This window comes from uncultured Veillonella sp. (assembly GCF_934230905.1).
Classification (GTDB): Bacteria; Bacillota; Negativicutes; order Veillonellales; family Veillonellaceae; genus Veillonella.
In genome coordinates this window covers 1-57,671 of the sequence record NZ_CAKQFJ010000010.1, presented here as the reverse complement: position 1 = coordinate 57,671, position 57,671 = coordinate 1, and the positions used below count along the sequence as shown (strand labels likewise).

Annotated in this window: 65 protein-coding genes and 1 pseudogene (1 of these 66 running past the window's edge); 49 read left to right on the top strand and 17 right to left on the bottom strand. The window is 37.4% G+C overall.

The window, feature by feature from the left end; genetic code table 11:
- A protein-coding gene (locus tag Q0E20_RS04190; protein WP_295996766.1) for a pyridoxamine 5'-phosphate oxidase family protein crosses the window boundary here: on the top strand, positions 1–486 show its 3' portion. The gene continues 27 nt to the left of window position 1, outside the view; only the last 486 of its 513 coding nucleotides appear in the window; the start codon falls outside the window, past its left edge; the stop codon is at positions 484–486.
- 234 nt (positions 487–720) lie between these two features.
- Positions 721–1,717 (top strand): annotated as a pseudogene (locus Q0E20_RS04185) (hypothetical protein).
- Between the two features lie 142 nt (positions 1,718–1,859).
- Here the strand turns inward: Q0E20_RS04185 and Q0E20_RS04175 are convergent.
- Positions 1,860–3,227: an NCS2 family permease gene (locus Q0E20_RS04175; protein WP_295996755.1), complete on the bottom strand. Its 1,368-nt coding sequence runs from the start codon at positions 3,225–3,227 to the stop codon at positions 1,860–1,862.
- Positions 3,228–3,371: 144 nt separating this feature from the next.
- Here Q0E20_RS04175 and Q0E20_RS04170 point away from each other — a divergent pair, with 144 nt between their 5' ends.
- From Q0E20_RS04170 to aroD, 3 genes are all read left to right on the top strand, one after another.
- On the top strand, positions 3,372–3,791 hold the full coding sequence (locus Q0E20_RS04170; RefSeq protein WP_295996752.1) for an Rrf2 family transcriptional regulator: 420 nt from the start codon (positions 3,372–3,374) through the stop codon (positions 3,789–3,791).
- A gap of 99 nt (positions 3,792–3,890) precedes the next feature.
- Positions 3,891–5,123, top strand: a complete 1,233-nt coding sequence (locus Q0E20_RS04165; protein WP_295996750.1) for an MFS transporter — start codon at positions 3,891–3,893, stop codon at positions 5,121–5,123.
- A 67-nt stretch (positions 5,124–5,190) separates the two neighbouring features.
- The gene (aroD, locus tag Q0E20_RS04160; RefSeq protein ID WP_296033161.1) at positions 5,191–5,985 is read left to right on the top strand and encodes a type I 3-dehydroquinate dehydratase; all 795 of its coding nucleotides are present in this window, start codon (positions 5,191–5,193) and stop codon (positions 5,983–5,985) included.
- 35 nt (positions 5,986–6,020) lie between these two features.
- Here the strand turns inward: aroD and Q0E20_RS04155 are convergent, their stop codons facing one another.
- The 6 genes from Q0E20_RS04155 to aroF all read right to left on the bottom strand — a co-directional run bounded on the left by Q0E20_RS04155 (position 6,021) and on the right by aroF (position 12,978).
- Positions 6,021–7,256 (bottom strand): shikimate kinase, encoded by a 1,236-nt coding sequence (locus Q0E20_RS04155; protein ID WP_295996745.1) that lies wholly within the window; start codon positions 7,254–7,256, stop codon positions 6,021–6,023.
- 83 nt (positions 7,257–7,339) lie between these two features.
- Positions 7,340–8,479, bottom strand: coding sequence for a bifunctional chorismate mutase/prephenate dehydratase (locus tag Q0E20_RS04150; protein WP_295996742.1), 1,140 nt, complete (start codon positions 8,477–8,479; stop codon positions 7,340–7,342).
- Positions 8,466–9,560 (bottom strand): chorismate synthase, encoded by a 1,095-nt coding sequence (aroC, locus tag Q0E20_RS04145; protein ID WP_295996739.1) that lies wholly within the window; start codon positions 9,558–9,560, stop codon positions 8,466–8,468. The genes Q0E20_RS04150 and aroC overlap by 14 nt, the downstream gene beginning before the upstream one ends.
- On the bottom strand, positions 9,550–10,818 hold the full coding sequence (aroA, locus tag Q0E20_RS04140; RefSeq protein WP_295996735.1) for a 3-phosphoshikimate 1-carboxyvinyltransferase: 1,269 nt from the start codon (positions 10,816–10,818) through the stop codon (positions 9,550–9,552). Before aroA ends, aroC begins: the two co-directional genes overlap by 11 nt.
- 19 nt (positions 10,819–10,837) lie before the next feature.
- Positions 10,838–11,890: a 3-dehydroquinate synthase gene (aroB, locus tag Q0E20_RS04135; protein ID WP_295996732.1), complete on the bottom strand. Its 1,053-nt coding sequence runs from the start codon at positions 11,888–11,890 to the stop codon at positions 10,838–10,840.
- Between the two features lie 74 nt (positions 11,891–11,964).
- Positions 11,965–12,978 (bottom strand): 3-deoxy-7-phosphoheptulonate synthase, encoded by a 1,014-nt coding sequence (gene aroF, locus Q0E20_RS04130; RefSeq protein ID WP_295996729.1) that lies wholly within the window; start codon positions 12,976–12,978, stop codon positions 11,965–11,967.
- Positions 12,979–13,585: 607 nt separating this feature from the next.
- Between aroF and Q0E20_RS04125 the strand changes: the two genes are divergently transcribed.
- On the top strand, positions 13,586–14,002 hold the full coding sequence (locus Q0E20_RS04125; protein WP_295996726.1) for a GNAT family N-acetyltransferase: 417 nt from the start codon (positions 13,586–13,588) through the stop codon (positions 14,000–14,002).
- Between the two features lie 76 nt (positions 14,003–14,078).
- Positions 14,079–14,537, top strand: a complete 459-nt coding sequence (locus Q0E20_RS04120; protein ID WP_295996724.1) for a DIP1984 family protein — start codon at positions 14,079–14,081, stop codon at positions 14,535–14,537.
- Between the two features lie 245 nt (positions 14,538–14,782).
- On the opposite strand, the gene Q0E20_RS04115 is transcribed toward Q0E20_RS04120, so the two are convergent.
- The 3 genes from Q0E20_RS04115 to Q0E20_RS04105 all read right to left on the bottom strand — a co-directional run bounded on the left by Q0E20_RS04115 (position 14,783) and on the right by Q0E20_RS04105 (position 19,214).
- The gene (locus tag Q0E20_RS04115; protein ID WP_295996721.1) at positions 14,783–15,424 is read right to left on the bottom strand and encodes a hypothetical protein; all 642 of its coding nucleotides are present in this window, start codon (positions 15,422–15,424) and stop codon (positions 14,783–14,785) included.
- A 310-nt stretch (positions 15,425–15,734) separates the two neighbouring features.
- Positions 15,735–16,763 (bottom strand): ribonucleotide-diphosphate reductase subunit beta, encoded by a 1,029-nt coding sequence (locus Q0E20_RS04110; RefSeq protein WP_038123980.1) that lies wholly within the window; start codon positions 16,761–16,763, stop codon positions 15,735–15,737.
- A 168-nt stretch (positions 16,764–16,931) separates the two neighbouring features.
- On the bottom strand, positions 16,932–19,214 hold the full coding sequence (locus Q0E20_RS04105; RefSeq protein ID WP_295996718.1) for a ribonucleoside-diphosphate reductase subunit alpha: 2,283 nt from the start codon (positions 19,212–19,214) through the stop codon (positions 16,932–16,934).
- A 303-nt stretch (positions 19,215–19,517) separates the two neighbouring features.
- Between Q0E20_RS04105 and Q0E20_RS04100 the strand changes: the two genes are divergently transcribed.
- The 8 genes from Q0E20_RS04100 (at position 19,518) to Q0E20_RS04065 (ending at position 31,800) form a co-directional block, all read left to right on the top strand.
- Entirely contained in the window at positions 19,518–20,030 is a 513-nt protein-coding gene (locus Q0E20_RS04100) for a flavodoxin family protein (protein WP_295996716.1), read from the top strand.
- A gap of 125 nt (positions 20,031–20,155) precedes the next feature.
- Complete coding sequence (locus Q0E20_RS04095; RefSeq protein ID WP_295996713.1) at positions 20,156–21,328, top strand: iron-containing alcohol dehydrogenase; 1,173 nt, start codon at positions 20,156–20,158, stop codon at positions 21,326–21,328.
- Positions 21,329–21,471: 143 nt separating this feature from the next.
- A complete protein-coding gene (locus Q0E20_RS04090; RefSeq protein ID WP_295996711.1) occupies positions 21,472–22,794 on the top strand; it encodes a dicarboxylate/amino acid:cation symporter in 1,323 nt (440 codons plus the stop codon).
- A gap of 156 nt (positions 22,795–22,950) precedes the next feature.
- A complete protein-coding gene (locus Q0E20_RS04085; protein ID WP_295996706.1) occupies positions 22,951–23,574 on the top strand; it encodes a CoA pyrophosphatase in 624 nt (207 codons plus the stop codon).
- A gap of 1 nt (position 23,575) precedes the next feature.
- Complete coding sequence (locus tag Q0E20_RS04080; RefSeq protein ID WP_295996703.1) at positions 23,576–24,613, top strand: nicotinate-nucleotide--dimethylbenzimidazole phosphoribosyltransferase; 1,038 nt, start codon at positions 23,576–23,578, stop codon at positions 24,611–24,613.
- Positions 24,614–24,622: 9 nt separating this feature from the next.
- The gene (locus Q0E20_RS04075) at positions 24,623–25,936 is read left to right on the top strand and encodes a DUF389 domain-containing protein (RefSeq protein WP_295996701.1); all 1,314 of its coding nucleotides are present in this window, start codon (positions 24,623–24,625) and stop codon (positions 25,934–25,936) included.
- A gap of 369 nt (positions 25,937–26,305) precedes the next feature.
- Positions 26,306–27,130, top strand: a complete 825-nt coding sequence (locus tag Q0E20_RS04070; RefSeq protein ID WP_295996698.1) for a MetQ/NlpA family ABC transporter substrate-binding protein — start codon at positions 26,306–26,308, stop codon at positions 27,128–27,130.
- Between the two features lie 413 nt (positions 27,131–27,543).
- Positions 27,544–31,800: a 2-hydroxyacyl-CoA dehydratase gene (locus tag Q0E20_RS04065; protein WP_295996697.1), complete on the top strand. Its 4,257-nt coding sequence runs from the start codon at positions 27,544–27,546 to the stop codon at positions 31,798–31,800.
- Positions 31,801–31,985: 185 nt separating this feature from the next.
- On the opposite strand, the gene Q0E20_RS04060 is transcribed toward Q0E20_RS04065, so the two are convergent.
- The 3 genes from Q0E20_RS04060 to Q0E20_RS04050 all read right to left on the bottom strand — a co-directional run bounded on the left by Q0E20_RS04060 (position 31,986) and on the right by Q0E20_RS04050 (position 36,276).
- Positions 31,986–33,146, bottom strand: a complete 1,161-nt coding sequence (locus tag Q0E20_RS04060; RefSeq protein ID WP_366509632.1) for a multidrug effflux MFS transporter — start codon at positions 33,144–33,146, stop codon at positions 31,986–31,988.
- A 51-nt stretch (positions 33,147–33,197) separates the two neighbouring features.
- A complete protein-coding gene (locus Q0E20_RS04055; RefSeq protein ID WP_295996691.1) occupies positions 33,198–34,835 on the bottom strand; it encodes an L-lactate permease in 1,638 nt (545 codons plus the stop codon).
- A 301-nt stretch (positions 34,836–35,136) separates the two neighbouring features.
- The gene (locus Q0E20_RS04050; RefSeq protein ID WP_295996682.1) at positions 35,137–36,276 is read right to left on the bottom strand and encodes an Ldh family oxidoreductase; all 1,140 of its coding nucleotides are present in this window, start codon (positions 36,274–36,276) and stop codon (positions 35,137–35,139) included.
- Between the two features lie 604 nt (positions 36,277–36,880).
- On the opposite strand from Q0E20_RS04050, the gene Q0E20_RS04045 reads away from it, so the two are divergent.
- From Q0E20_RS04045 to Q0E20_RS04020, 6 genes are all read left to right on the top strand, one after another.
- The gene (locus Q0E20_RS04045) at positions 36,881–38,917 is read left to right on the top strand and encodes a molybdopterin-dependent oxidoreductase (protein WP_295996678.1); all 2,037 of its coding nucleotides are present in this window, start codon (positions 36,881–36,883) and stop codon (positions 38,915–38,917) included.
- Positions 38,918–39,016: 99 nt separating this feature from the next.
- Positions 39,017–40,351 (top strand): branched-chain amino acid transport system II carrier protein, encoded by a 1,335-nt coding sequence (gene brnQ / locus Q0E20_RS04040; RefSeq protein WP_295996676.1) that lies wholly within the window; start codon positions 39,017–39,019, stop codon positions 40,349–40,351.
- A gap of 174 nt (positions 40,352–40,525) precedes the next feature.
- Positions 40,526–40,765: a DUF1653 domain-containing protein gene (locus Q0E20_RS04035; RefSeq protein ID WP_295996673.1), complete on the top strand. Its 240-nt coding sequence runs from the start codon at positions 40,526–40,528 to the stop codon at positions 40,763–40,765.
- Positions 40,766–40,834: 69 nt separating this feature from the next.
- Positions 40,835–41,611 carry an HAD-IIB family hydrolase gene (locus Q0E20_RS04030; RefSeq protein ID WP_295996668.1) on the top strand — a complete coding sequence of 259 codons (777 nt, stop codon included), beginning with the start codon at positions 40,835–40,837 and terminating at the stop codon, positions 41,609–41,611.
- A gap of 159 nt (positions 41,612–41,770) precedes the next feature.
- Complete coding sequence (locus Q0E20_RS04025) at positions 41,771–42,409, top strand: peptidylprolyl isomerase (RefSeq protein ID WP_295996664.1); 639 nt, start codon at positions 41,771–41,773, stop codon at positions 42,407–42,409.
- Position 42,410: 1 nt separating this feature from the next.
- Positions 42,411–42,707: a GIY-YIG nuclease family protein gene (locus Q0E20_RS04020; protein ID WP_295996662.1), complete on the top strand. Its 297-nt coding sequence runs from the start codon at positions 42,411–42,413 to the stop codon at positions 42,705–42,707.
- Positions 42,708–42,829: 122 nt separating this feature from the next.
- Here the strand turns inward: Q0E20_RS04020 and Q0E20_RS04015 are convergent, their stop codons facing one another.
- The 4 genes from Q0E20_RS04015 to Q0E20_RS04000 are packed head-to-tail and all read right to left on the bottom strand — an operon-like array spanning position 42,830 to position 44,884.
- Positions 42,830–43,885: a tyrosine-type recombinase/integrase gene (locus Q0E20_RS04015; protein ID WP_295996660.1), complete on the bottom strand. Its 1,056-nt coding sequence runs from the start codon at positions 43,883–43,885 to the stop codon at positions 42,830–42,832.
- 8 nt (positions 43,886–43,893) lie between these two features.
- Complete coding sequence (locus Q0E20_RS04010) at positions 43,894–44,154, bottom strand: ImmA/IrrE family metallo-endopeptidase (RefSeq protein ID WP_295996657.1); 261 nt, start codon at positions 44,152–44,154, stop codon at positions 43,894–43,896.
- Between the two features lie 56 nt (positions 44,155–44,210).
- Complete coding sequence (locus Q0E20_RS04005; protein WP_295996654.1) at positions 44,211–44,498, bottom strand: hypothetical protein; 288 nt, start codon at positions 44,496–44,498, stop codon at positions 44,211–44,213.
- A gap of 5 nt (positions 44,499–44,503) precedes the next feature.
- Positions 44,504–44,884 (bottom strand): helix-turn-helix domain-containing protein, encoded by a 381-nt coding sequence (locus Q0E20_RS04000; RefSeq protein ID WP_295996651.1) that lies wholly within the window; start codon positions 44,882–44,884, stop codon positions 44,504–44,506.
- Between the two features lie 148 nt (positions 44,885–45,032).
- On the opposite strand from Q0E20_RS04000, the gene Q0E20_RS03995 reads away from it, so the two are divergent.
- The 28 genes from Q0E20_RS03995 to Q0E20_RS03860 all read left to right on the top strand — a co-directional run.
- Positions 45,033–45,233 carry a helix-turn-helix transcriptional regulator gene (locus tag Q0E20_RS03995; protein ID WP_059361902.1) on the top strand — a complete coding sequence of 67 codons (201 nt, stop codon included), beginning with the start codon at positions 45,033–45,035 and terminating at the stop codon, positions 45,231–45,233.
- Positions 45,234–45,267: 34 nt separating this feature from the next.
- Positions 45,268–46,011, top strand: a complete 744-nt coding sequence (locus Q0E20_RS03990; protein WP_295996643.1) for a phage antirepressor KilAC domain-containing protein — start codon at positions 45,268–45,270, stop codon at positions 46,009–46,011.
- 1 nt (position 46,012) lies between these two features.
- The gene (locus Q0E20_RS03985; protein WP_295996640.1) at positions 46,013–46,309 is read left to right on the top strand and encodes a helix-turn-helix domain-containing protein; all 297 of its coding nucleotides are present in this window, start codon (positions 46,013–46,015) and stop codon (positions 46,307–46,309) included.
- Positions 46,306–46,548: a hypothetical protein gene (locus tag Q0E20_RS03980; RefSeq protein WP_295996637.1), complete on the top strand. Its 243-nt coding sequence runs from the start codon at positions 46,306–46,308 to the stop codon at positions 46,546–46,548. The genes Q0E20_RS03985 and Q0E20_RS03980 overlap by 4 nt, the downstream gene beginning before the upstream one ends.
- Positions 46,549–46,816: 268 nt before the next feature.
- Positions 46,817–47,305, top strand: coding sequence for a siphovirus Gp157 family protein (locus Q0E20_RS03975; protein WP_295996635.1), 489 nt, complete (start codon positions 46,817–46,819; stop codon positions 47,303–47,305).
- Between the two features lie 7 nt (positions 47,306–47,312).
- Positions 47,313–47,903 (top strand): ERF family protein, encoded by a 591-nt coding sequence (locus tag Q0E20_RS03970; RefSeq protein ID WP_295996631.1) that lies wholly within the window; start codon positions 47,313–47,315, stop codon positions 47,901–47,903.
- Positions 47,900–48,451 carry a hypothetical protein gene (locus Q0E20_RS03965; RefSeq protein WP_295996628.1) on the top strand — a complete coding sequence of 184 codons (552 nt, stop codon included), beginning with the start codon at positions 47,900–47,902 and terminating at the stop codon, positions 48,449–48,451. Before Q0E20_RS03970 ends, Q0E20_RS03965 begins: the two co-directional genes overlap by 4 nt.
- Entirely contained in the window at positions 48,432–48,722 is a 291-nt protein-coding gene (locus Q0E20_RS03960; protein WP_295996625.1) for an HNH endonuclease, read from the top strand. Before Q0E20_RS03965 ends, Q0E20_RS03960 begins: the two co-directional genes overlap by 20 nt.
- Entirely contained in the window at positions 48,700–48,924 is a 225-nt protein-coding gene (locus Q0E20_RS03955; protein ID WP_295996620.1) for a hypothetical protein, read from the top strand. The genes Q0E20_RS03960 and Q0E20_RS03955 overlap by 23 nt, the downstream gene beginning before the upstream one ends.
- Positions 48,925–48,927: 3 nt before the next feature.
- Positions 48,928–49,755 (top strand): hypothetical protein, encoded by an 828-nt coding sequence (locus Q0E20_RS03950; protein WP_295996616.1) that lies wholly within the window; start codon positions 48,928–48,930, stop codon positions 49,753–49,755.
- A complete protein-coding gene (locus tag Q0E20_RS03945) occupies positions 49,682–50,380 on the top strand; it encodes a hypothetical protein (protein WP_295996614.1) in 699 nt (232 codons plus the stop codon). The genes Q0E20_RS03950 and Q0E20_RS03945 overlap by 74 nt, the downstream gene beginning before the upstream one ends.
- Entirely contained in the window at positions 50,381–50,596 is a 216-nt protein-coding gene (locus Q0E20_RS03940) for a hypothetical protein (protein ID WP_295996610.1), read from the top strand. It begins immediately after the preceding gene.
- Between the two features lie 125 nt (positions 50,597–50,721).
- A complete protein-coding gene (locus tag Q0E20_RS03935; RefSeq protein ID WP_295996607.1) occupies positions 50,722–51,111 on the top strand; it encodes a single-stranded DNA-binding protein in 390 nt (129 codons plus the stop codon).
- Between the two features lie 10 nt (positions 51,112–51,121).
- Positions 51,122–51,355, top strand: a complete 234-nt coding sequence (locus Q0E20_RS03930; RefSeq protein ID WP_295996604.1) for a crAss001_48 related protein — start codon at positions 51,122–51,124, stop codon at positions 51,353–51,355.
- Positions 51,356–51,367: 12 nt separating this feature from the next.
- Positions 51,368–51,781: a hypothetical protein gene (locus Q0E20_RS03925; protein WP_295996601.1), complete on the top strand. Its 414-nt coding sequence runs from the start codon at positions 51,368–51,370 to the stop codon at positions 51,779–51,781.
- Positions 51,782–52,009: 228 nt separating this feature from the next.
- The gene (locus Q0E20_RS03920) at positions 52,010–52,504 is read left to right on the top strand and encodes a hypothetical protein (RefSeq protein ID WP_295996598.1); all 495 of its coding nucleotides are present in this window, start codon (positions 52,010–52,012) and stop codon (positions 52,502–52,504) included.
- Positions 52,485–53,258, top strand: coding sequence for a site-specific DNA-methyltransferase (locus Q0E20_RS03915; RefSeq protein WP_295996595.1), 774 nt, complete (start codon positions 52,485–52,487; stop codon positions 53,256–53,258). The genes Q0E20_RS03920 and Q0E20_RS03915 overlap by 20 nt, the downstream gene beginning before the upstream one ends.
- 14 nt (positions 53,259–53,272) lie before the next feature.
- Positions 53,273–53,545 (top strand): DUF6275 family protein, encoded by a 273-nt coding sequence (locus tag Q0E20_RS03910; RefSeq protein WP_295996593.1) that lies wholly within the window; start codon positions 53,273–53,275, stop codon positions 53,543–53,545.
- Positions 53,536–53,874, top strand: a complete 339-nt coding sequence (locus tag Q0E20_RS03905) for a hypothetical protein (RefSeq protein WP_295996590.1) — start codon at positions 53,536–53,538, stop codon at positions 53,872–53,874. Before Q0E20_RS03910 ends, Q0E20_RS03905 begins: the two co-directional genes overlap by 10 nt.
- Positions 53,864–54,169 (top strand): hypothetical protein, encoded by a 306-nt coding sequence (locus Q0E20_RS03900; protein ID WP_295996586.1) that lies wholly within the window; start codon positions 53,864–53,866, stop codon positions 54,167–54,169. The genes Q0E20_RS03905 and Q0E20_RS03900 overlap by 11 nt, the downstream gene beginning before the upstream one ends.
- Entirely contained in the window at positions 54,147–54,566 is a 420-nt protein-coding gene (gene dut, locus Q0E20_RS03895; protein ID WP_295996584.1) for a dUTP diphosphatase, read from the top strand. Before Q0E20_RS03900 ends, dut begins: the two co-directional genes overlap by 23 nt.
- Positions 54,567–54,607: 41 nt before the next feature.
- Positions 54,608–54,826: a hypothetical protein gene (locus Q0E20_RS03890; RefSeq protein ID WP_295996581.1), complete on the top strand. Its 219-nt coding sequence runs from the start codon at positions 54,608–54,610 to the stop codon at positions 54,824–54,826.
- 226 nt (positions 54,827–55,052) lie between these two features.
- Positions 55,053–55,271, top strand: coding sequence for a hypothetical protein (locus Q0E20_RS03885; RefSeq protein ID WP_295996578.1), 219 nt, complete (start codon positions 55,053–55,055; stop codon positions 55,269–55,271).
- A complete protein-coding gene (locus Q0E20_RS03880; RefSeq protein WP_295996574.1) occupies positions 55,268–55,660 on the top strand; it encodes a hypothetical protein in 393 nt (130 codons plus the stop codon). Before Q0E20_RS03885 ends, Q0E20_RS03880 begins: the two co-directional genes overlap by 4 nt.
- 4 nt (positions 55,661–55,664) lie before the next feature.
- Positions 55,665–55,835, top strand: a complete 171-nt coding sequence (locus Q0E20_RS03875; RefSeq protein ID WP_295996570.1) for a hypothetical protein — start codon at positions 55,665–55,667, stop codon at positions 55,833–55,835.
- 3 nt (positions 55,836–55,838) lie between these two features.
- Positions 55,839–56,315 (top strand): hypothetical protein, encoded by a 477-nt coding sequence (locus tag Q0E20_RS03870; protein ID WP_295996567.1) that lies wholly within the window; start codon positions 55,839–55,841, stop codon positions 56,313–56,315.
- A gap of 872 nt (positions 56,316–57,187) precedes the next feature.
- A complete protein-coding gene (locus Q0E20_RS03865; protein WP_295996565.1) occupies positions 57,188–57,388 on the top strand; it encodes a hypothetical protein in 201 nt (66 codons plus the stop codon).
- On the top strand, positions 57,343–57,671 hold a 329-nt coding region (locus Q0E20_RS03860; protein WP_295996563.1), incomplete at its 3' end, for a hypothetical protein. The genes Q0E20_RS03865 and Q0E20_RS03860, both read left to right, overlap by 46 nt.

Below are 57,671 nucleotides of genomic sequence, written 5' to 3'. Positions count from 1 at the left end.
AATATAGATGAAATTAAGGAGATTTTAAATAGTACTCGTATCATTCACCTAGGTTTGATGGATGGTGATTATCCTTACGTGGTGCCCTTACATTTTGGATATGAATTTATAGATGAGGTACTTTATATCTATATACATGGCCATCATGAGGGAAGGAAGTTTAATTTGATTCAAGCGAATCCACATGTATTTATTGAAATTGATGGTAGCGATGAAGTCCTCGTTTCAGGTGGAGATATACCATGTAAATATAGCTCGGTTTACTCTAGTGTGATGGGCCGTGGAGAGGCTACCTATTTAGAGGCTATTGATGAAAAGTCTCATGGCTTACAAGTATTGATGAAACATCAGACAGGTCGTGAGTTTACTTTTACAGAATCCATGGTAAACTCTGTGGGCGTAGTACAAATTAAAGTGGTAGACTATACGGCCAAAAGACGAAGACAACTTGAGCAAGATGCTATTATGCCTCCATTAACTAAATAATGACACAACAATCCTATTGAATTCTATTATGATATAGCATTCAGTAGGATTTTTTATATCGAATCTAAGCATTAGATACATTATTTGGTTGTGACGATGCTTTCACAAAAGGACAGATAAAAGTTTTATGAAGTAGCTAGAGCGACAGAAACGGTAGCTTGATTCTGATATAAATAAGAAAATATATCATTATATGTGTGAAGTATATTATAAATTTTTATAAGCGGAGAGAATATGAAGAAAATAATAAAATATGTTATTTTATGTGCCGCGATGGCTACTGCAGTAAGTTCGTTTGGAGTGCAGCCAGTTAGTGCCACATACCCGTTAATAGATAAAAATGGTAACACTGTTCCTGTTGAACGAGATGTAGATAATCAGAAAATTATCGATGATAATCAAAAACTTATGGATCGTTATCTTTGGTATGATCAAGTTGGTGATAATGATTTAGTTAAAACTAATATTGAGAGTGCCGTGCAGGAGGTTGATTATTCATTACAAGTGCCGTCTTATATGCCTAAAGACTATGCAGTACGTGATGTAAAAGCCAAGGACCATGACGTATTAGAAATCGTTTATACAGAAATGGGCCGTGATGGAGAATATGGTCCGAAGCTAACCTTCTCTAATACAGATATTGTATATCGTATGGGGTGGGCTATCGATACAGTGGTAACACCTATATTAGAAAAGACAAATTATAAAGCTAAGGATGCAGTTAGCTTTATTACCCCTAATGGAATTTCTGTATATACGTTAGGCTTTAGTAAAGATTCTATTCAAATTGCTTACTGGGAAAAAGATAATCAAGTGTATATGCTTTACTTTGCTTCTTCAAGAAAGCAAAGCTTTGTAAGCAAAATTGTAGACTCTGTAGGTCCGTTGAGCAACGTAGCTGCTGATGATGCTCGATTACGTGGTAATCGAAATGATAATCCGTATGAGTTACTCCATGGATACTGTATGGCCTGAAGAATATATTCTAATGGAGTACCATGACGTACAGTGGAGTGACTCTACTCTAATAGGCGAGGTTCACTATACAGGGGATGTAGATAAGGGATTAGTGCGCAGTGTTACGTGGTACAAAGATAATATGGCGTATTTCTTGTTTTTCCAAGTGCCTGTGAAAGCATCTGAAGCAGAGTTTTATAGAAATCATGTAGTGCCGTTAAAAGATATCGATCCAAGTCGTACAGACTTAATTGGTATAAAAACAATTCGTTAATACTAAATAGTAATAAGAATGTATAGTACGATTTTTGATATCATAGCGCATTAGCATTTACCGAAAATAGTACATAATAAAAAGGACCTATCTCCTAGATATTAAAGTAATATCTTTAGAGATAGGTTCTATTAGTTATTAATTAGAAGAAGATATAGCGGATGATAACGAGTACTGCTAATACGTACATAATCCAGTTAACTTCTTTTGCACGACCCGCAATGATTTTGAGTAGAGGATATGCAATAAGACCTGCAGAGATACCGTTAGCGATGCTATATGTGAATGGCATCAAAACAATAACTAGGAATGCAGGAAAGCCTTCTGTCCAATCGTCGAAGTCGATATTGCGGATAGCACCTAACATTAGGGCGCCTACGATAATAAGAACGGGAGATGTTGCTGCATTTGGTACCAAGGACACCAATGGAGCTAAGAATAAGCAAATCAAGAAGAGAATGCCTGTTGTTACAGCTGTTAAACCTGTACGGCCACCAGCACCTACACCGGCTGCACTTTCAACGAAGGCAGTAATCGTAGAGGTACCGAACAATGCACCAGCACTAACGCCAATGGCATCTACTGTCATCGCTTTACCAAGACCAGGGAATTTACCCGATTTAGGGTCTGCAATTTTCGCCTCTGTAGCTGTACCAATTAAAGTACCCATAGAATCGAATAACTCAACAAAGGTGAAGGAGAAGATAATCGTAATCAATCCCATGTGAAGTGCACTAGGAATATCTAATTGAAGAAACGCTGCTTTGGAGAAATCAGGTACTGCCACTACAGTAAAGTTATCAGGCATTGTAGATAAACCTGTCGCATAAGATACAATGGTTGTTACTAAAACGCCAATCAAGAGAGAGCCTTGTACTTTACGAGCCATCAATAGAGCTGTAAAGATAAGAGAGAATAATGCTAATAATGTTTCACCACTGTGTAAATTACCGAGCATTAAGAGCGTTTCAGATGCTGGAGGTACTAGATTACCATGTGTTTGCACCACTTGACCTAAGGTGTTTGGAGATAGACTAATAGAGATTGCCATCAAGCCGGATAGTTTTAAGCCAATGATAGAGATAAAAAGACCGATACCAACGGTAATGGCAACCTTCATGGAGGCAGGAATGCCTTCAACAATCATTTGTCGTATCGAGGTCAGTGTTAAGATAAGGAATACAAGACCAGAGATAAATACAGCACCTAATGCTGTCTGCCATGTGACACCCATACCGAGAACTACGGTAAAGGCGTAGAAGGCTAAGAGGCCAACCCCTGGTGCGAGCGCAATTGGATAATTAACAAATAAGCCCATTGCAATTGTTACGAGGCCACCACCTAAGGCTGTGGCAATGAGGACCGCATCTTTATCCATGCCTGCAAGACTAAGAATGTTTGGCGCCAAAAATAGGATGTACGCCATTGTGATAAACGTAGTAATACCTGCTAAAATTTCAGTTTTAGTAGTTGTACCACGTTCACTAAGTTTAAATAGTTTATCTAACATTAGATAAAATCCTCCCTGTATGAAATTATGAAGTATATCAAATAAAAATTTCGATATACTTATAGTGTATCATATTTCCCACCATTTTTTGTATGAATTTGTGTTATACTATTAATATATTATGAATGATTTAGAGGTTACATTATGAAAATATCTACAAAAGGACGTTATGCCTTACGAATCTTAGCAGATATTGCAGAGCATGGAACGGAAAAAAATGTACCAATCCGTGAAATTGCAGAACGCCAAGGATTTTCCGATAAATACTTAGAGGGCATTGTATCTCGTTTATCTTCTGCTGGCCTCGTTAAAAGTGGACGTGGCAAATATGGTGGATATCGTTTGGTGAAATCTCCATCTGAATACAATGTATATGAAATTTTATATGCCGCAGAGGATTCTATTGCTCTTGTGTCTTGTTTGGAAGATGATGTAGAGCCATGTCCGATGTTTAATGATTGCTTGACAGCACCGTTATGGCAATATTTACAAGCAGAATTTCGTCACGTTATGGAACGTGTTTCATTGCAAGATGTAATGGATCATAAGTTTCCAATGGAATAATTGAGAGAGTCGCGTTCAGTATGCGGCTCTTCTTTATATATAATTGTTGTAAAAGTATGTGGATATTGTAGTGCTTTTACATATGGAAGGGGGCAAAAGATGAGTATAACTGAATATGACGCTCGTGGTGGTATGCGCAATGTGTGGATAATTACTGCGGCTATGACTGTTCTTGCTATATGCTACACCATGATTATCCCCTTTCTGCCAATATATCTTTTGGAATTGGGCGTTCCTAAAGATGACGTAGCTCTTTGGTCTGGTCTTGTTTTTGGCATTACCTTTCTCATTGCAGGTATTATGGCCCCAATTTGGGGTAAAATCGCAGATAACAAGGGAAAAAAACGAATGGCCTTACGGGCGGGTTTTGCGATTGCAATTTGTTATGTTTTAATTGGTTTAGTATCTGATCAGTATGAATTATTATTAGGACGTGCGCTTGTTGGTTTTGCTAATGGATTTTATCCAGCAGCTATGACTATGGTTTCTCTCAGTGTGCCAGAAAAGCAGGTAGGGCGTGCACTTGGCATATTCCAAACAGGTCTTATTTTAGGAAATGTCATTGGTCCATTTCTAGGCGGTGCTGTTGAAAGTATTGTAGGAATGCGTCCTGTGTTTTATGTGTCGGGGGTGGCCGTATTCATTGCGACCTTGGCAGTATTGTTCTTTGTAAAAGAACCTAAATTGCATAATGCAGATGCTGATGGACAAGAGCAATCTGTAGGGCCTCCTAAATCTACATCCTTGCGTGAAGACTTTAAAGCAGTACAACAACAGCCTGTATTAGTACGACTCTTGTCGATTTTCTTCTTTATGCAATGTGTTATCATGATGCTACAGCCTATTTTGGCTCTTTATGTAGGCGATATGCAAGGTACCATGGAAGGGGCTGCTATTGTGTCAGGCACCATACTCAGTATTGGCGGTTTGGCCGGTTCTTTGACGACAAACCTCTGGGTACGACTTGGTGAGCGCCGTGGATATTTTAAAACCATTTCTTATTGTATGATCGGTAGTGGTATCGTTTTATTGCTTCAAAGCTTACCAGTAGGTATATGGTGGTTTGGTGTTTTACAGGTGATAATCGGTTCCTGTATTGTAGGTATTAATCCATCCTTGAGTGCAGCTGTAACTTTAAATACGAATCCAAATTTTAGGGGACGCATGTTTGGTATGACGACGACAGCGCAACAATTTGGTTCTATGGTAGGACCTGTATTTGCTAGTATTGTATCGACCTATGTGGGCATATCCTACGTATTTAGTATTACCGGATTATTATTGCTGTATATGAGCTTTCAAACTAGAAAATTATCTAAAAAGCATGAGTAATACGATAACTAGTTATTAAATGGTATTGAATAGTCATTTATTTCGTGTGAGATACAAAGGAGTTGTTATGGTCCGTATCGGTCAAACTGTACTCGGCGAAAAGGGTACAAAGATATGCGTGCCTATTGTGGGCACAACGATGAAAGAAATTTTAGATGCCACTGCGGTGGCGTGCAATACACCTTGTGATGTAGTGGAGATACGCATTGACTATTACGAGCGAGCTCATTCCATTGATGCGATTATTGAACTATTGATGCTCATGAAACCTCAGTTAAAAGGTCGTGCATTGCTGTTTACATGGCGAACGAAGGGTGAGGGGGGCGAGAAATCTATTTCTTCACCAGATTACTTTACAATGTTAGAACGTATTATCCCAACGGGTTTAGTAGATGCTATTGATATTGAGTTGTTCTTTGATCAAGATAGAATGCTTAAGACTATTGAGTTTGCAAAGGTGCATGGTGTAACAATAGTTATGAGTAATCATGACTTTAATGGTACACCCAGTCGAGAAGTGATTGTGAATCGACTTATACAGATGAAACAATTCTTGGCCGATGTGCCAAAGATTGCCGTCATGCCACATACAACAGGTGATGTATTAACACTGCTTGAAGCAACCGCCGAGGTGAAATCTTTGTATCCATCAGATCCTGTCATTACGATGGCTATGGGCCCTTTGGGCGCTGTTACACGCGTTTCTGGTGCTCTATTTGGCAACGCTATGACATTTGCTTCTGCTGGCAAGGCGTCTGCACCAGGTCAAATCGATGTGCATGAGTTAAAATGCATCCTTGATACCATCGATGTAGATGGTGTATTTGATGAACAACAACATAAACGGATAAAAGTGCATTAAAAAAGTCGGCAAAAGCCGACTTTTTTATATGTAGTTTAGAGTAAATTTGCTTCAAAGTCTTCTAGAATGGTTGCTACTGTTTCTGGTGCATTGCGATTATGCTCCACAATGCATTGTGCAAAGCTTTCATACATAGGTGTACGAATTTCTTCTAATTCACGCAATCGTTCTAAGCCACCACTGGAGAGGACACGTCCTGATGTAGAAAGATTTTCTATCGGTTGTGTTAATTGGTAAATGCGACCATTTTGGCGTAGGTGGGCATAATTTTGAAGTATTGTTACACATCCACCACCAGTAGAAATAACAAGGCCTGTTTGGGTGCCTAATTTAGCAATTACTTCCGTCTCTTTCTCTCGGAAGGCTGGTTCACCTTGTTCTGTAATGTAGGTAGAAATATCACCAATTTCTTTTTCTAGCTCTTGGTCAGCATCAATCCAAGGTCGTCCCATGGCTTCGCCAATCGCTTTTCCCACTGTTGTTTTGCCGACGCCAGGCATACCGATGAGGATAATGTTTTCTTTTTCACGACGCATATCACGTAAAATTTGTTCAATCTCTTTTGTGCCAAAGCTTTCATCTTGGAAATGATTGGCTGCCTCAACACCTTGAGCTACTAGGAATGGCAAGCCATCACAGTGTGGGATATCCATCATCTCTGCTTGTAAGAGTAAAATAGTACGACGCGGATTATAGATGAGATCTACTACACCTTCTAGTTTAGTAAACTGGGTGATGTCGATTAGGTTAGCCGGATTATGGGGATACATACCAATCGGTGTACAGTTGATAATAATTTGTGCAGTTTTGTAGTAGTTAGGCGCATCACCATAGAAAGGTGCGGTTTTACGAGATAGATGAACTATACTTTTAGCACCTAAATCTTCAAGCGCTACGTGAACAGTAGCCGAGGAAGCACCGTCGCCAAGAATGATACAATCTTTATTAGACACATCAATGCCAGCATGATTTAGGGTAAATACGAAACCGTCATAGTCTGTATTATAGCCATACCATTTTTCGTCCTTCCGTACCATTGTATTAACACAGCCAATGCGTTCTGCACGAGGATCAACTACATCACAAGCTTCAAGAGCATTAACTTTGTATGGAATAGTAATGTTGATACCTTTTAATTCTGGATCGGCAAAAAAAGCTTGTAATTGGCTTGGTTCGCGTTCAAATAATTCGTAATGGGGATTCCCTAGAGCGCCATGAATGCGCGGAGAATAGCTGTGGCCTAATGTGCGGCCAAGTAAACCAAATTTCATAGGACCTCCTAGGTCAATATACATAGAATGGCTAATAGGCTTGTACCTATTAGCCATTTTGGATATAACATCTTAGATTAGTATTAGTTTTCAGGGTAATTACCGAGCAAGCGGAACTTATCTTGTGATGTGTGTAACTCTGCTAGAACAGATAGCACTTTAGGATCTGCTAGAGAGGCTTCCAAATCGAGATAAAATAAAAATTCAAAGTTGTGACCTACGATAGGACGAGATTCAAGTTTTGTAAGATTTACGCCAATATTGGCAAACTTAGTAAGTAGTGTACCGAGGCCACCAGGAGCATGATTAGCCGTTGTGACCACAGAAATTTTGTTAGCGCCAGGATATACGTGAAAATCTTTGCTAATACAGATAAAACGAGTATAGTTATTATCGCTATTTTGAATATTTCTAACCAATGGAGATAAATTGTACAAATCTGCACATTGTGGCGCGGCAATAGCTGCTACGCCAGGATCATCGCTGGCTGATACAAGTTGTGCTGCACGCGCTGTATTGTCATAGGAGCGAAGTTTTATATTTTTTAATGTATCTAAGAAGTGACTACATTGGCCTAATGCTTGTGGATGAGAGATAATCGTATGAATATCTTCTAGCTTAGTTCCTTTTTTTACAAGCAAGTCATGAGAAATCCAAAGACGTGTGCCACGTACAATATAGCATTTTCGTTCTTCTAATAAATCATATACTTCTTTTACAGAACCATTAGAACTATTTTCGATAGGTAAGACACCAAACTGACATTCACCGGATTCAACAGCATCAAATACCGCACGAAAACCTGTTACATAGTGAATTTGGCTAAGTGGTAATAATTTATCACAAGCCATTTGCGCATTACTACCGAATACGCCCGCACAAGCTACATTGCCTCGTTGTGGTGGTAATGTAGGAGATTGCTCAATGGCTTTTTTCATTTTTACAGTGAATTCATTGTCATGAAATAATTGTTCTGATTGGTAGGTGCGGCTTAAGCTGAATAATGCTTCAAAGAAACGACGCGCATATAGGTCCATATCTGGACCTGCTTCTTTTGTGACTTTATCTAAAATATCCCGTTCTCGTTTCGCATCGTATATTGCTTTATTCATTTCTTTTTTTGCTGCGGCTACGTCTTTGGAGAGTTCCATGCGCTCTTTGAAAAGCGCCAGCATTTGATCGTTTATGTCATTAATTTTAACGCGTACTTCATCTAAGTTCATGGTCAATATCTCCTAAAAAATCAAGAATGACGAGAGCGGTGACTGCTTCAATTACAGGTACAGCACGAAGGGCTACGCATGGATCGTGGCGACCTTTGATAGTAAGTAATGTGTCCTCTTTTTGTGAAAGAGATACAGAGTGTTGCTCTTTATAAATCGATGGTGTTGGCTTGATGCCTACTTGCATAACAAGAGGTAAACCATTGGTAATACCGCCTTGGATACCACCGCTATTGTTAGTAGATGTTGTAATCGTATCTCCGTCCATGGTGAAAGCATCATTCACTTCGGAACCAAGCTTTGCACACATGTCAAAACCGCCGCCGAAGGATACGCCCTTGATGGCAGGGACACCAAAGATAACACGAGCTAAGCGGTTTTCAATGCCGTCGAAGTTTGGATTACCAAGGCCAATAGGTAAGCCTGTGGCAACGACTTCAATAATACCACCTGTAGAGTCGCCGTCCTTTTTGAGCTGCATTACAAGATTTTCTACTTTGGTGCGTTTTTCTGGATCAACCATAGCGATTGGTTCTGTAGCGATGTTAGCAAGTGCTTTCATATCTGGGTGAACCATATCGATAGGAGAATCTTGGATTGTACCCACTTGTTTTAAATGGCCGTGGATTTCGATGCCTTTTTCTCGTAACAGTTGAAGTGCGATGCCTCCTGCTACACAGAGCGGTGCTGTCAGACGTGCAGAGAAGTGCCCACCACCGCGCATATCTACAGTATCGCCATACCGCATACGAGCCGTAAAGTCCGCATGAGATGGACGAGGAATATCGCGTAAATTATTGTAATCACTCGAGTGTTGTGATGTATTACGAATCATAAATGCTAATGGCGACCCACTAAGCATGTCATCGACTAAACCTGCTAAAAAGATAGGTACATCTGGTTCTTTACGTTGTGTTTGTAATTGATTTTGTCCTGGTGCTCGACGTTTTAGAAAGGCTTGCAATTCATCGATATTGATAGTATGTCCACAAGGCAGGCCTTCTACGACACCGCCAATGGCATAGCCATGAGAGGCGCCAAAGGTAGAGACTTGTATAGTTTTACCAAAATTAGATGCCATTTGCATTACCTCCTAAGAAATTCCAGTCTTCGAAAAAATCTGGGTAGGATTTTGTGATTGCTTCGCTATCTTTTAATATCACCGGTGTATCACTAATAAGTGCCATCAATGTACCGGCCATAACAAGGCGATGGTCATTTACACAATCACCTTGCCCTCCTTTAAGTATACCACTACCAATGATATATAAATCGTCACCATCTTCGTGGACCGTACCGCCTAAATCTCTTACGAGGTTGGCTACTGCTACGAGGCGGTCGGATTCTTTTAAGCGTAGACGAGCTCCTTTTACAAAAGAGCTTTCACCTTGAATCGAGCAAGCAAGGGCCGCCATTACTGGCAACATATCGGGCATTTGTTCAAGGTCGGCATGAATAGGTGTATTAGCACGACCCGATACGGTAATATTCATACCATCCCATGTTACCGTACAGCCAGCGGATTCAATAACTTGCATGATGCGGCGATCAGCTTGTACAGAATTCTTGTTCATACCAGTAATGGTAATGGGGTGACCTGTCATTGCGGCCGCTACCATCCAAATAGCAGTATTGGACCAGTCTCCTTCAATTTGGTAATTAGTTTGGCCTTTGAACGTCGCATTAGCTGCTACTGTAAAGGACTCTTGTACTTGGTTACTTGATGGTGCATGATCAACTATAATGCCAAAGTCCGCCATAGTCGTAGTTGTTAATGTAACATAGTCACTAGATTGTAGTGGCGTAGTAGAGGTAATAGTAGCGCCTTTACATTGAGGGGCAGCTAGTAAGAGACCAGAAAAGAATTGACTACTTACATCGCCAACCATACTGAATTGTCCACCTTGAAGGCGACCTGTCATAGTGAATGGCGGTTTGTCTTGAGAGAATGTTACGCCATGAGCTTTCATTTCGCCTAACATAGGTTCTAGGGGCCGATCTGGTAAACGGCCTTTCGCATCTACATCTACCTCATTACAAATAGCGGCTGCTACAGGCAATAAAAGACGTAATGTAGTACCCGATTCATGAGGTACTACGTTGCCCTTTGTTGGCGCTGGGCCAGGAGTAACGGTAACAACTTTATTTTCATATACTACGTGAGCCCCTAAGCCTCGTAAGGAGTCCATCGTTGCATCGATATCCTTAGAGGTGCGGCTCAGTAATATAGTAGATGGCGAGCTAGCAAGGGCGGCACAAATCAATGCCCGATGTGCATGCGCCTTTGCCGGAATGGAGGCTATAGTCCCTGTTGGGATAGCGTTCGTTACGGAATGCATAGAAATCTCCTTTTACGTCTTAGTCTAAATAGGTGGCAAGTTCTTCGTGGGTAACTACCTTAAGTTCGCTGTGGCCATAGCTAGTGGGTACTACAATTTTTATGGTAGCACCTTCACTTTTTTTATCATGTTTAGCAGCAGCTAGAATTTCAGCGTTGGTTATAGTAGTTGTAGTTGGTAAATTATGAGCTTTGATAAGTGTTTTTAATTTTTCTAAAGATTCTTTATCTAATTCTCCATGTTTGACAGCACCTTGTGCCATGAGTACTAAACCGATAGCAACTGCATAGCCATGATGTACTTCAAAATGACTGGCTTTCTCGATGCCGTGGCCAAATGTATGACCTAAATTTAAAAGCGCGCGTACGCCAGATTCTCGTTCATCTTGTTCGACAATATCAGCTTTTGCCTGTACACAGCGTGCAATAACCGAGTTAACACTATCCCGGTTTGTAATTAATGGTTTTGTTTCTAGTTGTGTAAGTAAACCGGGTACATCTAAAAACCCGTATTTGATGATTTCACCACACCCATTAATCCATTCCATATCTGGTAATGTATGTAATGTATCAGTATCGCAGAGAACAAGAATAGGTTGTTTGAATGCACCCCACAAATTTTTACCTGCTTCTAGGTTGACGGCTGTTTTGCCACCTACAGAAGAGTCTACAGCAGCTAATAAGGATGTAGGAACCTGTACGTAGTCGATACCTCGCAAATAGGTTGCTGCTGCAAAGCCAGCCATATCGCCTACAACACCACCGCCAAGAGCGATTAGTAAATCTTTACGTGTTAGAGATTGATCAGCCATATATTCTACTAAATCAATGAGTTGATGAGCATTTTTAGAACTTTCACCAGCAGGGAATACATAATCACATACGTGATAACCGGCATTTACCATACTAGCTTTCACAGATGCTAAGTAATGTGGTGCTACATTACTATCACTAACGATAATAACACGACAAATTGGTTTTAGTGGTTTGATAAAATCGGCAATGCGTTGTAGGGTACCAGCCTCGATGACAACATCATAAGGGGTGGATGCGTTAATATGGATGCGAGTCATAATGGTTCCTTTCTTAAAAGAATAAGCTAGTATCTATTATAACGGATACTAGCTTATTTGTGTGATATTTATAACTATTTAGTGCATTCTACCAATGCTTGGCGTAATGCGAGAACTTCTTTCATAAGGCTAGTGAATTGATCTGGACGTAATGCTTGTGGGCCATCACATAATGCTTTGGATGGATCATTGTGAACCTCAATCATAAGACCGTCTGCACCGCCACCTACAGATGCTAGTGAAAGTGGACGAACCATACGGCTCATACCTGCTGCATGGCTAGGGTCCATAATGATTGGTAAATGAGATAATTCATGCATCATAGGGATTGCCGTTACGTCTAATGTATTACGAGTTTTAGGTTCGAATGTACGAATACCACGTTCGCATAATACGATTTGTTCATTGCCTTCAGACATGATGTATTCAGCAGCCATCAACCATTCTTCGTATGTAGCAGACAAACCGCGTTTTAACAATACTGGTTTGTTCAATTTACCAACTTCTTTTAATAGTGTGAAGTTTTGCATATTACGAGCACCGATTTGAAGCATATCTACATTGTCGAAGTATTGTAATTGGGAAATATCCATAACTTCAGATACGATAGGAAGACCGGTTTCTTTTTTTGCTAACTCTAATAGCTTTAAGCCTTCAGGCCCCATGCCTTGGAAGGAGTATGGAGAGGTACGAGGCTTGAACGCACCACCACGAAGAATCGTTGCACCAGCATCTTTACATGCTTGACAAGAGGCAAGTACTTGTTCTGGTGTTTCAACAGAGCAAGGTCCAGCCATTACAGCAAAGTGACCACCACCGATAAGTGTACCACCTACGTTGATAACGGAATCTTCTGGATGGAATTTACGATTTGCTTTTTTAAATGGTTCTTGAATTCTTGTTACTTTATCTACAAAATCAAGAGATTCAATTTGACGAGCATCAAGAGATGCAGTGTCGCCGATAAGACCTAAGATATTATAGTGGGCCCCTTCTACTGGATGGATAACAAGTCCTTTCGCTTCTAATTCGTTGCGTAATTTTGTTACCTCTGCTTCTGTAGCTGTTGTTTTTAATGTGATAATCATAATAAGTCCTCCTCAAATAACAATGTGAATAGTGGGGCCAACCATACGGGATAGCAAACAAAAAGGACTACCCGTAGTTTAATACGGGTAGTCCTTTTACTATTCTAAGCAACGATTGATGATTTCCAAATTAGCGTAGCTCAAATAGTTCCTTACCCGTACGTTGGATAAAGAACCAATAAAAGTATTGTTTTGCTACAGTGCTAATTTGGTTAGACATCTTATTGTTGCTCCTTTCTAAATTTGATGTGTATAGTATAAACCCAAATGATAAAATTATGCAATACCTAAAAATAAATTTCATGGAAGTTTGAAAAAATAATGTGTTTACTGAGCTGTTAGAAAAGCAGATATAATAAGGTGTTTCGTATAAAAATGATTTTGCTATTCGTGAGTAAATTGTAGTATAATAAACTTATAAAGAGAGCCAATCAACGTGTCGGTAGCGTTAGGCTCATCTAAAATTTTGGTAAAAATGATGCGCCTAACGTGTTAGAGGTCTAGCCACCTCAATACGTTAGGCGTTTTCATTATGACTCTCTTAGGAATAGTATAACAAATATGATATTACACTAATAGCGATATATGAGTAACTGCGGGAGGCAATATGATTATTCAAATCCTAAATACAATTAACGATGATATTAAACAAATTCGTACAGATGTGTTCATGAAAGAACAGGGCTTTGAAAATGAATTTGATGAAATTGATGAAATCGCAAAATTCGTGCTTTTATCTATAGATGGAAAAGCTGTTGGTACCTGTAGATTTTTTCCCAGCGATATAGAAGGGGATGCTCATATTGGACGTATGGCGGTACGCAAATTATATCGTGGTCAGAATTTGGGCTCGAAAATTATGTACGCTGCAGAAAATGGTATTCGCCGTGATGGATTTAAAACTTGTTCCTTATCAGCACAAGTTCAAGCTAAACCATTCTACGAGTCCCTTGGTTATGTGGCTGAAGGGGATGAGTACCTTGATGAAGGTTGTCCACATGTGATGATGCGGAAACAGTTATAATATTGCAGTTTAGTGTTATTAGAAATATAATCAAGATAAAGGTATGTATTGATTGATATTCGCGGGAGGTACAACCATGAAACTTGCAGAAGCATTACAAGAAAGAGCTGATTTAAATAAGAAAATTAGCGATTTGCAAGGTCGTTTGAATCAAAATAGTTTGGTACAAGAAGGGGAAACACCTAATGAAAACCCTACTGTGTTGATGCAAGAACTAGAAGCGGCAATTGCTAGACTTCAACAACTGATTAAAGATATTAATCTTACTAACTGTGCAACTATTGTTGAAGGGCGTTCTTTAACACAAATTATAGCGGAAAAAGAAGGTGCAATTATGCGTCTATCTGCATATCGTACTTTAGCAGATAGTGCAAGTGCTATCAATTACCGTGCTCGTGGTTCGGAAATTAAAATGATAGCAACTGTGAATGTAAGTGAATTACAAAAAACAGCAGATGTAATATCCAAGGAGATTCGTATCTTAGATAATTTATTACAGTCAACTAATTGGACGGTTGATTTAATAGAGTATTAATCATAAGTTGGTAATCAAGATAGGGTGGATACAAAGCCACGATTGCTTAATTCGTAAAAAGATGATATTCCATTACATGTAGGGGGCATTGAAGGTATGTATTGTGTAGGCCCTTATTGCGTATAAATGTATGGTTATTTTTTATAATGTATTACCATGTGTCAACTATTTTGATGAGGGTGGCGTTGGGGACTATAAAAAGGAGTGTTTTCACAGATTTGCTGTGAAAGCACTCCTTTCTTTTATTATCCTGCTGTATAGGGACTAAATCGTCCTGCAAATAAGTAAGAACCCATTTTGCCGAGCTTAGCGGCAAAGATAGACCCGATAATACCTAGAATAATCATAATCCATGCATTTTCTGTGTTTACACCATGGGCCAAGGCTATATAGGATTGAATGCAGGAAATGATGAAGTAAATGATTGTTAGGTAAATTTTTTGTTTAGGATATTTAGCGCTTGCTGTTTTGAAACGTAATTTACTACCAATATATCCTGAAATACCACCGAGAATAACGAGAACCGGTAATATCATAGTTACTAATGTAACAACATGGAATAATGTTGGTGCAATAGAAGGGATCAATAATGCAATAATAGGTACGAAGAAAGAACCTGTTGTTCCAACGATTGGGAAATGTACGCAAATCGGATGTAAATGAAGATTTAACATTTTTTCCCGTTTTGGGCTAAGGCGACGTGGTTTATATTCCATCCAAACCGTTGGCGGAAAACCACATGCTGGACAAGGCTGATCCTTGTATTTAGCATCTTCAATATATCCACATACACGGCAGATAATCCATCCTGTGCCTTGCTGTTTTGATATTGTTTTGGCTGCGGTAGAACTTGTCGCTGCCGTAGCTGCTTGTTGTGCTTGTGTCATTATATAAACTCCTTACTTAAGAATTAATATATAGCTATATAATTACTGTTTCTACATTTATTATAACATAGTTTTACATTAATATTTTTTATGAATAAAAAATATTGTATTTGAATGACATAGAAATAAAGCATTTATACCGTGTAAAAATTACATAACTATATATTAAAAAATATGATAAATAAAAAGAAAGAAGGTTTTGTTCTACTAAAACTTTTTACTGCAAAAAAGAAACTCCTATCCAAAAGTGACTTTGGCCTGTCCTGGAAGGACAGAAATAGCCGGTGGAACTTTTGGGTAGGAGTTTCTTTTATTCTAAATCATCAAAATCAAATGCCGCTGCTTTTGTATAGTTCGTAACTTTTGCTTCGAAGAAGTCAGTTTTTGTACTATTCAAATTGGAGAAGCTTTCAATCCATTCCATAGGGTTTTCCTTGATTTCAGGATATAGATGAGGCAAGCCGATTGCTTCTAAGCGGATATTTGCAAGGTATTTGATGTAGCGTTCAATAAGAACGTTGTTAAGGCCGAGGATTTTATCATCAGTGATATATTGGCCCCAAGCGATTTCGTTTTCTGCACCTTGGCGAATCATATCAGTGATTTTCGCTTCTAGTTCTGGTGTGAACAAATCAGGGCGTTCACGGCGTAACTCGCGGATGATGTTTTGGAACAATACAAGGTGAGTTACTTCATCACGGTTGATGTATTTGAAGATAGTGGATGTAGCTGTCATCTTGCCTTGGCGAGCCAATGTGTAGAAGAAGCTAAAGCCAGAGTAGAAGTAAATACCTTCTAAGATATAGTTTGCAATGATTGTATGAATAAGGTTTGCTTCGCTAGGGTCATCGCTGAACCGTTGGTATGCATCGGCGATGAAACGGTTACGTTCAAGCAATGTTTTATCTGTACGCCATTCGTCATAAATTTTGTCACGTGTAATAGGGTTAGTTACAGTGTCCAAAATGTAGGAATAACTTTGAGCGTGAATTTCTTCTTGGAATGCTTGAATATTCAATAAAGATGCCACTTCAGATGCTGTAATATAACGGCTCAAGTTAGGCAAGTTTTCAGATTGAATGGAATCAAGGAAGTTCAAGAACGCAATGATTTTGTCAAATGCACGGCGTTCGTAATCTGTTAAGTATGGGAATTGTTTAACGTCTTCGTTCAAGGAAATCTCTTCAGGAATCCAGAAGTTGTTGAGCATTGTACGGTACATTTGGTTGGCCCAGTCGTACTTGATACGGTTCCATTCGCGAAGGTTTGTGGTATTGCCGCCAATCATAGATTGCGTGCCACGTTCACCATGTTCGTTGAAAATCAGTTTTTTATCCATAGTGGACTCCTTTATATTATCTGTGAAGTAATAATATATTAACTATTTGATGACTATTTTGTACTAGTGGTGGTCGGTAAAACGGAGTGATTTTCAGCTGGTGACTTTGGGTAGGTCGTTAGAAACGACCGTTAAACTAGGTGGAGCCAGCTGAAAATTATTCTGTTACTATGATGAACAGCTAGTGCACTCATCCATTTCAAGGGATTGGTTACGGATGTAGTAGATTGTTTTAATCCCTTGTTTGTACGCCTCAACGTAGAGGTCGAGAATTTCTTTCGCTTTCATTTGAGGCGTGATGTACAAGTTGAAAGATTGTGCTTGGTCAATATGACGTTGGCGAACACCACAAGCCTTAATCGACCATTGTTGGTCAATGGTATGCGCCTCTTTGTAAAGCCAGAATGTTTTATCGCTCAAATCTGGTGCTGTTTTTGGGGTGAAAGAACCTTTTTTCTCTTCGATAAAGAATTTTTTGAAGATAGGGTCAATACCAGCTGTTGTGTTTGCAATATTAGAAGTCGAACCAGTAGGCGCTACGGCCATCAAGTACCCATTGCGGATGCCGTATTTTGCAACGTCAGAAGCGAGTTGTTGCCAACGTTCAGATGTATAGCCACGACGGGTGAAATATTCGCCTGTTTCCCATTCAGAACCTTTAAAAGCAGGGTATGCGCCTTTTTCTTTTGCTAATTCCATAGATGCTTTAATGGAATAGTAGGCGATATTTTCAAACAATTTATCAGCTGCTTCAATGTGTTCGTTAGATTCCCATTGGATATTATGGTTTACAAGGTAATGGTGGTAACCTGAAGTACCAAGACCAATAGCACGGTATTTATCAGAAGTCATACGAGATTCTGGTACAGGTGCCTGGTTGATAGAAATAACATTGTCTAGCATACGAATTTGAAGAGCAATGTTTTCTTCCAATTCTTCGTCAGTAATACGGCCCAGGCTGATGGAATTCAAGTTACATGTAACCATGTCGCCTGTATTGGTTTTCGTAGTGATAGTACCATCTTCGTTGATAATTTCTTCAGCTAAGTTAGTGAAGCCAACGTTTTGTGCGATTTCATGGCATAAGTTGGATGCGTAGATCATGCCTGCATGTTTATTAGGGTTAGCAGAATTTACAGTGTCACGGAAGAAGATGAATGGAGTACCAGTTTCAACAGCAGAGCGCATGATTTTTTTCATCATGTCTAGTGCTGGCACTTCGATACCGTGTAAGTTAGAATCTTGTTCGCATTCGAGATAACGTTTTGTAAATTCTTTGTTGTCATCTGTATCGTAGTAGTCCTCTAAGGCATAGCCCTTCACAGTTAAGACTTCATGAGGGTCAAAGAGCGTGAAGTTTTCACGAGCTAACAAACGTTCCATAAAGATATTCGGAATGGAGATAGCCGGGAAGATATCATGAGCTTTACGACGATCATCACCATTATTTGTACGAAGCTCTACGAATTCGTAGAAGTCCTTGTGCCAAATATCGAGTGTTACTGTAGCCCCGCCCTTGCGTTTACCTAATTGGTCTACTGCGACCGCTGTATCGTTGTACAAACGAATCCAAGGGATAACGCCACCAGAGGAGTTTTTGAAACCACGAATATCGGAGTTTAATGCGCGAACTTTACCAAGATAGATGCCAAGAGCACCACCATGCTTAGATACGCGAGAGAATTTGCTGTTTACATCGTAGATGGACCATAGATTGTCATCAACACCAGAGATAAAGCAAGAAGACAGTTGATGGAATGGTGTTCCTGCATTAGCTAATGTGGGTGTAGCCGTTGTCATTTTTAATTGACTCATCAAATCATAGAATTTCTTAGCATATTCTACTTTGTGATCTCCTTCTACTAATGCCAAGTGCATTGCAATGGCCATGAAACGTTCTTGAGGTAATTCAAATATTTCTTTGTTGAAGCCTTTTACCAAGTAACGATCCGCTAATAACTTAAGACCTTCATAGTTGAAAAGGTAATCACGTTTAGGCTTAATGTAATCGCCTAATTCTTGTAATTCATCAGCTGTATATTCTGTAACGAAGAAGTCAGCGTATTTTTTTTGTTCCACAAGCATATGTACAAGATTTGGGAAGTTTCCATATCCAAATGCTTTGTATCGACGCATAATAGCAGCTTCTTTATAGAGATCGAACAAGAAGAGGCGGGCTGCTACGAATTGCCAATCTTGGTTCATTTTATTGACTTGATTACCAAATCCATCGTCTTTTTTAGAGATAACTTTTTCGATAGCTGTTTGGACTAACGTTTTTTGAATTTCTTTAGTCGTCATGCCATCAACGAATTGTAGTTTCGCATCCATTTCTAATTCTAGTGGATCACAAGAATCTAACCCCAAACATGCGAAGGCAATCATTCGTTTTGTTTTCTCTACGGATAGCGGTTCAAAATGGCCATCCCGTTTCTTGATCATAATCTCCATTATGGCTCCCCTTACATCGTGAATTTATGTTAAATCATCTATAGAACTAGTGTAAATCAGATATATCCCTTTAAACTAGTTCTAATCAGAAAAATAAGAAAACTACAATATATGGTAGTTTTCTTATTTATTAAATACATTATGTAATGATTATAGCGAAAAAAATCTATATATTCAATATTGACTTTTTTGAATTTATAAATATAGTTAGATCGAATTTATTGATATGATTGTGACTAATTTTATTATAGATAGATAATTTATAATTTATAATAAATATAGCGTTACAATAGGAGGTCAGATATGAAATCTATCGTTATATATTCGTCCCTTACGGGAAATACAAAACAAGTGGCAGAGGCCATTACCTGTGCATTGCCGGAGGGTACACCATGTGTATCAATGTCTGAACTACCCTCAGATATAGTAGCCTATGATCTGGTGTTTGCTGGATTTTGGGTTGATAAGGGTACAGCTAATAAAGAGGCACGCGATATACTGGGTACATTGCATAATCCGCACATTGCGTTGTTTGCAACGGCTGGTGTGCCTCCACAAATGGAGCATGCTAAGCAAAGTCTTGTTAATGCAGCCGCTTGCTTGCCAGAAGGCGTAGTGCCGGTAGATACTTTCATTTGCCAAGGTAAGGTGGACCCTAAGGTTATAGAAATGATGTATAAACTGTTTCCGAAGGGGCATAGTCATGGGCAATCGGCTGACCGTGATGCACGTCATAAACAAGCAGCAGCACATCCAAATGAGGATGATTGCAATGCAGCTAAGGCATTTGCTATGCATGTATTAGATTCAATTTAAACCAATAAACAGCAGTGTTATAGAGGGGCACTGCTGTTTTTCTTTTGATAATGTAACGTATTGACGAACGTATTGAGGTACATTACGATAAAGATATAATAATGTAAAGAAAAGAGGTCGCTTATATGGAATTCTCGTATTTTTTACCCGTAAATATCCAATTTGGTTGGAATAAAGTAGATCATGTTGCAGATTTTGTAAAATCGTATGGCAAGAAAGCTCTTATTGTAACAGGCCGAACTAGTGCTAAAAAATCTGGTTTATATGATCGTGTAGTGGCAAAACTTGATGCAGCTCATATTAATCATGTGCTATTTGATCAAGTTGATGCTAACCCGTTGACTACTACTGCCTTAGACGGTGCTATTATAGCTAAATCTGAAAGTTGTGATATGGTTATTGCCATTGGTGGTGGGTCCATTATGGACTGTGCAAAGGGCATTGCCTTCATGGCTGTTAACGAAGGGGATATTAATGACTATATATTCAATCGTAAAACAAGCGATAATGCGTTACCTCTTATTGTAATTCCTACTACCTGTGGCACAGGCTCTGAAGGTAATGGTTTTGGTGTCCTTACGAACCCTGAAACGGGAGATAAGAAATCTTTGCGTTGTAATGCGATTGTGCCTAAGGTGTCTATCGTAGATCCCGCTGTAATGGGCACAATGCCGCCTCATGTGTTGGCGTCTGTAGGCTTTGATGCGCTATGTCATAATATCGAGGCGTATACATCTAAAACGGCGCAACCTTTCACCGATGCACTAGCTCACTATGCGGTGACATTATTAGCGCAATATCTTGTGCCTTTATATAAACATGTGAAAGCTATTGCCGATGGTAAACCAGAGATACTCAACGAACAACAAGTAATAAAAGCGTGGGAATCTATAACACTAGCGAGTACAATTGGGGGTATGGTTATCAATACAGCAGGTGTCACACTAGGCCATGGTATGGAACATCCTGCTAGTGGTCTTAAAGATATCACCCATGGTGTTGGCCTTGCAGTTATTGAACCTGTTGTAGTGGAATACACATGGAGCGCTAACCCTGAAAAATTTAATGCATTGGCAAGAATATTCAATCATGGTGATGGTTCTGAACTCGGTGAAGCATTACGCCTTATGGTACATGAATTAGACCTTACCACAAACCTTACAGAATTAGGATTTACTAAAAAAGACATTCCTTGGCTTGTGGACAATGTATACGTAGTAGCTGCAGGGAATATTGCTAATACAGTAGCTGAAGTGAACCGTAACGATATAGAAGTGTTATATAAGAAAATGTTTTAGGTATTTAAGTTTGACACATTTAAAACATATTTGTATAATGGGAATTAATAAGAGACTAGGTCATATCAATAATCCCAGCCGCTAGGGCTGGGATTATCTTTTTTAGTCTCTAGTTATGGTTACTTTTAAGAGAGGTGTTTTTTATGGCGGAACAAAATAACAAAAATGTTGATGCTCTAGCACAAGAGATTACCTTAAAAAGCCGTGGGCAAGGTAAATTACGTCAATTTATTTTATGGATGGGGGCGCTCATCATTGGTGCCATTTTAGGGTGGCAACATATTCCAATTCTTAATGACTTATTTAATTTTATTGCGGCAGTATTTACACATCTATTCCAATTCATTGCAATACCTACTGTATCACTAGCAGTTATTACTACATTGTCTATGTTGGGGGCTAAGAAAGATACCGGTCGAATTTTTGGTCATGCCGTAACTTATACTTTGTTAACAACAATTTGCGCAGCAGCTGTTGGTCTTGGCTTGTTCCTTTGGATTGCTCCAGGTAACTTACCTCTTGATGTAATCGGTGCTGGTGCAGCGCAAGTACCTGAAAAACTTGGTCATGTGACATATTACGATCACTTCTTATCTGTTATTCCTAATAATATTTTGAAGCCATATTTGGAAGGTAACGTATTGTCCGTTATGTTCATCTCTGCTTCTGTTGGTTTAGCCTTTGCTTTCATGCCTCGTACAGAAGGCCGCGAAGCAGTATTAAAAGTGTTATTCGGTTTACAAGAGTTATTATTTACATTGATTAGAGGATTACTTTATATTTTACCAATCGGTATCCTTGCCTTTGCAGGTCAATTATCTGCTCAAATTGAAGCGGGCGTAATCGTTGGTGCTTTAGGTAAATATACTGCTGTTGTAATCGGTGGTAACTTGATTCAATTCTTTATAGTTATTCCATTGTTCTTGTTGTTCCGTGGCTTAAATCCTCTAGATGTATTCCGTAAAATGTCCCCAGCTGTAGCCGTTGCGTTGTTCACTAAATCTTCTGCCGCTACATTGCCTGTAACATTGGCATCTGCAGAAGATAACTTGAAAGCACATCCTTCTGTTGCCCGTTTTGTATTACCAATTTGTACAACAATTAACATGAATGGTTGTGCAGCTTTTATTCTTGTTACATCCTTGTTTGTAATGCAAAATGCAGGCATTGAATTGACTGCTGGCACTATGGTTGCATGGCTTTTCATTGCTGTGTTAGCAGCTATTGGTAATGCAGGTGTTCCAATGGGATGTTATTTCCTAACATTATCCTTGATGAGTTCTATCGGTGCACCAATCGGTTTGCTTGGTATTATCTTGCCAATCTACACGATTATCGATATGATTGAAACAGCTGAAAATGTTTGGTCTGATGCATCCGTTTGCGCTATGGTAGATAATGATTTAAAAGGCACATTAGACGATCCTGACTCTCATGATGATTTGCCTCAATTCCAAGGCGCTTAGGTTGTACTTAATAATCGCATACTATATATGAATAGGTTGCCTCTTAGATATGGGGCAACCTATTTTTGCGCTTATTCGTCAAATTTAATGATTTGTGCGATTTATACTATTTTGATGAAAACAATAGTTGGTATAATTAAGATAAGGAGGATTGCTATGGATAGACAATTAACTGAATTTTTGATTAACCGTGAATCACAAGTAACTACAGATATTGATGTTATTACTGCTGCTGTAGCAGTACCCTTATTAGAAGTTGATGGTAAAGATCATATTGTATTCACTGTGCGTAGCCACCAACTACGGAGACAACCTGGCGAAATTAGTTTTCCCGGTGGACACTTTGAAAGTACCGATAAGACTGGTGCTGATGCGGCTATTAGAGAGTGCTCGGAAGAGCTTGGTATAGCTATTGAACAGATTGAGTTATTAGGTCCTTTAGATTGTTTAGTGTCGGCCATTGGCGTTAAACTACATGCCGTAGTAGTTCGATTGCATACATCAGAGTTTGATCCTAATAATGCTGAGGTAGGAGAAATCTTTACAGTACCATTATCGCATTTGCTTAAAATGGAGCCTACTGTGGGGCATTTAGATATTGGCACAAAGCCATTGCGAGATTTTCCGTTTAACCTTCTGGAAGGATATCAGATTGATTGGAAAATTCGTCAAAATTATTCCGTATATTTTTATCCCTATAAGCAATATACGATCTGGGGCTTAACCGGTAGGGTATTGAAAAATTTCTTAGATTTATATCGTCAAGGTAATAATATATAAAATGAAAGAAAATGAACTAACTTCATTCGATAGAGAACTGAATAAATTTCTCCAAGCTAAGTGCCTTATACCAGGTGGTCTTGGTTTATGGGAAGTCTATTTCCGTAAAATTTGTACCGCTTGGGGGCGTATAGATGGTGAAATTCGACCACAGCATATCATATTTTCTGCCGATAATGGTTGTAACATGGAAGGCTATGTAGGCTATAACTATGAGGTAACCCAAAAGCAGTCGCGCAATATGTTACTAGGCCGCTCGTCGGCGACGCAATTTTGTAACTTTAACAACATTCCTTATGAGGTCGTCGATGTAGGTATTGCTTCGAATGATGCTATTGGCGTAGATCGTAAAGTAGTGAAGGGAACAAAGAATATATTAAATCACTCTGCTATGACTGCGGATGAGTTTAATAATGCCTTTAAAGCGGGCTATGAACGAGTCAAACATTATGTAGAGCAAGGGATAAATCTATTTTCCTTTGGTGAAATGGGACTAGGCAATACGACAACCTCTGCTTGTGTGTTATCAGCTTTAACTGGTGCCGATCCAACTGAAACTGTAGGGCCAGGTTCTTGGCCTGATAAACCTGATTTGATGAAGCGTAAAATTGATTTTGTCCGTGCTGTATTAGATAATCATAAGGCTAGTATTATTACTGAAAGTGAGCATGACCGAGTTCGTAACATTGTAGCCCATGTAGGGGGATTTGATATAGCTGCTATTCTTGGAGCTATGATAGCTTGTGTTAATTTTAAAAAGCCTTTTGTTATTGATGGTTTTATTACAGCTGTAGCAGCGGCTTGTGCAGTACACATGAATGATCGCGTTAAGGACTATGCATTGCCATCTCATCATTCCCGCGAAAAAGGTACGGAGCTTGCTTTGTCTGAGGTGGGGATTACACAAGATATGGTACCTATCCAAGCACACATGTCGATGGGGGAAGGCACGGGGGCTATCTTAATGGTTCAAATGTTAAAAACCACACAGTACATGTTTGTAAACGTAGGTACCTTTGCAGATTTGATGAAATTATAAGGAAGAAGAATGGAAATAAATAAATACTTTGATATACATTTTGAGCGAGCTGATGATGCAACTATTGCTAAAAGGTTGATAGGTGGGGCTAAGATTAAGGGGCCTGCGTTGGTTATCCTAATCCTCTCTATGTTTATTGCCTCTATTGGGTTAAATATGAATAGTACGGCAGTTATTATTGGTGCTATGCTTATATCGCCGTTGATGGGACCTATTCTGGCAACTGGTTTTGGCTTCGCTACGCTTAATTTTACAGTTGTGAAAAGTGCTATTTTAAGATTGTCCTTACAGATTACAATTGCTGTTTTGGCATCTACTTTATATTTTTATATTTCTCCCGTTCAGACGGCTACATCTGAACTATTAGCGCGTACAGAACCGAGTATTTTTGATGTATTCATTGCTATATTTGGTGGGTTAGCAGGGATTATTGGGCAAACGCGTAAGACCTTAGATAATGTTATACCAGGGGTTGCGATTGCGACTGCACTTATGCCACCACTATGTACGGCAGGATATGGACTTGCTAATGGAAATTGGAACTATTTCTTTGGTGCTGGCTATCTATTCTTTATAAATGCATTTTTCATTTTTTTTGCATCTTTTATTGTTTTAAAGGGTGTATATAGTTTACCATCCTATAAGCAAGCAGAAGAGATTAATCGTCGTAACCAGCTAATATTTCTTGTGATTGGTCTTATTATGGCTATACCAAGTATTTATGCAGGCTATGATATGACTATCAAGTATTCTGAGTCAAATCATATAGAGCAGTTTATTAAGAACGATATTAATCAAGATGGACGTCGACAAGTGATTGATTATTCATTGGATCGAGCGAATAAGCTAGTAGGTATAGTAGTTATAGGAGCTCCTGTGACTTCAGAGGAACAATCCCAGTTGCATGACAAGTTACAGAAAGATGAGTACTTGCAGCCTTATACATTGCGGTTTGTTAATAGCGTAGATGAGAACAAATCTACTATGGACAAGACAAACTTGAATAAGTCTTCAGAGAATCTTGAAAAATATAAAAACTTGAGTAATCTGTACCAGCCGACTTATCAATTAGTAAGTGAAACTATAAACACTATGAAAACGACAGAAGCTGAAGCAAAGGCGTTATTCCCGTTTGTAAGTAAAGTGGAAGGTATGCCTTTGATAGATAATCTAGAACAGCCTAAAGCGCGTCGCTATATGGTGGTTATCTATACCACGTCCACTGTATCTGATGCAGATTTGGAACGAATAAAAGCTTGGCTAGAGGCTAAATTATCGGCACCTGTAACTATTTCTATCGAGCAAACAACATCAACTCTATAAGTTGATTTTTGATTTTGATTAAATTGTTTATTATATAAAGCAATATTTATAACGGTACTAAGTTTGATTTCACCTATTAGGTATATTACCTAGTAGTACGGGGAATCGTCTTAGCACCGTTTTTATGTACTTGGCTTAGTTAAATGTAATTACTCTTATCTTGCTATAGATTAAGGTTATATTAATTGATATATAAAATCTATTATGCAAGTGGGAATTAAATTGATATACTTGCTATATCGAAAATATTAAATAATTAAATGTAGATACAAGATAAGAAAAATAAATTTATTACAATATCTACATATATTGTATACGTATGAGTCCTCGTCTATAGATGCAGGTTTTCATCGTAGATAGGAGGATTACATGAAAAAATGGTTAGCATTAGCTGCGACGGCCGTATTAGGGGCGTCTTTACTGATTAGTGGTTGTGGCTCATCCACTAATAATGAAGGTTCTAACGGTTCTAAAGCAGAGGTATTAAAAGTGGCCGCAAATCCAGTGCCTCATGCAGAAATATTAGAACAAGTTAAGCCAATTTTAGCTAAAGAAGGTGTAGATTTACAAATTATTGAATTTACAGATTATATTCAACCAAATATGGCATTATCTAGTCATGAAGTTGATGCAAACTTCTTTGCAAACGTACCTTATCAAAATAACTATAATAAAGAGCATGGTACAAATTTTGTAAGTTTTGCACCAGTTCATATTGAACCATTAGCTATTTATTCTCAAAAAATTAAAGACTTGAAAGATTTGCCTAATGGCGCAAAGGTAGCGATTCCGTCTGACCCAACAAACAGTGCTCGTGCACTTCTTTTATTGCAAAGTGCAGGTTTAGTAACCTTGAAAGATCCAACTGGTTTGACTAATACCGTATTTGACGTGACTAGCAACCCTAAAAACATTCAAATTATTGAATTAGAAGCAGCTCAAATTCCTCGTTCTATTCAAGATTTAGATGCAGCTGTTATCAATGCTAACTATGCATTACCAGCAGGTCTCAACCCTACAAAAGATGGCTTATTTGTAGAAAAAGCGGATTCTCCATATGCAAATCTTCTTTCTGTAAATCCTGGTGATGAAAATAAACCAGCTATTCAAAAATTAGCTAAAGCGTTACAATCCCCAGAAATTAAAAAGTTTATTGAAGAACATTATAATGGGGCCATTATCCCAGCGTTCTAATTGTTTAACAAGACGTTAATATACTAAGTTGTAGTATATTTTAAAAAAATCGAACTTTATAGATATAAATAGGGACTGTAATAAACGTGGTTTAATCACATTTTGTTACAGTCCTTGTTTTATTATTTATAATTATAGTATGTATCTTTACGCACAACGTAATGTATTATAAAGTGGTATAATTAAAAATACACAATATACAGAATTAAATATATTTTATTAGGAATAGTCATGTTTTATATATCACATTGGAATATGATAAAACCTAGAATTTATCTGTGTTTGTTGTATAATATATTTAATATTCAAATTTTTAAATGTGTAGTTAAAAGCTATGATACATAGCTTTTACTTAAATGTATGAAGATAAATGGTGCGAGAGTACCAATTCTTCAATTTCAAGAGAGGTATATATGCAAAAATCCTTACGTATGGGGATCGATGTTGGCTCTACAACGGTCAAGGTCGTTTTGTTGGACGAACAAGATAATTATTTGTACAAAAAATATATCCGACATTATGCTAATATTTTGGATACTGTTCATACATTGTTACTAGAGGCTCAAGTGGGTCATGAAGATGAAAATGTACACGTAGCAATTACAGGTTCTGGCGGCATGGCGATGGCTGATAAGGTGCGTATACCTTTTGTTCAAGAGGTAATTGCTGAAACAAAGGCGATTAAAGCATTATATCCACAAACAGATGTTATTATCGAGCTTGGTGGTGAAGATGCTAAGGTTACTTATCTAGGTCGTACTGCAGAACATCGGATGAATGGTTCTTGTGCCGGTGGTACCGGTGCTTTCATCGATCAAATGGCAACATTATTGCAAACCGATGCATCTGGTCTTAATACATTGGCTATGAATGCTGATACGATATATCCTATCGCTGCACGTTGTGGTGTATTTGCGAAGACAGATGTTCAAGCCTTACTAAATCAAGGTGCATCTCATGAAAATATTGCTAAATCTGTATTTCAAGCTATTGTCAATCAAACAATTGCAGGTCTAGCATGTGGTCACAAAATTGAAGGTAATGTAGCTTTCCTTGGTGGCCCATTGACATTCTTGTCTGAATTGCGTCAATGTTTCTGTGACACATTAGAGCTTGATACAGCACACCGTATTATTCCTGAAAATGGTGAGTTGTTTATCGCATTAGGTGCAGCTCTCATGAATGATGAATGCCGTGATATTACGGTTGGTGAATTAACAAAAGAAATTGGTGCACTTATTGGTGTTCCAATGGAAGCTACTGATCGTGTTGATCCTCTATTTAGAAATGAGGATGAATTAAATGAATTTAGAGCACGTCATGCAAAGGCTGTTACACCTAAGGCAGATATTAAAGATGCGGAGGGGCCTTGCTACCTCGGTATTGATGCAGGGTCAACTACGTTAAAGGTTGTTCTAATTAACAGTAAAAATGAGATTATCTTTTCTCATTATGGCCCCAATCATGGTAAACCATTAGAAAAATCGCAAGAGCTAATTGAGCAAATCTATGGATTATTGCCAAAAGGTGCCTATATTGCTCATTCTGGTGTAACCGGATACGGCGAAGCATTTTTAAAACGCGCTCTCGGCATCGATATTGGTGAAGTAGAAACCATTGCTCATTATCGTGCTGCTCAATTTTTCTGCCCTGATGTATCCTTTATCTTAGATATTGGTGGGCAAGATATGAAATGTACAAAGGTGCGCGATGGATATATTGAAGATATCGTTTTGAATGAAGCCTGCTCTTCAGGTTGCGGTTCATTTATTGATACATTTGCCACATCTTTGCGCTTACCTATTGAGCAATTTGCCAAGGAAGGTTTGTTGGCACCTATGCCAATTGACTTGGGTTCCCGTTGTACCGTATTTATGAATTCCAAGGTAAAACAGGCGCAAAAAGAAGGGGCTACTGTACCGGATATTGCGGCTGGCCTTGCATATTCTGTTATCAAAAATGCATTGTATAAGGTGCTTAAGGTAAAAGATCCTAAAGAACTTGGTGACCATATTGTTGTACAAGGTGGTACATTCTATAATGAAGCGGTACTCCGTGCCTTTGAAAAACTGATGGGAGTTGAAGTCATTCGACCAGATGTATCTGGTTTGATGGGTGCTTATGGTATGGCATTACTTGCTTCTGAAGCAGCAGAAGAGTTACAAAATCAACATAGCACCTTGCTTGATAGTGAGGGCTTGAAATCATTGCAAGTGTCTACATCCATGCGTAATTGTGGATTGTGTTCCAATAACTGCATGCTTACCATCAATGCATTCTCCGATGGTCGTACTTATGTAACAGGCAATCGTTGTGATCGCGGTGCAGGTGATATGATTCAAGAGAAACATAAGCCTGTACCTAATATGGTAGAAGTAAAATTACGCCGTTATTTTGATTATTTCCTTAAGAAAAATATTCCAGAATTTGAAGGCAAATTACGTATTGGGATTCCTCGAGTCCTTAATATGTACGAAGATTTTCCGTTTTGGTTTACTTTCTTTAATCAATTAGGTTGTGAAGTTGTATTATCTGATTATACGACGAAGGATCAATATAATAAGGCGATTGATACGATTCCTTCCGATACGGCATGCTATCCTGCTAAGGCTGTTCATGGCCATATTCGAGACCTTTCTAAAGCTCAAGTGGATTTGATTTGGTATCCATGTATTCAACATGGTCCGAAGGAATTTAGTCGCGACAATAACTATCACTGTCCTATGGTAATTTCTTATCCAGAATTAATTCGAAACAATATGCAAGATGTTATGGGCAATACACCATTTTATGCGCCATTCTTACCTCTTGCAGATAAGAAATCATTAGTACCTGCTTTAGTGAAAGCTTTAAAAGAGTTACCTTTCTCCAAATCTGATATCTCTAAAGCAGTAGATACTGCATGGGCTGAACAAGAAAAATGTAAAGCTGATTACCGTGAAATGACAAAGAAAACCGTGTCTCGTCTAGTAGCAGAACAAGTGCCTACCATCGTATTGGCCGGTCGTCCATATCATTTAGATTCTGGTATTAATCATGGTATTCCTGAGCTTATTACCTCTCTTGGTATGGCGGTTCTTACCGAAGATGGTGTAGCACCATTAGGTAAAGATATTAAACATCTTCGTGTTGTAGACCAATGGTCTTATCATAGTCGTCTATATCATGCAGCTGAATTTGTAAGTCGTACAGAAGGATTCCAAATTGTTGAGTTGAACTCCTTTGGTTGTGGTCTTGATTCTATTGTGGCAGATCAAGTGAAAGATATTTTATCAGCAAGGCATAAGATTCACACATTGCTTAAAATTGATGAAGGCACAAACTTAGGCGCTGTTACCATTCGCTTGCGTTCCTTGCAATCCGTCATGGAGCGGAGTATGCGTAAACACCATAATCCAGAGGCTCCTGTAGAGACCGTTGTTGATGATACACCAGCATATGATTATGAACGCGTTGTCTTTACCGAAGAAATGCGTAAGACCTATAAGATTTTGGTGCCTCAAATGTCGCCACTTCATTTCCAATTATTGGAACCAGTTCTTAAGTCTGAAGGCTATGACTTTGATATGTTGCCAGCCCCAACTCGGGATGATGTAGAAACCGGTTTAAAATATATCAATAATGATGCTTGTTATCCTGCTATCATCGTTGTAGGGCAATTGATGAGTGCCTTGTTATCCGGTAAGTACGATGTTAATAAAACGGCAGTCATCATTTCTCAAACTGGTGGTGGTTGCCGTGCTACTAACTATATTGGCTATTTGCGTAAAGCCCTCATTGATGCAGGTATGAAACAAGTTCCAATTTTATCTCTTAATGCGAGTGATATGGAACGTCAACCAGGCTTTAAGTTGACTAAATCTTTCTTGCATCGCATGATTCAAGCCGTTGTATATGGTGATGCATTGATGCAATGTGTATTAGCGACACGTCCTTATGAAATTAATCCGGGATCTGCCGATGCATTATGCGATTATTGGGTTAAGAAGTTACGAGAACGTATTACAAAGGCTAATATATTCCAATATAGTAAGTATATTAAGAATATCATCGAAGATTTTGATAATTTGCCGATTGATAAATCAAAGCCTAAACCTCGTGTTGGTGTGGTAGGTGAAATTTATGTTAAATTCCACCCTAGTGCTAATAATCACATTAATGAACTTATAGAAAAAGAGGGCGGAGAAGTAGTAACTTCTGGTTTATTAGATTTCTTCTTATATTGTGCTATGGATAGTACATATCGTGCTAAACACTTAGATGGTACATGGCTTTCTGGTTTCTTTGGTTCTGTGGCTCGAGAAGCATTAGAATTATATCGATTACCATATGCAAAAGCTGTTGCTGCATCTAAACATTTTGATCCGTTGCAACGGATGACAAAGGTTGCAAAAGAAGCGTCTCATTATATCGATCTTGGCAATCAATGCGGTGAAGGTTGGTTCCTTACAGGTGATATGATTGACCTTATTGAAAAAGGGGCAAAACAAGTGGTTTGCTTGCAACCATTTGGGTGTTTACCAAATCACGTTAGTGGTAAAGGTATGGTAAAAACTTTATCTGAAGCATATCCAGATGTGCGTATAGCCGCTATTGACTATGACCCAGGTTCAAGTGCGGTAAATCAGGCAAATCGCTTGAAATTGTTATTAGCTACTATGTTTGAATAAGTAAAGGCCTAGTTATATTTTTTATGGGGTCCCGATACAATTACATATTACTAGTATAGAAAAATACAGCCCTCTCTTGGCTCATTACGTCATTACTTCCGTAAAATCGCTACAGAGAGGGCTGTATTCTTTTCTTTGTATGGGGGAAGATCCCATTGTGGGGGCTTGCACAAATGTAAAATAGATTATTCTTTTTCAACCAAACCGTATAGACATAATAAGGAAAGCACTGCACATACTAGCATTGTAATCCCCATTGGGATACCCGTATGATCACCACCAATACCAACAAGTGGAGATACGATGCCTGCAGAGAACATACTTGCAAAGCCCAGTATGGCAGAGGCACTGCCTGCCATTTTTCCGTAGTTCGTCATTGCCATGGAGAAGGAGGCTGAGCCAAATAAGGATACAGTACATACGGCAAAGAATAGGATGGTTGTTACAGGAATGAGGGGCCATCCAGAAACCATAGCTATTAAGAATAGTAAGGAGCTGATTGTAAGTTGCCATAGACTGAAGGTAAGTAATTGTTTAGATGTTATAATATTACTTACACGGCCGCTAATGGCACTAGCTAAAATAATGCCACAGCTGTTGATGCCAAAAAAGTAGCTAAATTCTTGGGCGGAAAGATTAAAAATATTTTGGTATACAAAGGATGATCCTGAGATATAAGCAAAAAATCCGCCAAAGGCAAAGAGCTGGATTAATGTTTGTCCTAGAAAACGTTTATCTTTAATAAGTGTAATATAATTTTTTACCGCTACATTTACGCCACCTGTGACACGTTTTTCTTTTGGTAAGCTTTCACGAAAGAGAAGTGAGCCTACTAATAGAATAGTAGAGAATACTGCTAAGATTACAAAGATTACACGCCATGTAGTGAATAAAAGTAATTGGCCACCTACTAACGGCGCAAGTACGGGTGCTAATCCATTAACCATCATGAGTAAGGCAAATAGTTTGGTCAGTTCTTGGCCAGATGCAAAGTCTCTGGCAATAGCTTTAGAAATAACAACGCCTACAGAACCGGTTAAACCTTGTAAGAATCGACCTAGTAAAAGTATTTCGATGCTCGGTGCATAGGCACATATAATACCAGAGATAACACATAGTAAATTACCTATAATAAGTGGTAACTTACGACCCATTGTGTCACTAATAGGACCACCAAATAGTTGGCCTAATGCAACGCCAAAGGTCATAATACCAATGGTCATTTGAATATTTGATGCTGTTGTGTTTAATTCTCCAGGCATAATTGGTAATGCTGGTAAATAAAGATCTGTTGCGAGCGGTGTTATAGCTGTCAACATGCCAAGGAATACTACCAATTGATTGATACATAAAAAAAGAACAGCTCGTTAGGAGCTGTTCTTTTTTGTTACAAATTCTTAGAAGAACATGTGATGAATTTCATGGATGAAATATTGACCGAAGAAGGAGATAGCACCATGCATGATGATGAAGATAATGAAATACTTGAACGCACTGTTCATGATAACACTTGCTTCAATTTCATGTTCTAAATTATGAGCTTGATCCGAATTTACCTCTTTGTGGCTTTCTATGTATGCTTTCAAAGCAGGGCCTACGGCACCAATAGAAATTGCGATAGATTGTGGAGATAACATTTTGCCGATACCAGCTGCACCAGAGTTAACAGCTGCTAACCAGAAGCCAAGGTCTTCTGGGTTTGTTGGGCTCAAACCTTGAGCGGCTGCGATTTGAAGTGGTCCAAACAATACGTTGGAGTTTGTACCGGAACCTGTTAAGAACGCACCCAATGCACCTACGATAGGAGCAAATAAAGGATATAAGGAACCTGTACCAGCAACCATTGCTTTTGCAATATCAGCAGTCATACCGGAGTAAGTCATCAATTTAGCAGTCATAACAACAGTGATGATTGTGATATATGTAAACTTCAAGTTTTTAAATGTGCTTCCCAATGTACCGAAGATTTCACCAGCTTTTGCTTTTTGGATGAAACCACCAACAATACCAGCGATGAAAATCATAATACCAGGAGTTGCAATCCATACGAATGTGTAAGGTTTTGCACCAGGACCTTGGTAAATAGGTACGGATGTTTTAATGGATGCAAGAGGTCCATTAATTGCAGGGAACAATTTAGAAGTTAATAACAACAATACAAAGATTAAGATAAATGGCATTGCAGCAACTAAGCCTTCGCCACCGGAAACTTTAGGCACATCACCAGTTTGCTTAACTGCATATTCAGGATCATTAGGTGGAATAATCTTTGCACAGATAATAATAACTGCCATGATTACGATGGAGGCAGAAATAACAGATAATTCTGGACCCATTACCGCATTAATTATTGTTTCTGGAATAGCTAATGCTAAGCCAGAAAGTAATGTTACAATGAATACGCCTTTTAACGCTTTAATACCGCCACCAATAATCATAACAACAAAGAATGGTGCGATAAGGTTAAGTAAGAATAATTGTACGGAAATGAATGTACCTAAATTACTTGGATCAAGGCTTGTTAAGGATGCCAATGTAGTTGTTGGAATACCGATGGAGCCGAATGTTGTAGGTACGGAGTTTGCAACGAGACATGCGATGATAGATTTTAGTGGGTCAAAACCTACGGCAACCATCATAGCAGCTGGAATTGCAACGGCAGTACCGAAACCAGCCATACCTTCCATGAAGGCACCAAAGCCCCATGCAAGTAATAATGCAAGTACACGAGTATCAGATGTTACAGAGGAAAGCATGGTTTTAATTGTTTCCATAGCTTTTGTATGCACTACCAAGTTATAAACAAAGATAGCAGCTGTAATAACTAATAATATTGGCCAAATTGCCAATGCAGCACCTTCAAGGGCACCAGTGACCATAATAAATGGATCGGATTGGAATGCTGTAATAGCGATGATGAAAGAACCAATCGCAGCAACACTTGTTGCTTGCCATGCAGGTAATTTCAAGATGGATAACGCTACAATCAACCAAATGATTGGAGCTAGCGCTAATAGAACGGTGAGAGCACTCATTTCTAGAATCATCCTTTCAGTAAAAATAAAACTTTGTATGCTTAACAGGACGATGTAGTAATAATCAATTAAATTGATGAGTAAATCGCTATTATATTAAGTTGTAAAATTCCAGTAATAATAAGATGTTACAATAAAATAACAGATGTACTTATCATAAAAAGTGATATATCTCTTAAAATTTTTTAACCTCATACATTATGAGGTTAAAAAAATATAAGAGAGGGGACATAAACAGTGTTTATGTCCCCTTCTTTACTGACTACATGTCCATGTTAGGGCCTTTGTAAGCTCTTAGGTATTAGTAGTTACCTTTGAACATTGTAGCAGGAGCTTCTGGTACATAATCGCCGAAGTAGGATTTGAAGTCTAAACCTAATTCATTGCAAAGGTCTTGAACTTCAAGCATTGTACCGTTAAGTACAGGGATGCCTTCAGCTTTAACTCTAGCAACAGATTCATGTTCTTTTTCGCCATGAGTGTAGATACGGTCTTGACCTTGAGCTTTAGGAGCTTCACGTAATTCTTGTAAGAATTGGGAGAAGTGTTTTTTGATTTCAGCTGGGTCACCGAAGAATTCAGGGTTAATAGCCATGAAGCCATGACAGATATTGGATTTACCACCAACCATACATTTGTTGGAAGTACCACCTTGGGAAAGAATGGAGGAGAATAATTCAGCAATCATGCCGTTACCATAACCTTTGTGGCCACCAAGAACTTCTGTAGCACCACCTAAAGGAAGGATACCGCCGCCTTCATGACGGGAGATGTTGCCCAATACTTCAGCTGCATTAGTGGAAGGAACACCGTCTTTGTTAACAGCCCAACCATCTGGAGTAGCTTTGCCCATTTTGTTGTACATTTCAAGTTTACCACGAGTTACAACTGTAGTGGAGCAGTCGAAGAAGAAGTCAACTGGATCAGCAGGTACAGTCCAAGCGATAGGGTTAGAACCAAGCATAGCTTTACGAGCATATACAGGAACCATGATTGCTTCGGAGTTTGTGCAAGAGAAACCAATTAAACCTTGGTCAGATGCCATTTTAGCATAGTAACCAGCGATACCATAGTGATTGGAGTTACGTACGGATACGATACCAACACCGGATTTTTTAGCTTTTTCAATAGCCATTTCCATAGCTTTGTGGCCCAATAATTGACCCATGCCGTCATGACCGTCGATAACAGCGGAGATTGGAGTTTCTTTTACGATTTCAGGTTTAGCGTCGATTTTAATCAAGCCGTTGGAGATACCTTTGTGGTAACGTACCATACGTTGCATACCATGGCTTTGGATACCGAACAAGTCGGAAGTCAAAAGTACGTCTTGAATGATGTCAGCTTCTTTTTCGGAGAAACCGAATTTTTGGAAAGCGTCCATGCAAAGTTTGTGAAGTGTTTCATAAGGGAAAAGCACAGTATTTTTTGCGTCTGCCATTGTTAAAACCTCTTTTCAGAAAATATGACTTGATATAGCTAACTCCACTTTATAATATCAACGAATGTGATATGATGTCCGGTGAGTTCTATATCCTCTCAAATGACAATGTCAGTATAGCACACAAACTGGACTTATTGAATAGTTTTACATAACTTAATACATTACATAATTTGCATAACTTAGGTGAAATTTATCACACTTATAGATGAAAAGTGCTAAAAGAATTGATAATTCCTTGAAAACAGGAGTTATTACTTTTAGTAATAGATACATTACTGAACGGAAAAATTAGTGGTTTTATGCAGGTATTATTTATTTGTATTGTAAAGTTGAGACTATATTTAAACACTTAAAAGTATTGATATTTATTGTATATTTAGAAGGTATACATTAATAAAATTTGTAACGAGGGGCAATTATTTTGATAAGTATTTTTTCTATATGTATTGATATACAAAGTATGCAATGAGGTAAAGTTTGAAAAATATCGATATTCGTTAATTTTATTACAGATATAGTATTATATGTATGATACTATAAATATACATATTAAAACTCATGTATTATATTATTAATATGATAAGATAAGCGAGGTGCTTATATGAAAGAATTCAAGAGTGTATGTCCTTATGATTGCCCGGATGCGTGTGGGCTAATTTTTACTGTGGATAATGATAAAGTGATAAAAGTACGCGGTAATAGAGATCATGCCTTTACAAGAGGTACATTGTGTCCTAAAATGGCGCATTATGAGCGTGTCATTCATTCTCCTAAACGATTGATGACACCATTGCGTCGGATTGGTGAAAAAGGTATTGGAATAGATCAATTTGCACCAATTTCTTGGGATGAGGCTTTAAATTGTGTTGTAGATAATTTTAAGCATACTATTGACACTTATGGCAGTGAGAGTGTGCTTCGCTATTCTTATGCTGGAACGATGGGGGCGGTAAATAGTCCTGCAGCTGATTATTTCTTTCGTTGTATAGGTGCAACAAATCAGGATAGAGGTATTTGTTCTCCTGCGAAACAGGCAGCGTTTAAGTCCGTCTATGGAGATACAATTGCCATAAAACCACAAGAAGCACAATATAGTGATTTGATTATATTATGGAGTGTTAATGCGACGGCTACAGATGTACATATATTACACGATGTAAATGTAGCAAAACGAAACGGCGCTTCTGTATGGGTTATAGATACACATAAAACATATACTTACGATCAAGGAACACATCATGTGTATGTAAAACCTGGGTCTGACGGTGCATTGGCCCTTGGTATGATGCATATCATACATCGAGATGGTCTTGAGGATACTGCCTTTATTCAAGCATATGTGCAAGGTTATGATGAGCTAGTACGAGATGTATTGCCTAAATTTACACCAGAATATGTTTCCTCTATATGTGGTGTACCGGTTGAAATTATAGAAGAACTAGCTCATGCGTATGCAAAAGCAAAGGCTCCATTTATTCGTCTAGGTAGTGGCTTATCTCGTTATGGTAATGGAGCAATGACTTGTCGTTGCATTAATGCACTGCCTGCAGTGGTAGGTGCCTGGCAACATCTAGGTGGAGGATTATTATCTAGCTCTAGTAGTAGCCAATATTTTAATAAATCATTTATGCAACAGCCTAATACACCGACTCTACCTAAACGAATGATGCCTATGATTTTACTAGGTGAACTATTAACAAATCCTAAAGCACTTCTTGAGCATGGATTGGATGATACTAGTGGTGGAGTTCCTGTTCATAGTCTATATGTTTTTTCATCAAATCCAGCTATAACAGCACCAAATCAAAATCTCGTTAGACAAGGACTCATGAGAAAGGATTTGTTTACCGTTGTTCATGAACGCTTCTTTACAGATACTTGTGCCTATGCGGATATTATTTTGCCAGCTACGAGTTCTGCTGAATCTGATGACATCTTTAATTCTTACGGACACTATACAATTGCGGCTAGCTACCAAGCTATACCTCCTGTTGGTGAATCAAGGTCTAATTGGCAAGTTATTTCTGAACTTGCTCAGCGTATGGGGATAGATGATCCTTTTTTTGCTATGACTGAGCGAGAATTAATTGAGCATATGGTTCGCAATTCATCCAAACTTTCACCAGATGAACAAGATACAATTTTACGTGGTGATTTGGTTGAAATAGCATTGCCTAATAATTATAAGATGAATTTTAATACTCCATCAGGCAAAATTGAAATCTTAAATCCTCGAGAATCTATTCCGTTGATTACCTATATAGAGCCATATGGTGATGATGAACCATTTTGGTTGATTATCGGTAATGATATACGGATACTAGACTCTAGTTTTTGTGAATTAGAATTTGATGATCCTGAATTGATGAAACTACGGATGCATCCAGATGATGCTGCACTATATAACATTAATAATAGTGATGTTGTAGAGATTTATAATAATCGAGGGTCTGTTCGTATTAAAGCATATCTAGACGATACGGTACAACGAGGTACACTTGTGACACTTGGTGTATGGTGGCAATCTCAGTCTAGTGATGATACGGTAGGTATTAATGCCGTAACTGCATCTAGACCGACTGATGAAGCGTGGGGGAGTACATTTTATGACGTACAAGTTAATATTCGTAAGGGATAATGAAAGTTCGATATAATTCGATTTTGTTGTTGAACCGGAATACTATATCATATATAATATTATCTAATATGATAGTGGATTATGAAGGGAGATAACCTTATGGATGGAAAAGAAAATCTATCACTGCGCGCCTATTTAGCAATAGGCATGATGTTATTCGCCCTATTCTTTGGTGCGGGGAATCTTATTTTCCCGGCCGCATTAGGTCAACATGCAGGGTCTAATGTAGGATGGGCATTAGCTGGTTTTGTATTAACTGGCGTTGGGTTACCATTATTGGGTGTTATGGCCATGGGCTATTCTGGATGTAAAGACGTTGAGGAATTATCTGGTCGTGTACATCCTGTGTATGGCCTCATTTATACTGTGGCCTTGTATTTGAGTATTGGTCCGATGTTTGCAACACCTAGAACGGGTACCGTTGCTTATGAAATAGCAATTAAGCCGTTTATGCAAGGTGTGTCGATGGATATGCAACCATTATTCCTTGCTATATTCTTTGGTGTTTCCTTGTGGTTGTCAATTAGTCCGCAAAAACTTGTGAATCGTATTGGTAATATTTTAACACCAGTATTATTACTTGTTATCTTATTACTTATTATTAAATCCTTTATTACACCGATTGGATCTTATGCGATACCACAAGCAGCTTATGCAACTGATGGTGTGGCCGTATTGCAAGGGTTTCTTGATGGGTATAATACTATGGATGCGTTGGCTTCGGTGGTATTTGCTATTCTTGTAGTAGATTTTGTACGCCTTACAGGTGCTTCATCTCGTGATGTCATTACAAAAACGGTGATGGAAGTCGGGGCTATTGCGGTAGGTTTACTTGGAATTGTCTATGTTTTCATTGCTAATATTGGTGCTACAAGCGTAGAGCGATTTGGGCTGTTTGATACGGGAGCACCTGTATTAACTGCTAGTGCTGAATTTCTTTTTGGTGGTGTTGGTCAAATCATTTTGGCTATTATAGTTCTATTAGCGTGTTTGAGTACAAGTATAGGACTTATCACTTCCTGTAGTACATACTTCCATAAGTTGTATAGCAAAATTAGCTATAAAATGTATGTTGTTTTATTCTCTGTGGCAGCATTTGCTCTTGGTTTGTTTGGTTTGAAAACGATTATTAGTGCGGCTATTCCTGTGTTGATGTTACTATACCCATTGACGATTGTTATTATCTTGCTAGCACTGAGCGATAATGTTTTTGGTAGTCACCGTTGTGTATATGGATGGACTGTGGGATTGACCATGATTTCTGCATTGATGAGTGGCTTGGAAACAGCAGGCTGGGCTCCGGATGCTATTGAAGGTTTGTTTACGCAATACATTCCATTCCAAGGTGTTGGCATGGGATGGGTGAGCTTTGCTATATTGGGCTTTATCATAGGTCTTATTCATAAGGGATTGGTTTCAGATACAACTAAATAGGTATTGAATGTAACTCGCATTCTCTGTTTTGGAAAATGACTAAGTTTTATTAGACATATAGTCATAAAATAGAGACTGCGAGTTTTTTGTTATGTCTTTCCACTGATGAACTTTGCTAGTATAATACATAGTAAGAAAATACAGCCAGTACGTTTTAGCAATATAGAGGTAGTTATGAACGAGATTGTAAAAGGTGGTTTATATCGCCATTTTAAAGGTATGTATTATTACGTATTAGATGTGGCCACACATTCTGAAACGGGTGAAAAATTGGTGGTATATCAAAAATTATATGATGAACGTGATTTGTATGTACGCCCGTTGGAGATGTTTTGTAGCGATGTAGATCGAGATAAATATCCTGATGTGAAACAACAAAAACGCTTTCAATTAATGAGTGGAAAAGATGAATAGTGCTCCGATGGAATGTGTTAATGGTTTGTATATGAGCTCGTATATAGAGGCTGATAGATAGGAGGACTTGTGGAACAAAAATTTTTCTTTTTTGATATAGATAATACATTGGCTGTGTGGCCAGAAGGAAAAATTCCAAATAGTGCTCAATATTGTTTAGATGAATTGCAACGTCGCGGTCATTTGGTATCGATTGCAACAGGTAGAATTCAGGTCGATGCTATGCGTTTTGCAAAGCAAGCTAATATTACAAATGTGGTGGCTGATGGCGGACATAGTATTACTATAGACGGAAAATTAGTATCAATGATTGGCATGAATCGAGATATGTGTATTCAATATTTAGAATACTTAGAATCGAAACATATTCCATGGGCTGTTACAGACCAGAACAAATTGGGTCGAATTACACCTTATAAAGAAATATTAGAATGGCACCCTGATTGGGATGTGTTTAAAACTGTTGTAGAACCGGATTTTGATTTTCATAGTGTAAAAGATTTTTATAAAATCTATGTATTCTTTAAAGATGGTGAAGAAGAAGCAAAAGATATTAATCATATGACGCATAAGCTTATTCGCTATGGTGAGGGTTGTGTATTATATGAACCTATGGAAAAAGCATTAGGGATTCATAATATGATACGGCATTTTAATATGAAACCGAGTCAGGTTGTTGTTTTTGGTGATGGGTATAATGATTTATCTATGTTCAAACCAGAATGGTTAAATATTGCTATGGGAAATGCTAGGCCGGAACTTAAGTTAGAAGCTGATTATATTACATCAGACTGTGATAAAGATGGTATTTACAATGCATGTAAACACTTTGGCTGGGTTAAGTAGTAGTTGTTGATAAAGACATTTTTATATTATAAATTTTTATAGAATTTTAAAGAAATTCATAGTGAAAACATGATATACTAATAAAGAGCCGCTCACGGGTTGAGCGGTTTTTCTATGTACATATAATTTGGGGAAATGACTATATTTTGAGGGGTTATTATGAATATTAAAAGAATATTAGGCTCTGTTTTCTTGGGGGGCATCATGGTAGTAACAGCTGCTTGCAGTAATGACAGTGCAGATAAAACTATTACACCTGTTGCACAAGCTGAAACTGTTAATAAAATGCCTAATTTTACAAATGCGCCAATTGCAGATGAGTATGCGATTTTTAATACGAATTATGGACAAATCAAGATTCGTTTATATGGGTCTAAAGCACCAATTACTGTTAAAAACTTTGATTACCTTGTAAAAAATGGTTTTTATAATGGTGTAACATTTCATCGTGTTATTGATAGTTTTATGATTCAAGGTGGTGATCCAACAGGAACAGGTGCTGGCGGTCCAGGTTATGAAATTCCGGATGAATTCTCTAATGACCTTCACTTTAATAAAATGGGTATACTAGCCATGGCTAATCGTGGCCCCAATACAGGGGGCTCACAATTTTTTATAACATTAGGACCTACACCGCACCTCGATAATAAACACACCATTTTTGGTATAGTTGTACAAGGTGTGGATGTGGTCGAAAAAATTGGTAAGGTAAAAACAGATAAAAATGATAAGCCTGTTGATCCTGTGATCATTAATTCGATTACCATTGAGCCGATTAAGGATGATGCTAGTAAATAAGATGGATCATGAACAATTTTTCACGTATATTGTGAGATGTGCTGATGAAAGCTTGTACTGTGGATGGACTACAAATCTAAAAAAACGGTTAGATGCTCATAATGGTGTCATAAAAGGTGGAGCTAAGTATACGAAATGTCGCAGGCCTGTATACTTGGTTTATCATGAAAGCTTTCAAAGTAAACAAGAGGCACAGTCGCGAGAATATGCTATTAAACGACTCAATAGGATACAAAAATTACAGCTTATTGCGTCAGGTGAGAATAGAGAAATTGAACGTATAAATCTATTGAAATAGAGTGTACAAAACATTCAAAACGACCCTTGTTTGTGCTATAATATATTGATATGTTTTATCGGTTAAAAACACCAGTAAATACAAGGTTTATTAACTAATCGTCAATAAATCCGTCAAAAATTCTAGCCGAAAATTTTAGACACACTATCATGTGCCTTTAATCTCATTTCATCGGTATAGTGAATGTACGTGTTAATGACTGTATCAACAGTATCACCTAATAAGGATGCTACTGTTTTTATATCAACACCATTTGCTAATAGCCTTGTAGCGTATGTGTGCCTTAAATCGTGGATAGAAGTATTTGGTAAATAGCGTTTAATCATTACCGATACCGCACCAGTACCGCCAGTTGGATTGTTGAACAGATATAATCCGCTGGTGGTATTTTTATATTCAAGTAGTATATCAATCAGTATTGGCGGTATTGGTATTTTTCTGTAACTGTTTTTTGTTTTTAGATTACGGATCATATATGTACTTTCGCCACTATATGCGAACTGCTTATTCACATCAATAATTGCATTATCTAAATCTATATCATCCCATGTAAGACCTAAGATTTCACCATACCGCATACCAGAATAAGCAGCAATTGAACACACGATATAGTATTTGTAGTTATGACTTTTTAAAGAGGTTAACAAGTGTGTTACATCATCTTCGCTTATAGCATTGATTTTAGCTGTTTGCGTTTTATGTAACCGCTTAATATTCTTACATGGACTATTATTAATAATCCTGTATGGTGATACTGCATAAGCGAATACCTTTGTTATAATCGTTATGCACATATTTTTAGTGGCTATTGACTGTTGCAAATCATTAATCACTTTTCGAATTTGTATTTCAGAAATATCTTTTACTTTCATATTGAATAGCGTGTTGAATTTCTGAAATGCATTGTCATATGCTTTGAACGTAGAGTATACATTTGCTTTGTTTTCATCTGTATATATTCTGTAAAACTCAATAAGTGTAATATCTTTTAGACTATCATCAAGTGGACTGGTGATAGTCTTTTTTAGGTTATCGACTATTTCTTGCCCATACAGTTTAGCATCTCTTTGTGTGGCGAAACCTTGTTTTGATTTTTGTTTCCACTTATAGCCGTCCTTATAGCTGACTATAATCTGATACCCTTTATCTTTTTTTCTGATAGTGAAATTGTATTGCATAATTCACCTCATATGATGTGTGTATAAAAGTTAATACCCTCTACATCGTCCATTTCTCTTGCATGAGCCATACGCTCGATTAAATCAACATTAGCGGTATTGTACATATCGTCATGTATGATATGACCTAATTCGTGTAGTATTCCTTGCCTTTGTATATCTCGTGGCTTATTGCTATTAACTAGGATTGTATATGTTCCGTCATCATTTAGCTTTAATATTGCAATTTGTGTTTTCCGTAGCTTTATATAGATTAAATTAATGTTCATACTATCATCCCCTTATAGGGTTATTGTATGTTATTCAACATGGAATTTTTTACACATTATCTATTTATCCATTTGAAATAAAGGAGCATAAGTAGTGATGTAACCCAAGTTGAAATAGACGAAGTAATTCCTATGCTTAATAAATAATTAGGTTTGTAGTGAATTAAGAATATATTAAATAAAATTGCAATTACTAACCATGGAACAAAAACTCTATATGGCTCTTTTTTCCTTGAATAAAACCAAATAAATATAACTAAAGCAACCAATCCAACTATACCAGCAATAGTAGGATAGCCAATAATATAAGCAATGATTGATACAAAGGATAGAAACAATTCCATACTATCTAACCTCTTTTCTTTAACATTTCAATAGTATTTATTACAAAATCGATATCATCTTTTGACATATCTTTACTAGCATCGAATAGTATACGTAAATCTGGATTGTCTTTAATCGCTTGTGCGTATTCTGAGACAGACGGATCATTGTAGTACTGTTCGTCAGTATCAGATTTATCCTCTATTAAATCTGATTTTTCTACCCCAAAATAGTTAGCTAACTGTTCTATTTTATTCATCCTAGGCATTTTAGTGCCGTTAACCCATGTTGAAACAGTTGATTTGTTTAATCTTAAATCGGCTACTAAATCGGCTTGTGTCTTTTTGTTTCTTGCTAATAAATTACTTAAATTTTTGGCAAATACCTTTTTGTAATCAGAATTCATGATAAACTCCTATTCTTCTCGCCTGTATATTTCTATATTAATACTTAAAGTAGTAAACTTCAATACTATTTTTTAAAAAAGTTTACTTTTAGTATTGACATTCTACTTTGAGTAAACTATACTAATAGCATAAGAAGGGGGTGATAAATTGAAGAGATTGAAAATTTCATTGAAAGCAGCAAGAGTTAATGCAAATCTATCTCAAGAGAATGTGGCAAAGAAAATGAAGAAATCTAAAGTTACAATCAATAATTGGGAGAATGGTAAGACAGAAATCGATTACGGAAATTTAACTGAATTATGTAGATTATATTCAGTAACTATGGATGATATTATTTTGCCTTATTAGTCTACTTTAAGTAGAAAACAGAAAGGGTGAATACATGAGTGAATTACAAATTTTTAAAAACAATCAATTTGGTAATGTACGCATTGTAATGCAAGGACAAGAAGCTTGGTTCGTTGCTAAGGATGTATGTAACTGTCTTGAAATTAACAATTCGAGACAAGCGTTGATCCGATTAGACGATGATGAAAAGAGTAGTGTCATTTTAAATGACGGTACTCCCGGAAATCCAGAAAAATCTGTTGTCAACGAATATGGCTTATATAGTTTAGTACTTTCAAGCAGAAAGCCAGAAGCTAAAGAATTTAAGCGTTGGATTACACATGATGTTATCCCTCAAATACGCAAAACAGGGCAATACGTTGCAGATATACCTCGCACATTGCCAGATGCATTAAGAGCATATGCTAATGAGGTTGAAGAACATAATAAAGCAAAAGCCTTAATCGAAGAACAAAAGCCAAAAGTTTTGTTTGCTGATAGTGTAGCAGCTAGTCATACATCAATATTAGTTGGAGATTTAGCAAAGTTACTTCATCAAAATGGAGTAAAGGATATGGGGCAAAAACGATTGTTTAATTGGTTACGTGAAAATGGATACTTAATAAAGCGTAAGGGTTCTGATTATAACAGTCCTACACAAAAAGCAATGGAAATGGGATTATTTCAAATCAAAGAAACTGTTGTAAGTCATGCTGATGGCCATACATCGGTTAATAAAACTACAAAAGTAACAGGAAAAGGACAACAGTATTTTATTAATAAATTTTTAGGTGAATAAAATGGAGAGCCTAGTATATACGGCTAACCAAGTAGCAGAACTATTTCAAATTTCACTAACCGCAGTGTATGACCTAAGAAATAAAGGCAAGCTAAAGCAACTACCGAATGTAAGCGGTGTAAGGTTTAGTAAAAAAGAGGTTGAAGCACTAGCAGGAGTTGAAAGTGAATACTCGGCTATTGGTTACAGGAAGTTAAAAAACGAAGTAGAACGATTGGAAAAAGAAAACAATCGTTTGAAAAGTGAAATTAAAAAAATCACCAGCCAAATGCTAGTGATAGTAGGAGAGGAATTATGAAAATTTTCATTAATAACAAATTTTTGGAAGCCATTGCTTGTGCTGGTGCAAAAATTCGTGAAGACCACTACGAATATGTAGAAAGCATATTCGATGACATCACACCATATGGTTGGGAGTGTCATTGTGCAGAGGGTCAACGCATGGAAGAGGAAAACACTTCTGATGTACTTCGTAGACATTACGGAAAAGTTGGTTCGCATGATAGAGTATATGGCTTTTGTTACAACCCATTTTAACAGTGATAGGAGAAGAATTATGAAATTGATTTTGTTGATAAGAGCCGTAGCGTTTTTAGCGGTAATCGGAACAGTAGGTTCCGTAGAAATCGATAGAATTGATTTCTATACCGCATTTCTTCAAATTGCACTCAGTTTTTCACTACTGATATTGAGCAACTTTTGGATGAGAGAAATAAAAAAGCACGCTAGGCCGTAGGAAAGCAAGCGTGCTAGTAGAGTGATTTTGCTATTACTCTACTTGTATTTTAACACAAGGAGAAATTGAATGCCAAGTTTATACGAATTGAATAAAGACTATAAAGAATTACAAGCAATGCTTGAAGTAGCTGAAACAGATGAGGATATGGAAGCAATTCAAAATACGTTGGATATGCTTGATTGCAGTATCGATGAAAAAATCGAAAATACTGCAATGTTTATCCGCAATCTAAAAGGCGATATTCAAGCGTTCAAAGATGAAGCGAAACGGATGCAGGCAAAAGCAAAAACGTTGGAAAACATGACTGAACGATTAAAGAACAATATAGATCACGTCATGAAAGAAAACCAACTAACAGAAAAGAAAGTTGGACAATTCAAATGCTACTACAAAGAAAGCGAAACAGTAGAGATTGATAACTTGGATGCATTACCTGTTGAGTTTAGAAAAGTAACAATCGCAGCAGATAAAGTAGCGATTAAGAAAGCAATTAAAGCAGAACAAGAAGTAGCTGGTGCAAGAATTGAAAAGCATCTTAATTTACAGATTGGTTAGGTGAAACATGGAATTTATCGAAAAAATTGTAGCTATTCAGTCAGAATTGAAAGCACCAAAAGGACAATACAACTCCTTTGGTAAATACAACTACCGCAGTTGTGAAGATATTTTAGAGGGAGTTAAACCTTTACTTGCTAAACATGGTTTGGTACTAACCATTCAAGATAGCATCGATTTAATCGGTGATAGGTTCTATGTTAAAGCAACCGCAACTATCACAGATGGAAAAGATGAAATATCAGCAAGTGCATACGCAAGAGAAAGCCTTGATAAAAAAGGTATGGATGCATCGCAAGTAACAGGTGCTACATCCAGTTATGCTAGAAAATATGCACTTAATGGATTGTTAGCAATCGATGATACAAAAGATGCTGACACAATGGACAATAGCAAAAAGCCTGCACAACAAACACAAGAAACTGTATATAACTGGAACTCATTAAAAACTAGAGCCGTACAAGGCGGTATCACTGAAGATGAGCTGGTGCGTTATGTAACAGAAACATTCAAAGTAAGTAAGCCGTCAGAACTAAAACAAGAGCATTACCAACAAGCGTTTAATTGGGTGAATGCTCAAAGGTACGCTAAGCGATGAAATGGAGCGTAAAAGGTATTGAACTGTTACGTTCGCCACTAGGTGTAATGGTAGTAATACCAGCACCACATGACAATGATTTATCGAAAATTTCTACTGATAAAGAATACACAGTAGAGATTAAGAGAAAATCTAAAAGCCGTAGCCTTAACTCAAATAGCTATGCTTGGATTTTATGCCAACGCATAGCAGATGAGTTGGGTAAGAATGCTTATACATCCAAAGAGGATGTATATAGAAAGGCTATCAAAGATTGTGGACATTTTAGTTATGTTCCTGTTCGTGAGGATGCCATAGAAAGATACATTCAAATATGGCAAGGCCACGGATTGGGCTGGCTTGCGGAAGATATAGGTGAGTGCCAAAACCTAAAAGGTTATCACAATATCATGTGCTACCACGGCTCATCGGTATACAACACAAAAGAAATGGCAAGGCTTATTGATTGTCTAACAGATGAATGTCATCAACTAGGTATTCAGCTAGAACCTAGCGAATACATTCAATCACTCATAGAGGGGTGGGATAGTGAACAAAAGAAAACGTGAAGATGAAAAGCTACTAAAACAAAATAGACCTAAAGTGCTTGAACGTGATAATTACTCATGCGTGTTATGTGGCGGTCATGAGGGTGTAATGATACACCACATTGTATTCCGTTCACAGTCAGGCAAAAGCACGATGGATAATCTAGCTTTATTATGTGTTCACTGTCATGTACCTATCGCACATGGAGTAAATGCAAAAGAAGTTAGACAAAAATTACAACAAATAGTTAAAGAAAGGAATGATAGATATGAAAGAAATCAAGGTTATTAAAGCATGGTGTGATAGTCAAATTGAGTATTACGAACAATGGGAAAGCGAAAAAGAATACAACGATGCAACAAATGAACTTAGATTGTTGCATACTTTATCAAAAATGCTAGATAGTGCTATCGAAGAAAACCAAAAACCATCTAACTCGATTGTGTTCCGCGGTAGCAATATCAAATGGGAAACTCCAAATAGTGAGGACTAGCTTATGGCTGAACGAAGAATGATGGCTAAAAGTATTATTAAGTCAGACCAATTTCTGGAAATGCCAATGAGTAGCCAACTGCTATATTTTCATCTTTTGCTAGATGCAGATGATGATGGATTTATTAATGCACCTAAATCTATCATGCGTGTGATAGGTGCTAAAGATGATGATATGAGAGTACTGCAAGCCAAAGGTTACACAATTCCATTCGATAGCGGTGTGATCGTTATTAAACATTGGCGAATGCATAATAGCTTGCGAAAAGACAGGTATAATCCTAATCCGCAACTAGAAAATGAACGTAAGCAGTTAATCCTCAATGATAGAAAAGAATATGAATTAGTAACCACTTGGCAACCAACTGGCAACCAACTGGCAACCAATGGTTACCACAGTATAGGTAAGGATAGTATAGGTAAGGATAGTATAGGTAAGGATAGTATAGGTAAGGATAGTGTATATAGTGGCGAATGTGATATCTCACATTCTAAAAATGCACATTTCAAACCACCAACGCTTGAAGAAGTCAAAGCATACTGCATTAAACGTAACAACAATATTGATGCTGAATACTTTATTGACTTTCAAGAGGCAAGAGGTTGGGTTCTATCTAATGGCAAGAAGATGAAAGATTGGAAAGCCACTATCAGAACTTGGGAGAAAAACAACTTCAACCGAAAGCCTGTAAATAAGAACAGTAAACAAGATGCATTAAATGATATGAGGGATTTAATGAGTGAATATGGGGGTGTAAATGAACAATCAAATGAACCATCAGCAGAAGATACTGGAAGCACTATTGATATTGAGTACAGGTTGGAACACTAGCCCCTCTAAAGAAACAATCAAGTTGTATGTGCATCAATTATCGTATGCTGATCCATTAATTCTACAGCGAGCCATGCTTAATCTGTTGAGTAAATGTAAATTCTTACCATCATTTGCAGAAATAGAGAGTGAGTATAAAGAACTTGATAATTACATCAACGGAAAAGAAGAAATGATGACTGCACAAGAAGCCTATGGGGTAGTCGAAGATGTAGTTAGACTGTATAGCTATGAGCATGGGTTGGAGCATTTAGACGGAATAACAAAACAGGCAGCACAAACAATATGGAGTGCGTTTAACCCTTGGAGTGGTGATTATAATCGTGCTGCTTGTATGTCTCAATTTGTCAGATGCTATGAAGAGTTAGTAAAAAGGAAAAACAAAAACGATGAAAAAGCATCTGAAATCAAGAATGATGGATTGCTTTTAGAAATGAAGATGAAGAAAGAGGAAGAGCGAAAACAAATAGAAGCAGGCAATGCACAAATCAAAATGTTACCGAATGGACATTTAATTGAAACAGTTAAAGAAGAACGTGAGCCTGTAGATTTAAACAAAATACTGGACAATGCTGATATTTCTGAAAAAGGGAAAGCGTTATTAAAACAGGCAATAGGGGGATAGATGAAAGAACGAATTAAACAGTTTGAAGTCAGCGTGAATGTATCATTTGATGTTAGCTTTCAAGTGATGGCAACTAGCGAAGCACAAGCACTGACTAAGTTGGAAAACCTACTTGAAATCATGCGTGATGAGGCAACCGTCGATTGCCACATTCACCCTAGCTACGATGTGTACGTGGATGAAGTAGAAGCAAGACTAAATCATCTTAGTTACTGAAAATTGATTTAAAAGCCCTGTAAGGCGAGTTTGTTTTGCTGACGATAAATCATAAGCAAGAAATGTTACACACACCAAAATAAGGCGGTGTGGTACGTAGAATTAGAAAATAGAGAGGTAGATATATGAATAGTGTTCAACTATTAGGAAATTTAGCACGTGATGCGGAATTGAGATTTACACAAAGTGGGAAAGCGGTGGCAACTTTCACAGTAGCTGCAACTAATACATACGTTGACAGTACAACAAATGAAACAAAAGAACAGACTGCTTTCATCAATTGCGTAGCATGGGGCAAGACAGGGGAAGCCGTTGGCAATTGTAAGAAAGGAGAGCGATTATTCGTAAATGGACGCATTCAAACACGTTCCTATGAGGACAACAACGGACAAAAGAAATATGTAACCGAGGTAGTTGCTGATTTCGTAGGGCGAAAATTAGATGGTGAATTTGATAGTAGTAGTAACTTTGATAATTTTGATACCACAAATCAAGATGAAAACATTCCGTTTTAAGAGGTGAAGAATGAAAGAAGAAACATATCAAGATAGATTTGTAAAAGAATATATTGAATTGAAATGCAGATATAAGAAGTTGCATAAAATGTTAGTCAAATATGATACAAAAACTTTGGAATTTACACCAACTTGCCCTATTGAAATCTTAAAAGAGCAAGCAAAATTGATGCGAAAGTACTTGTATATTTTGGAAGTTAGGGCGGAAATCGAAAAAATTAAATTCCCAGTAACGCTTGATTGAAAGGAAGTAACAATGCTAGTAAAAGACGAAACAAAATATTGCTGGGTTGACAATGGAAGAGCTGGCGAACCGCAAGATAGTATTAAAGATGCAATAGCGGATTATTTAGAATACATCAGTTATTTTGATGATGTTGCTCATAATAGTGATATTGAATGGGTACGTGTTGGACACCCTTATCATTACGTTCCAGAGATTGATAGTGAACGAGTACTTTGGAATTTATTTGAATATGATATGGATGATGACATTAGAGAATGGTCAGACGATTACTTGAACGATGTAAAGAAAGAACATATTGACGAACTAAGCGAAGAACTAACAAAAGTATTCCGAGCATGGGAGAAGAAATATGGGTTCGAAAATAATGCATGGGTGGTTTTTGAAACAAAGAAATACCGCATTAGTGATTACATCGATAAATAGGGAGATAGATATGAAAGCACCATGTAAGGGGTGTACATTCCGAGAAATAGCATGTCATGTTAAATGCCCTATGTATCGGATGTACAAGCGAGAGAAAGAGAAAGAAACAAAATGCAACGCTAAACATAGCGATGTATCAGATTATGTAAGGGGTAACGTGATTAAAATTAGACATAAGATGAGGAAAGTAAAATATGGGTGTGAAGTACGTGATTAGGAGATGCGTATATGGACGAAAAAGATATTCAATATGTTCTTGGTAGACATTTATTTCGTAAAAAAATATGCATACCAAACGTGAGTATGTATTGCCCAGGAAGAACTGAATATGAAGCAGATTTCGTATATTTTGATTTGAAAACACAATACCTAACAGAAGTTGAAATCAAAACAAACATTCATGACTTCAGACGTGATTTTAAAAAGAAACGATACCATGACTGTAAGAATGTAAAGTACTTGTATTATGCAATGCCAAGAAGTTTGTATGAAGAGAATAGAAACGAGATCAATTTTTTTCGTAATGGTGCAGGTTTAATCTTGATTGATGAAATTGATACCGATGATTTCAGAGGCAATATATACGAGTTTGGTGGATTTGTAAAACGTGCTAAGCCGAGAAAAGAGGCATATCCGTTGAGTGATAAAGAATTGATGTATTACTTGCGAATCGGCTGCATGAAATGGGTGAATAGAGGTAACGATGAAAGTAGAATTGTTTAATGATAATTTTCAAAATTTCAAACGATATGGAATACCAAAGGCACAATTGGTAATTGCTGACATTCCATATAATCTAGGGAATAATGCATATGCAAGTAATCCTATGTGGTATGTAGGGGGGGATAACAAGAATGGCGAAAGTAAGAAAGCTGGTAAAGCGTTCTTTAATTCTGATTACAATTTCAATATTGCAGAATATTTTCACTTTTGCAATCGGTTATTGAAGAAAGAGCCTAAAGAAAGGGGCCAAGCACCATGCATGATTGTGTTTTGTTCATTTCAACAAATGCCAATGGTAATTGAATATGCACAAAAGCATGGATTTAAAAATTACATTCCTATCACATTCAACAAGAATTATAGCGCACAAGTGCTAAAAGCCAATATGCGTATAGTTGGGGCTACTGAATATGCGTTAATTCTATATCGTGAAAAGTTGCCTAAATTCAATAACAACAAAAAAATGATATTTGATCACTTTGAATGGAAACGTGATAACAAGAATATCATTCCTAATATCCACCCAACGCAAAAGCCAATTAGCGTGCTTAAACGATTGATAGAAATATTCACAGATGAGGGCGATGTTGTGATTGACCCTGTAGCTGGTAGCGGTAGTACGTTAAGGGCGGCGATGGAACTCGGAAGAAGTGCATACGGATTTGAAATTGATAGAAAGATGTATGCTAAAGCGAAAGATGAAATGTTGAGCGATGTTAAAGTACAAACAAATTTAATGGAATTTGCAGAATAAAAAGAGAGGTAAAGATGAACGAAATTCAAGAAAAAGCAATCAATGCAGCAAGAACAGTATTATTTAATGAGTTAGGTTATAACGCTAATGAATTAGCACTTATGGATATGTATGTAGTGTGGTTTTGTAAAACATTACAAAATTGGAAAGCATTGGTAAGCGGTGTAAATATCAAAGAGTATATCGAGGTTACATATAACGGGGATAAGGGAGAAACGTATGTTGATGTGTATTGGAAAGCGTGTAATCGTTGCTTAAAAGATGGCGGTGATGAAGATTGCCAATAAACAGTAAGCAGAAAGGAGCAAGGGGCGAACGTGAATTTGCTAGTCTATGCAAGGAACATGGATTTAATGTAAGGCGAACGCAACAATATTGTGGAAACACAGGTGATGCCAGCGATTGTGTTGGACTACCTAATATTCATATCGAAGTAAAGCGTGTGCAAGCATTAAATATCGACAAAGCAATGGCACAAGCAATTCACGATAGCGAACATAAGAACGTGATGCCAATCGTGGCACACAGAAAGAATAATGCTAAATGGTTAATCACCATGAGGGCAGATGATTGGTTTGAAATGTACAAAGAAAGTGGATTGAGTAATGGCAGTTAATACAGCAACATATGGTATCCCGCACAATTGCAAGAACTGGTTGGCACTTGCATCTGTGGTGTGGGGAAACCTAGACATAAGCGAAGCTATACATATTGTTACTGACAAAGGCAGGGGATTACCTACCAAAAGAAGCATACAAGATGAATTTGCATTGACTGATAAGGTTATTGAACTTTGTAAGCAAGGGATGACAAATCGTCAAATTATGGCCACATTAAATATAACTAGAAACAAAGTGAAAAGAGCGAAGAATTGGGGAGAATGGAATAATGTTAGTGAAACTATTAAATGAATACGCACAACTACCGACAAGGGGAAGTAAAGATGCAGCGGGATTAGACCTATATTGCCCGTTCCATATCAAAGTACCAGCGGATAGTCAAAAGAAAATACCTCTAGGAATAGCAGTAGAAATTCCTAAAGGCCATATGGGGCTATTGGTACCACGTAGCAGTATGAGCAAAACACCACTACGATGTGCAAATAGCGTGGGGATTATAGATGCAGATTATAGAGGTGAATTAAGCATTGCCTATGAAAACATATCTTGTAGCGATTACATGATATTTAGAGGTGATCGCATCGCACAATTAATCATCGTACCAATCGCAGTAGTGGATGTAGAAGAAGCACAAACACTCAGTGAAACAGAACGTGGCGATGGTGGATATGGTAGTACTGGTAAATAAAAAGACAGTAGATAGACAGTAAGTTAAATAATTGAAAGTTGGTGAATGATATGTGTACACCGATAGGAACATATACAGGCAATGTAGACAAGTTACAAACAAGAATAAAAGACTTCAAAGCGATGGCTAATAGGGATGCAAAAGCTAATAGATATGGAATTAGGTTTATGCAAGAACTGCTTTTCAATGCCATCATAGGTGTATCGCTAGTAGCTTTGATATTTGGATTTGTAATTTTAATTAAAGTGTTGATTGGATAAGGTATAGGCGGTGAAATATCCGCCTTATCATAAGAAGTTAGGTTATAGCTGATATGTAAGCAAAAGGATATGGATTTGAGGAACATTAGGAATAAACAATATCGAAGAGCGTTTGGTTGATGCGTGATTATTTAAGTTACTATGAATTAACAGCCCTGGATGGTGGCGACTTTTGGGATTGGTGGTTTAGTTAAAATTAATGAAAAGTGAAACAAGGAGATAACAAATGTTAGGGTATAGTGGATACGTTGTACATTCTGATTATTTTATAGACATACACGAAACAAAAGAAAGTGCTATTGAATTTCTTAAAAAGCTAGCTTATGAAAGCGATGAAAAGCGGTTTATTGTTGGAATAACTGTAAAAAAGAATGGAGAAATGACATTGGAATTTCCAGAGTTGTATCAATATAGCGGAACAAGAAAGAAGTGGTTTAGAGTATGAATGACAAACAATTTACAGATAATTTTTTTAAAACTATGTATGAATTAGGATATAGAAAAGCGGAAATTGAAAAAGGATATATATTTTTCTACGAAAAGCCGGTAACGTTGGATACGTGGGTTCCTAGAATTCCGACAAAATGTACTTGTTTTACAGATGAACCTCAATGTATTGATATTGCAGAATATCTAGGTGTTGTTGACTGGAGCAAAGTAAAGGTTGATACACCTGTATTAGTTAGCCTTAATGATGAATCATGGTTTTGTAGATATTTTGCTGGTTTCAAAAATGGTATTGTTTATACATGGAGCGGTGGGGCAACATCATGGAGTGTTCGTGAAAGAGAACATAAGGATGCATGGGGGTTCGCAAAACTAGCAGAGGTATAAACATATGGCTGAAAATTTAATTACAATTGGAATGATGTTAGTTGCTTTTCCAGTTTTAGCGGTTATTTTAAGTGATACATTTGAGAATGGATGCGTAGAAATATCAATAGCACAAGTGATAGTCGGTATTGTGTTAATTATTGTTGGAATAGGTGCTATGTTAGGTGGTGAGTAATATTTGAGCGAACTATCAAAGGAAGAAAAGAGATTAATAAATAGTGCTAAGGAATATTTAAAACCTTTGAAAACAGTAGATAAAGACCTTGAGTTAATGGCTATGGAAATAAAGCAATTACAAAGCAATATAACAACGATCAGTGCAATCGATTACTCTAAAGATAGGGTAAGCGGTGGCGGTGTTCCTTGTGGTTTAGAAAGTAGTGTGGCGAGGTTTGTTGATACTGAAAAAGAGCAACGCAGACGGATTGATGAATTAACAGAATACAAATGCGATGCAGTAGATTTGCTTACTAAGTTAGAAGCAGGTATAGGTGGTAAAATGCTGAGGGCTGAATACCTATTGGGTATGACTGCACAACAAGCGTGTTCAATGTATAAAGGAATGTTTGAAGAAAGACAGGCTAAACGATATAGAGATGAAGCATTTATAGAGGTGGCTAAAAAGATGACATCAAATGTCATGAAATGTCAGTAATTGTCAGTGTTCATAGCTAAAAACATATAGTAGAATATAAGGTGTAAGGTTACAGATGAGCAGTAGCCTTGCAACCTTCAAAGGCACGTGCGGATGCAGGCACGACATAAAACTAAATAGCAATAGAGGTGTGGAACTTATTTACATTTATTTTAATTAGAAAGATTGTGAATTTGTTAAATTATCATTGGAAAAACCATACATTATATATTATATTGCCCACACCTCACATATTGCATCTTGTAAACTAATACCGCATATTATCCTTTCCAATATTGCATAACAACCATGTTTCATGAAATAAATCCTTAGGCTAAATATACATAAACTATCAGCGGTATTAGTTTAGATGGTGTAATTGCATATTGAAAACTAAAGCTATATATGTTCCATTAAGAACCGAGTAATGTACGTGAGTTAGAAAAGGGTAGCTAATCATGATTACAATTCATATGCTCGTGTTGGTGAATAGCCAACTATATAACTTTGGTTTTGAGTATGCAATCATTATTGAAAACTGCAACCGATGAAGCACAAAGTGCTAATAATAGTAACTGTGTATAGTCAACAGTTGCGGTTTTGAATAATTATTACACTACAAATGAATAAAACTATCACGTAATGAGGTATATCCACGGCGATATATCTCATTTTTTGCATAAAGTTATCAAAAAGGGAGAAATGATGACTGATATTATGTGTTGTAAGAGCAAATGCTTAAACAACAAGAAAGGGAAATGTACTGCCAATGTCATTGAATATGATGGGTTATGTCAAACGTACATCACACAGGGGAACGCAAGAAAAAGTGCATGCGGATTGTGTGTTAGATCTAATGGGAAATTAAAACGGAAAGGCGGTGAGGTACTAAGATGATTAAAGCGATTAAACAATTCATTAAGGATAGAGCCTTATTTAAACAGGCAGCACAAGATTTAGACAATAAAGACTTACAAGCAAAAGCAAAATATGCGTTTGAACATCGTGAAGATAATATGTTAAGCATTATTGATTGCCTAGCCATTGTATGCGGTGTATTGATTATAGTCGGAATTGTGTGGTGCTTGATGTGAATTATCAACCAACGATAAAGAAATTACTTAAAGCATTACAAATGAACGGCAGGCGGTATGTAGTTGATGTAAGGCAATCATGGAGCAAATACGATAAGCCTTGCAAAGTATATATCGTCAATCGGATGTACACAGAGGAAGAGTACAAACTGACATTTCCTCACAAGTACAAAAAAGGTAAGACCTTTAAACCTAAACAACTCTATAAGAAAGAAAGTGAGTATAGCAGTACTAAGCAACATGAAGTACTGCTATTTTTAGTTAAGACATATAAAGGTGGTGA

Coding starts and splice junctions, on each gene's coding strand:
- Q0E20_RS04110 (WP_038123980.1), bottom strand. CDS start 16,763: ATGGATAAAAAACTGATTTTCAACGAACATGGTGAACGTGGCACGCAA.
- aroC (WP_295996739.1), bottom strand. CDS start 9,560: ATGGCATCTAATTTTGGTAAAACTATACAAGTCTCTACCTTTGGCGCC.
- brnQ (WP_295996676.1), top strand. CDS start 39,017: ATGGATGGAAAAGAAAATCTATCACTGCGCGCCTATTTAGCAATAGGC.
- Q0E20_RS03885 (WP_295996578.1), top strand. CDS start 55,053: ATGTTAGGGTATAGTGGATACGTTGTACATTCTGATTATTTTATAGAC.
- Q0E20_RS03985 (WP_295996640.1), top strand. CDS start 46,013: ATGGAGAGCCTAGTATATACGGCTAACCAAGTAGCAGAACTATTTCAA.
- Q0E20_RS03920 (WP_295996598.1), top strand. CDS start 52,010: ATGGACGAAAAAGATATTCAATATGTTCTTGGTAGACATTTATTTCGT.
- Q0E20_RS03875 (WP_295996570.1), top strand. CDS start 55,665: ATGGCTGAAAATTTAATTACAATTGGAATGATGTTAGTTGCTTTTCCA.
- Q0E20_RS04175 (WP_295996755.1), bottom strand. CDS start 3,227: ATGTTAGATAAACTATTTAAACTTAGTGAACGTGGTACAACTACTAAA.
- dut (WP_295996584.1), top strand. CDS start 54,147: ATGTTAGTGAAACTATTAAATGAATACGCACAACTACCGACAAGGGGA.
- Q0E20_RS04070 (WP_295996698.1), top strand. CDS start 26,306: ATGAAAAAATGGTTAGCATTAGCTGCGACGGCCGTATTAGGGGCGTCT.
- Q0E20_RS04155 (WP_295996745.1), bottom strand. CDS start 7,256: ATGAAATTTGGTTTACTTGGCCGCACATTAGGCCACAGCTATTCTCCG.
- Q0E20_RS04150 (WP_295996742.1), bottom strand. CDS start 8,479: ATGAACTTAGATGAAGTACGCGTTAAAATTAATGACATAAACGATCAA.
- Q0E20_RS04020 (WP_295996662.1), top strand. CDS start 42,411: ATGGATCATGAACAATTTTTCACGTATATTGTGAGATGTGCTGATGAA.
- Q0E20_RS03980 (WP_295996637.1), top strand. CDS start 46,306: ATGAAAATTTTCATTAATAACAAATTTTTGGAAGCCATTGCTTGTGCT.
- Q0E20_RS03930 (WP_295996604.1), top strand. CDS start 51,122: ATGAAAGAAGAAACATATCAAGATAGATTTGTAAAAGAATATATTGAA.
- Q0E20_RS03915 (WP_295996595.1), top strand. CDS start 52,485: ATGAAAGTAGAATTGTTTAATGATAATTTTCAAAATTTCAAACGATAT.
- Q0E20_RS04045 (WP_295996678.1), top strand. CDS start 36,881: ATGAAAGAATTCAAGAGTGTATGTCCTTATGATTGCCCGGATGCGTGT.
- Q0E20_RS04010 (WP_295996657.1), bottom strand. CDS start 44,154: ATGAACATTAATTTAATCTATATAAAGCTACGGAAAACACAAATTGCA.
- Q0E20_RS04075 (WP_295996701.1), top strand. CDS start 24,623: ATGGAAATAAATAAATACTTTGATATACATTTTGAGCGAGCTGATGAT.
- Q0E20_RS03935 (WP_295996607.1), top strand. CDS start 50,722: ATGAATAGTGTTCAACTATTAGGAAATTTAGCACGTGATGCGGAATTG.
- Q0E20_RS03970 (WP_295996631.1), top strand. CDS start 47,313: ATGGAATTTATCGAAAAAATTGTAGCTATTCAGTCAGAATTGAAAGCA.
- Q0E20_RS03990 (WP_295996643.1), top strand. CDS start 45,268: ATGAGTGAATTACAAATTTTTAAAAACAATCAATTTGGTAATGTACGC.
- Q0E20_RS04005 (WP_295996654.1), bottom strand. CDS start 44,498: ATGGAATTGTTTCTATCCTTTGTATCAATCATTGCTTATATTATTGGC.
- Q0E20_RS03945 (WP_295996614.1), top strand. CDS start 49,682: ATGAACAATCAAATGAACCATCAGCAGAAGATACTGGAAGCACTATTG.
- Q0E20_RS04090 (WP_295996711.1), top strand. CDS start 21,472: ATGGCGGAACAAAATAACAAAAATGTTGATGCTCTAGCACAAGAGATT.
- Q0E20_RS03975 (WP_295996635.1), top strand. CDS start 46,817: ATGCCAAGTTTATACGAATTGAATAAAGACTATAAAGAATTACAAGCA.
- Q0E20_RS04080 (WP_295996703.1), top strand. CDS start 23,576: ATGAAAGAAAATGAACTAACTTCATTCGATAGAGAACTGAATAAATTT.
- Q0E20_RS03965 (WP_295996628.1), top strand. CDS start 47,900: ATGAAATGGAGCGTAAAAGGTATTGAACTGTTACGTTCGCCACTAGGT.
- Q0E20_RS04120 (WP_295996724.1), top strand. CDS start 14,079: ATGAAACTTGCAGAAGCATTACAAGAAAGAGCTGATTTAAATAAGAAA.
- Q0E20_RS04065 (WP_295996697.1), top strand. CDS start 27,544: ATGCAAAAATCCTTACGTATGGGGATCGATGTTGGCTCTACAACGGTC.
- Q0E20_RS04050 (WP_295996682.1), bottom strand. CDS start 36,276: ATGGCAGACGCAAAAAATACTGTGCTTTTCCCTTATGAAACACTTCAC.
- Q0E20_RS04000 (WP_295996651.1), bottom strand. CDS start 44,884: ATGAATTCTGATTACAAAAAGGTATTTGCCAAAAATTTAAGTAATTTA.
- aroF (WP_295996729.1), bottom strand. CDS start 12,978: ATGATTATCACATTAAAAACAACAGCTACAGAAGCAGAGGTAACAAAA.
- Q0E20_RS04165 (WP_295996750.1), top strand. CDS start 3,891: ATGAGTATAACTGAATATGACGCTCGTGGTGGTATGCGCAATGTGTGG.
- Q0E20_RS03940 (WP_295996610.1), top strand. CDS start 50,381: ATGAAAGAACGAATTAAACAGTTTGAAGTCAGCGTGAATGTATCATTT.
- Q0E20_RS03910 (WP_295996593.1), top strand. CDS start 53,273: ATGAACGAAATTCAAGAAAAAGCAATCAATGCAGCAAGAACAGTATTA.
- aroB (WP_295996732.1), bottom strand. CDS start 11,890: ATGACTCGCATCCATATTAACGCATCCACCCCTTATGATGTTGTCATC.
- Q0E20_RS04115 (WP_295996721.1), bottom strand. CDS start 15,424: ATGACACAAGCACAACAAGCAGCTACGGCAGCGACAAGTTCTACCGCA.
- Q0E20_RS04125 (WP_295996726.1), top strand. CDS start 13,586: ATGATTATTCAAATCCTAAATACAATTAACGATGATATTAAACAAATT.
- Q0E20_RS04085 (WP_295996706.1), top strand. CDS start 22,951: ATGGATAGACAATTAACTGAATTTTTGATTAACCGTGAATCACAAGTA.
- aroD (WP_296033161.1), top strand. CDS start 5,191: ATGGTCCGTATCGGTCAAACTGTACTCGGCGAAAAGGGTACAAAGATA.
- Q0E20_RS04095 (WP_295996713.1), top strand. CDS start 20,156: ATGGAATTCTCGTATTTTTTACCCGTAAATATCCAATTTGGTTGGAAT.
- Q0E20_RS04015 (WP_295996660.1), bottom strand. CDS start 43,885: ATGCAATACAATTTCACTATCAGAAAAAAAGATAAAGGGTATCAGATT.
- aroA (WP_295996735.1), bottom strand. CDS start 10,818: ATGCATTCCGTAACGAACGCTATCCCAACAGGGACTATAGCCTCCATT.
- Q0E20_RS04025 (WP_295996664.1), top strand. CDS start 41,771: ATGAATATTAAAAGAATATTAGGCTCTGTTTTCTTGGGGGGCATCATG.
- Q0E20_RS04100 (WP_295996716.1), top strand. CDS start 19,518: ATGAAATCTATCGTTATATATTCGTCCCTTACGGGAAATACAAAACAA.
- Q0E20_RS04035 (WP_295996673.1), top strand. CDS start 40,526: ATGAACGAGATTGTAAAAGGTGGTTTATATCGCCATTTTAAAGGTATG.
- Q0E20_RS04055 (WP_295996691.1), bottom strand. CDS start 34,835: ATGAGTGCTCTCACCGTTCTATTAGCGCTAGCTCCAATCATTTGGTTG.
- Q0E20_RS04170 (WP_295996752.1), top strand. CDS start 3,372: ATGAAAATATCTACAAAAGGACGTTATGCCTTACGAATCTTAGCAGAT.
- Q0E20_RS04105 (WP_295996718.1), bottom strand. CDS start 19,214: ATGGAGATTATGATCAAGAAACGGGATGGCCATTTTGAACCGCTATCC.
- Q0E20_RS03925 (WP_295996601.1), top strand. CDS start 51,368: ATGCTAGTAAAAGACGAAACAAAATATTGCTGGGTTGACAATGGAAGA.
- Q0E20_RS03880 (WP_295996574.1), top strand. CDS start 55,268: ATGAATGACAAACAATTTACAGATAATTTTTTTAAAACTATGTATGAA.
- Q0E20_RS03865 (WP_295996565.1), top strand. CDS start 57,188: ATGATTAAAGCGATTAAACAATTCATTAAGGATAGAGCCTTATTTAAA.
- Q0E20_RS03950 (WP_295996616.1), top strand. CDS start 48,928: ATGGCTGAACGAAGAATGATGGCTAAAAGTATTATTAAGTCAGACCAA.
- Q0E20_RS03955 (WP_295996620.1), top strand. CDS start 48,700: ATGAAAGAAATCAAGGTTATTAAAGCATGGTGTGATAGTCAAATTGAG.
- Q0E20_RS03900 (WP_295996586.1), top strand. CDS start 53,864: ATGGCAGTTAATACAGCAACATATGGTATCCCGCACAATTGCAAGAAC.